We start from the raw sequence: 57,671 nt of genomic DNA, 5'->3' as shown, positions 1-57,671 counted from the left end.
TATTACGGATTGGGCTCGTTCAGGGTCGAGCTCCAGTCGATCGGCCTCTGGGACTTTTTCAAGGACGCGTTCAATTGCGGCGTCTTTGCCTTTGCGCTCAACACCGCCGCCTATCAGGCCGAGATTCTGCGCGGCGCCATCGAGAGCGTGCCAAGAGGGCAATGGGAAGGGGCGGCATCGCTTGGCCTGCACAAACTGCAAACCTTGCGCAAGATCATCCTGCCGCAAGCCTTGATCGTCGCCTTGCGGCCCTATGGCAACGAACTGATCCTGATGGTCAAGGCTTCCGCCATCGTCGCCATCATCACGGTCTATGATCTGATGGGCAATGCCAAGCTCGCCTTCGCCAACTCGTTCGACATCCAGGCCTATATCTGGGTCGCGCTCGTCTATCTGGTGATGGTCGAGATATTGCGTCATGGAGTCGAATGGATCGAGCGCCGGATCACCGTTCACCTGAAACGCTGACTATTTTCAAATTCAGCTGCACCAGTCGATCCTGCCCTGCGCATCTTGACGAATTGCGCGCAGAGCCTAGACGTCTCGCAGCAAATTCCGTTTCTGAAGGGCAAGCTCATGGCATCTGTTGCATTTCTCGGTCTTGGCGTGATGGGCTATCCGATGGCCGGGCACTTGAAGAACAAGGGCGGCCATGACGTCACCGTCTACAACCGCACCAAGGCCAAGGCCGAGCAATGGGTTGGCCGGCATGGCGGTAGCCTTGCGGCGACGCCAGCACAGGCCGCCGAAGGCAAGGATTTTGTCTTCTCCTGTGTCGGCAATGACGACGATTTGCGTTCGGTGACGACCGGTCCGGAAGGCGCCTTCAAATCGATGAAGAAGGGTTCGGTCTTCATCGACAACACCACGGCCTCGGCCGAGGTCGCTCGCGAGCTGGCGGCGGCGGCGCAAGTCGGTGGTTTTTCGTTTCTCGACGCGCCGGTCTCGGGCGGCCAGGCCGGCGCCGAGAACGGCGTGCTGACCGTCATGGTCGGCGGCGAGCAGGACGCTTTCGACAGAGCGAAGCCTGTCATCGACGCTTTTGCCCGCATGGTCGGCTTGATGGGGTCGGCCGGTGCCGGCCAGCTCACCAAGATGATCAACCAGATCACCATCGCCGGTCTCGTCCAGGGCCTGGCCGAAGGCATCCATTTTGGCAAGAAGGCCGGGCTCGACATCGAGAAGGTGATCGAGGTGATTTCCAAGGGCGCCGCGGGCTCCTGGCAGATGGAGAACCGCCACAAGACGATGAACGCCGGCAAATATGATTTCGGCTTCGCCGTCGACTGGATGCGCAAGGATCTCGGCATCTGCCTGGCCGAGGCCGATCGCAATGGCGCCAGACTGCCGGTCACCGCACTCGTCGACCAGTTCTACAAGGATGTGCAGGCGATGGGTGGCAAGCGCTGGGACACGTCCTCGCTGCTCGCCCGTCTCGAGAAATAGGTTTCTGCGGTGGCAGAGCTTTCGCCTCAGTCAAGTGTCGCGGAAATCGTCGCCCATCTGCGCGCTATCGGATCGGAGGAGAACCGCCTCGGCATGTTGCGCTACGGCATCAAGATCGACCGTGCACTTGGTATCACGCACGGCATGCAGCGGCAGATCGCCAGGAAGATCAAACGCAACCACGAGCGCGCCTTCGAGCTATGGGACACCGGCATCATGGAGGCGCAGTTCATCGCCTCCGTCACGGCTGACCCGAAACGGTTTTCTGCTGAAGATGCAAGACGATGGGCGGCTAGTTTCGACTCCTGGGACATCGTCGACGGCGTCTCCGATCTCTTTGTCGATACGGACGCCTGGAAAGAACTGATCGCCGAGTTTGCGGCCGATGAGCGGGAGTTCGTTCGGCGCACGGCCTTCGCCATGATGGCCTGGTCCGTCGTCCACCGGAAGAAGGAGCCAGGGGCGACCTTCCTCTCCTTCCTGCCGATCATCGAAACGCATGCGAACGACAGCCGCAATTTCGTGAAGAAGGCCGTGAACTGGGCGCTTCGGTCGATCGGCAAACGATCGATGGACATGCACGGCGCTGCCCTGGCTGTCGCCGAACGGCTGGCGCAGTGGGCTGACAAGACGGCGCGCTGGATCGGCAAGGACGCCCTAAGGGAGTTGACCAATGCAAAGACGCTCGCGCGGATCGCCGCCAGGAAAGGCTGACGGCGCGGGATTCCGCTTTCCGGCATGTCTGGATCTCGTCGCCTTATGGTGCGGCTGCCGACATGTGATGCGGCGGGAGCGTTGACGTCATTGGCAGCGGCGTCTTTACTCCAGATTCAAAGGAAGCGGCCAATGAGCAATCCTCTAAAGTCAACCCTGGCGCTCGCTGCCTCTTTGTTTGTGTCCGCGGCCACCGATGCCTCGGCCGAGACCGCGCACATATTCTGGAAGGATCTGCGTCCGGCTACGCAATCCGCCGCCGAAAACGTCGGGCTGCCGATGATCGCGGAAAAATTGCCCGACCATGGCGAGACGCTGTCCCTCAACCTGCAGGACAAAAGCATTCAGCTAGCCGGCTACGCATTGCCGGTCGATCGCGATGGCGATCTCGTCTATCAGTTCCTGCTGGTGCCCTGGACGGGTGCGTGCAGCCACATGCCGACGCCCCCGCCCAACCAGATTGTCTTGGTCACGCCGGCCCGTCCCTACAAAATGTCCGAGGCGTATCAGCCTGTCGCGGTCACCGGCGCGCTGAAGCCGGACATGGAGAAGAGCCAGCTGTTCATCCTCGACGGCGTCAGCGTCATCCAGTCTGGCTACAGCGTCCGCAAGGCAGATGTGGTCGCTGTCGGCAGCGTGCCGGACACCGTCACCCTGCCGGTCAATTCTCCCTGGAGTTTCCTCAACAAAAAGAAGAACTAAGCAGGACAACCTGCTGCAGTTCAGGCGGCGTTGGCACCCGATTCCTTGTCCAGCACCATGTAGTCGAGCGGGATTTCGGTCGTGTACTTGATCTGCTCCATGGCGAAGGATGATGAAACGTCACGGATTTCGATCTTGGCGATCAGCCGCTTGTAGAAGGCGTCATAGGCCGCGATGTCGGGCACCACGACGCGCAGGAGATAGTCGACGTCGCCGCTCATGCGGTAGAACTCGACCACCTCGGGAAACTCCTGGATGACTTCCGAGAAACGCCGCAGCCATTCATGGCTATGCGAATTGGTGCGGATCGACACGAAGACGGTGACGCGCACATTGACCTTTTCATGGTCGAGAATGGCAACGCGCCGCTTGATGACGCCCTCCTCCTCGAGCTTCTGGATGCGCCTCCAGCAAGGCGTCGTCGACAGCCCGACTTTCTTGGCGACGTCGGCGACCGCGAGTGTCGCGTCCTCCTGCAAGAGGCGGAGGATTTTTCTATCGAGGCGATCCATATTTTGCTCCCCAGGGGAATAGATTGGCTATACTCCCCCTTATTTCGACCTTTCACAAGAAAGAAATTCTGCCAATTGACGGAAAAGCGAGTGATTTCTTGCTGAAAGATCATCTGAGGCGATAGCGGATTTCCGAACCAGAAAAGGCAGCAAATCCATTTCAAACCATGGATTCTTCTTCAGCCAGCCGGTGTTGCGCCACGAGGGATGCGGCAGCGGCAGCACTTTGGGACCGACGGAATTCTCCCAGATGGAGCGCCAGTCCATGACCGTTTCCGTCAGTGAGGGCCGGCGCGCCGCACCCATGTGCCAGGACTGCGCATAGATGCCGATCGTCAGCACGAGATCGATCCGTGGCATCGAGGCCATCAATGGCGCGCGCCAGGCCGGCGCGCATTCGCGCCTCGGCGGCAGGTCTCCCCCCTTGGCATCCTGGCCGGGAAAGCAGAAACCCATCGGCACGATGGCGAATTTTTCGATGTCGTAGAATTCGTCGCTCGTCACGCCAAGCCAACTGCGCAAGCGATCGCCGGAGGCGTCGGTGAACGGCATGCCCGACAGATGCACCTTGGTCCCCGGCGCCTGGCTGGCGATCAGGATACGGGCGCTGGACGATGGGCGCAGCACAGGTCGCGGCTCATGCGGCAACGGCTTACCGGCCGGATTTTCCACGCAGATGCGACAGGCGCGGACCTTGGCGACGAGGTTTTCGAGTTCGGCAGTCATTCTCAGGCTGATGCGCTCGGCCGGCTGGAGACGGCCTGATGCCAGCGCAACACATTCGCGCAATCATCCGGCACCTTGATGCGTGCCGGCTTCATGAAGTCCACAGCGATCAGGCCGGTGATGTCGGCGATCGAATAGCTGTCACCGGCGATGAACTCCCGGCTGCCCAGTTCTCCATCCAGCAGCCTAAGGAACGCCACGGCCTTCGGCTTGTTGGCCTCGCCCCATTCCGAGACCTGCGGGATTTCCCATTCCTTCATGGCCGGATGGGTGTGCCGGAAGGCCTGCGTGACGCAGCTGAGCAAATTGAATTCCATCCGCCTCTGCCACATCTCGACCTGCGCCCTGCCGAGTGCGCCACGCCCGAACAGGGCCGGTTCGGGATGCAGTTCCTCGAAATAACGGCAGATGGCGACGGATTCCGTGATGACGGTGCCGTCGTCGAGTTCCAGCACCGGCAGGCGCTGCAAGGGATTGCGCGAGCTGACCGCCTGTTGCCTGTGTTCCAGCGCCCCCATGTCGATGGGCACCTGTGGAACTTCGATGCCTTTCTCGGCCAGGAAAACGCGGACCCGCCTTGGGTTGGGCGCCCGGCCACCGTCGAAGAGTTTCATTCCATCCTCCTGTTCGTTCTCGGTTCGGCTTTCAGGACGCGCATCACCAGAAGCGAAAAATCTCGCGCACGGCATCGCCGATCGACGCCAGTGTGCCGTGCTTCTTCTCGACGACTTCGCCGTGATGGCTGTCTCGCCAATCCTGCGGCTGATCGAACGTTCCCGCCCAGATGCCGGCCTTTCCCGCCCGGGCGACGGCCTCCTCGCTCTCGAAGTCGCCATAGGCAACCGCCCAGCCCGCCTCGACCTGCGCGCGGTTGAGATCCTTGCCGCCGGCGGTGCAGTCGCCGAGCAGCCGGCCATAACGATCACGCTGCCAGCCGGTACAGGAGACGGGCTTGCCGGCGATCAGGCGAACCAGCGACTGGCGCGCAAGCGTGCCGCAGGAATAGTCAGTACCGTTCTTGCGGCAGGTCTGCGTATATTCCGGAGCATCGATGCCGCGCATGCGGATACGCTCAGTGCCTAGCGTGATCGAATCGCCGTCGTTGATGATTGCCAGGCCCTGTGTCTTGCGTGTCTCCACCCGGTCGAGGCGGGCCGCCAGCAGGATCAGCAGTCCGAGGATGATGACGGCAAGCCCGTAATCCACCAGCCGGCGCCACAGGCTTCTGGGGCGCGCAACGTATCTCCGGCGCGGTCTTGGCGACCATGAGCGGCTCATATGGCAAACGGTTGGTTAATCATTCGAACGTAGCTTAACACTTGGAAACCGCTGCTCGCATAAATTGAAGTTTTGATGCCCTTGCAACGCTCGAACACAGCGGACAAGTTCATTGTGGACCGCAGGAAACCTCATCGCAACAGCGATGTGGCGCGCGCGGTGCGCAAGACGCGTGACCGTCTTGCGCAGCAGGCCGGCAATCCCGATTTCGATCGTGAACTGCTGAAGCTCCATGCCCGCGCGATAACCAGCGGCGCCATCGCCATCCCGCTTCTTGTTCTGGCGATCGCGGCGGCCGGCCGGCTGGCCGGAATCGGCAACGAGATCGGGCTCTGGGCGCTGTTCACCCTGACCTGCTACACTATCGTTGCCTTCATGGCGCGGCGCATCGAGCGCACCGAAGCTTCGGAGCTCAACCCTTCGCAAGCAGGACGGGAATTCCTGATCGGCCATTTCCTGTGCGGTCTCGGCTGGGCATGGTTCGTGTGGCTTGGCTGCAGCGTCTGCGAGGTCGATCCGTTCCACATCGTCAAGGCCGTGGTGCTGTTGTTCGCCATGGCGGCGACCGCGGTGATGACCTCGTCTCTGCGCGGGGCGCTGTTGGCGACCTTTGCCGTTCCCGTGGCGCTCTACGCTTATGCCGGCGCCAAGCTATGGATGCCGGTCGAGGCGATCATGGCCGCGCTGCTGGTCGTTTCGCTGCCGTTCTTCGCCTATGTGGCCCGTCATCTCAACCACTCGTCCCTGATGATGTTGTCGTTCCGCTCCGAAAAGGATGCGCTGATCGCTGAGCTGGAGACGGCGAAATCGATGTCGGACGAGGCGCGGCGGCGGGCCGAGGACGCCAATCTGGCAAAATCGCGGTTCCTCGCTTCGATGAGCCACGAATTGCGCACGCCGCTCAACGCCATTCTCGGTTTTTCCGAGGTGATGTCGAACGAGGTGCTGGGACCGATGAGCAATCCCACCTATCGCGACTACGCCCATGACGTGCACGAATCCGGTCAGCATCTGCTCGATCTGATCAACGAGATCCTCGACCTGTCGCGCATCGAGGCCGGCCGGTACCAGCTCAACGAAGAACCGGTGATGCTGCTTGGTATCGTTGAGGACTGCTGTCACATGATGGAGTTGAGGGCGCGCAACAAGGATATCCGGGTCGTCCAGGATTTCGAGCACGAACTGCCGCGCCTTTTCGCTGATGAGCGTGCGGTGCGACAGATCACGCTCAACCTTCTGTCGAATGCGATAAAATTCACCGCTACCGGCGGTGAAATCCGTGTCCGCGTTGGTTGGACGGCGGGCGGCGGACAATACATTTCAATCAAGGACAACGGACCGGGCATACCGGAAGACGAGATCCCGATCGTGCTTTCCGCCTTCGGCCAGGGCTCCATTGCCATCAAGAGCGCCGAGCAAGGCACCGGGCTTGGCCTGCCGATCGTGCAAGGGCTGCTCGCCATGCATGGCGGCGAGTTCGAACTTCATTCCAAGCTGCGCGAAGGGACCGAGGCGATCGCGATCTTCCCGCTCAGCCGGGTGATGGAGGAACTGCCGGCACTGCCGACTGCGGCGGTGGCGGCTCGACGACGGTAATCCGGCAAGACTCTAGCCACGTACCGCAGCTGCCATGCCCGAACTGGTCAGCGCGGCGGCCTTGACCAGCCCCGCAGCAAGGGCGGCCCCTGCCCCTTCGCCATGGCTGATACCCAAATCAAGCAACGGGCGCAGCCCTAGCCGTTGGGCGGCGCGTGCATGCGCGGGTTCCGGCGACAGGCTGGCCAGAAGGCAATGCTCGAGCGCTGTGGGATTGACGCCATGCAGTACCGCTGCGGCTGCCGTCGCCGCCAATCCGTCGAGCAGCACCGGGATCTTCTGCATCCGCGCGGCAAGGATGGCGCCGGCGATCGCCGCGAATTCACGGCCACCGACCCGGCGCAGCGCCTCGAGCGGGTCGCCGAGATGGCCGCCATGAAAAGCCAGCGCCGCATCGACCACGTCGGCTTTGCGTGCCTGCATCGCCGCATCGGCGCCCGACCCCGGGCCGACCCAATCGGCGCCCCTGCCCCCGAACAGTGCCGCAAACAGGGCGGCGGCGACGGTCGAGTTGCCGACGCCGAGATCGCCGAGACACAAAAGGTCAGTGCCGCCGGCGATCGCTTCCATGCCGAAGGCCATGGTGGCGGCACAGCCACGCTCGTCCAGCGCGGCCTCTTCGGTGATGTCGGCGGTCGGGATGTGCAGGGCAAGATCGAAAACCTTCAGCCCGAGATCGTAGGCAATGCAGATCTGGTTGATCGCGGCACCTCCCGCGGCGCAAAGTTCGACCGCGTTGGCGGTCGCCGCGACCGGCCGTGGCGAAATGCCATGGCGCGTGACGCCGTGATTGCCGGCAAAGACCGCCATCAGCGGTCTTGTCACCGCGGGCGGAGCCCGTCCGCTCCAGCCGGCCAACCAGGCGGCGATGTCCTCGATGCGGCCAAGCGAATTGCCTGGTTTATCGGCCTTGGCAAACAGCGTGCGCACGCGGGTCTCGGCTGCCGTGTCGGCCGCCGGCAGGTTGGCCAACAGGTTGCGAAAATCGTCGAAAGGCAGTGCGCTGGTCATCTTGTTATCGATCATTCCCTGGAGTTGGTGAGCGGCATAGCCGCCTTGCGGGGTTGGCACAACCTCCGGGATGATGGGCCTGCATTTGCCGCAAAGCCGGCCCCGAAGGGCGCAATCGCGAGGGCTTGCATTGGCTTTGCCATTGCACCATGTGGAGGTGGAACAAGGGATTCCGGATGGAAGCCCAAGAGAAAGTCATGACGGCCATCGAATCCCCGTGCATCCTGGTCTGTTCGATCGACATGAAAACCGGCTTCTGTTTCGGTTGCGGTCGCACGCGCGAGGAAATCGGCGCCTGGATCGGGATGACGACGGAAACGCGCCGCAGCGTCATGGCGCAATTGCCGGCCCGGCTGGAGACGGTCGAACGCCGGCCGCGCCGGGAAACTCGCCGCACCCGTATGGCGCGCGAACGCGACGCGCTATCGTGAGGTGCGGATGAGCCGGTTGTTCTGGATTTTGATGGCCGCGATCGGGGTGGGAGCAGTCCTGCTCATGCTCAATGATTCCGCCGGCAGCACGCTCGGCGTCGAGAACAACGATTTCAGCCGGCTGATCTGGCTCGGTGCCTTTGGCGCCCTTATCGGCGCCGGCCTGCTTCGCTCGGGCCGACCCCTGGGCGCCATGGCCCGCAATCTCGGCGCCTGGGCGGCGATCGCACTCGCGCTGATCGCCGGCTACCAGTATCGCTATGAGTTGCAGGATGTCGCCAGCCGGGTGACCGCGGGCCTTGTTCCCGGCAGCCCGCTTGCGCTTGGCGTCGAGGACGGCCACGCCACGGTGACGCTCGACAAGGCGGACAACGGCCATTTCGAAGCGCGCATCCTGATCAATGGGAACCCGGTCCGGGCCGTGGTGGATACCGGCGCAACCAGCACCGTGCTGACGTCGCAGGATGCGCAGGCCGCCGGATTCAATCCAGCGGCGCTCAACTACACCATACCGGTTTCGACCGCCAACGGCATGGCACGCGCCGCGGCCGTGAAAACCGATCAGATTGCGATCGGCGGCATCATGCGCAGGGATATGTCGGTGATGATCGCCGCACCCGGCATGCTCAGCCAGAGCCTGCTCGGCATGAACTTCATCGGTTCATTGTCGGGTTTTGACGTGCGCGGCGACCGCATGATCCTCAGGGATTGATCCCCGAAGCTCAAGCCGCTTCGGCTGCTGCGCCACCGAACTCGACGGCCGCGTAAGCCGTCTTCAGCACGTCCGGGCCGGCCCCGGGTTTTGTCGCGTCCGTGGACAGGATCTGCCGGTAGCGGCGCGCACCGGGCAGGCCATGGAACAGTCCGACCATATGGCGGGTGACATGGCCAAGCCGCCCACCCTGCTCGATATGGCGTGCCGCATAGTCCGCCATCGCATCGATCAGCGCGGCGAAATCGAACGGCTCGGACTGGACGCCGTAGAAAGCGGCATCGACGCCGGCCAGAATGCCGGGCGTGTGGTAGGCGGCGCGGCCAAGCATCGCGCCATCGACATGACCGAGATGCTTCTGCGCCTCTTCAATCGACTGAATTCCACCATTTAGACCTATGAATTTGTTATTCTTTTTTGCCTTCAGTCGATAGACTCTGCTGTAATCGAGCGGCGGGATGTCTCGGTTTTCCTTGGGACTCAGCCCTTCCAGCCACGCCTTGCGTGCATGCACCCACAACGCGTCGGCGCCGGCATCGAAAACCCCATCCGCCAGCGCATCCAGGGCCGGCTCCGGATCCTGCTCGTCGACGCCGATACGGCATTTAACGGTCACGGGGATCTTCACCGCCGCTTTCATCGCCGCGATGCAGCCGGCGACGAGGTCGGGCACTTTCATCAGGCAGGCACCGAACGTGCCCGACTGGACGCGGTCTGACGGACAGCCGACATTGAGGTTGATCTCGTCATAGCCAAAGGCCTCGCCAATGCGGGCAGCCTCGGCGAGCTTTTCACGATCCGAGCCGCCGAGCTGCAGCGCGACCGGATGTTCCACCGCATCGAAGCCGATCAGCCGCTCGCGCGCGCCATGGATGACCGCGTCGGCCACCACCATCTCGGTGTAAAGCAGCGCATGGCTTGTCAGCTGGCGGTGGAAGAACCGGCAATGCCGGTCCGTCCAGTCCATCATCGGCGCGACGGAGAACCGCCGAGCTACGCCAATCTGCGATTTCCTTTCAGTTTCCACTACTTAGGCCTTCTCGGTCATTTTTTCGCTTGTCTCGTTTCGTCCGATTTTGTACCGTTTTTCCTGATAGGTACAACAAATGTTGTACCGGCGAAGGGGATGTTGTACCGAAATGGGTACCATCGTGAAGCGCTCACGCAAGGATGGCTCTGTAGCATGGCTCGCACAGATTGTCATAAAGCGCGGCGGCAAGATCATCCTGCGTGAGAACAAAACCTTCGAGCGCCGATCAACCGCTTCCGCCTGGCTCAGCCAACGGGAAGAGCACCTTGGAGAGCCGGAAGCCTTGGAATCTGCGCTGCAGACCAAGTCGAACGACAACCGGGTCCCGACACTCGCGGATGCGATAGATCGCTACGTTCGCGAAAGCAACAAGAAGATCGGCCGCACCAAGACCCAAGTACTCAAAGCTATCAAAGACTTCGGCATCGCCGGCAAGCCATGCGCCTCGATCACGAGCACCGACATCGTCGCATTCGCGCGTGAGAAACTCGAGACGGGCGTTCAGCCACAGACCGTCTCCAACTATCTCGCCCATCTGGGCGCGGTATTTGCAATAGCACGTCCTGCCTGGAACTATCCGCTTGACCGGCAGGCTATGCAAGACGCCTCGATCGTTGCCGACAGGCTCGGGTTAATAACAAAGAGCCGAGAACGCGATCGTCGTCCGACACTCGCCGAACTCGACAGGCTTATGAGACACTTCAAGGACCGGTCATCCGCAACACCGTCCTCCATTCCGATGCATCGGATCATTGCCTTCGCCATCTTCTCTACCCGCCGACAAGAGGAGATCGTGAAGATCGCCTGGAAAGACCTGGACAAGGAAGGCGTTCGCGTACTCGTACGCGACATGAAGAACCCGGGCCAGAAGATTGGGAACGATGTGTGGTGCGATCTGCAGAAGGAAGCGTTGGCAATAGTTGAAGCCATGCCCAGGGTTGCCGCACAGATCTTCCCCTACTCGACAGACGCAATCAGCGCCTCCTTCACGCGAGCTTGCAAGCTCCTTGGAATCGACGACCTTCGTTTTCATGACCTGCGGCACGATGGCATTTCGAGATTATTCGAGCTTGGCCTTAACATCCCACGGGTCGCCTCAAATTCCGGACACCGATCCTGGACATCCCTCAAGCGTTACACGCACTTGCGGCAAACAGGAGACAAGTACGACGGTTGGAAATGGCTCGGAGAGGTGACGAAGAAGGACCCCACACTGAAACTCGTGCGGCACGGTCAATTTCCACGCCGACGGCGTTCGGAGCGGGCAATGGGAGCGGTCACCATCAATGATGACGCAAGCTGATGGAATGTAACTTGACCTAGGCGAACCTTCAAAGCGCGCGCCTCGCAACTACCGAGGCTCGACATACACTTCACCATTGCGGTGTATGGCTTGGATTGGTGGGCGCGGGCGAACCATAGCGGGCCCAGCCCCTTTCGCCGGGTTTTGAAGACAGGGAGAGCGCCGCGGTCTGAAGAAATGGAGCCACGACATCATCCACAACGGGGCGCCGAGCTGCGGCCATTAGAAGGTGGGGCCTTACTCAAGCAGAGCCTCCACACCCATCTTGTTCCATGGTGGCTGCATCATCTCGATCAGCGCCGATTCGAGCCCGACAGCTGTGTGGACAGGCAGCCCATTCCATTCGAGCGCGGGCGGGACGGCGATGTAGATCTCCACAACTGCGCCGATGCCAAGCTGTTCAGTGATGATCTCGTTTAGGCGCCGGCTGGTTCGCTGCGTCGATCCCGGCTTCTGGTAGTTATACATACGACGATGGAAGCCGGATTTTGTCAGACCGATGTATTTCACGGATCCACCGACCACGAATGCGTAAACGCCGGGATCGCGCGGCGCGCGCGCGCTAAGCCCGATACCTGCCTCCGTGGAAACCCATGAACCCAACAGCGTGAACCCGGCATCGACCAACACGTCGATGGCGACGTCCTTTCTCACCCGAGCTGGGGCCTTTGGCTCTGGCAGCACTATAATGCCGCGCTGCAGACCCTCGTTGATGCCCGCATCGACGGCGACTTTTCGGACGTGCTGGTATCGAACGTCCAGGAAATCCCGAACCTCGGTCCGCAGGTATCCCTCCCGAAGCAGGGCCCGGATCTTGTCGCTGGTGGTTTCGAGACCCTCGACCACCAGGGACATGGGCCGCTTTTTCATCTTTGGCATTATCCAAATTTGGGGTGGTCGCCAAGTCCGACCTCCTGTCACTCCATTCCAAACATTTCAGCGAAGCTCGTGATCGGAGTCTTCTGATTTCTGCGGAGCGAACATGGATTGTAGTCTTCTGCGATCAATTGCACCCCTGTTCGCTGAGTGAGGACCCAGAGTAACGTGTCCTCGACGTCGTCCCCACCCGCAAGCGACTGCAGCCATGCACGTGCACGCGTCGACAGCGGCCATCGAGACAGGTTTGTCGCCTCAGCCGAACAATCGTCTTCGACGTCCAAAAATGGGTGATCTGTCGGTAGGAGGCCGTGCTTGATCGCCAAGCCACAGGCGGCCTCAAAGTCCTCGATCATCGACAGAGCCAGCCCAACGCGAGCTGGGGTTGTATGAGGGCTGCGCAAAACTTCCAAGGTAGCAGCATCGCATTCGGTGGCCATCTGCCCTCCTAGAGCTAACAGGAGGGGTGCCGCAAGTTGCGGATCGAGGTGGTCAGCACCCGCTTTGATACGTTCCCATGGTGCCATGTTGAGTTCGAAGGGATGGCGGCTGATCCGATGCACCACCGCCCACCCAGCAGCATAGCGGACGGGATAAAGGTTCTCATCGACGTCACCAACCACGTGGTCATCCTGCAGGCCGCGCTCGATCGCGGTCCAGACGGGTGGATGATCGGGATAGGTGAGGAGGTCAAGCAGCGTGGCGTGCAACTCGACGTCTATCCCCTCGCCACCATCCTGTGAGAGAAACTCGATGACATGATCGATCACCCCGTTCGGCACATCATCGAACTGATGGAGCGCGGCGGCCGCAGCGCGCGCGACGTGGAACTCGGGCTCATAGCGCCGCTGATATTCCGGATGTCTGGCATAGTTTCGACGGTCAGCCAGAAGTTCCGCAAGTGTGTCGACACCGTCGGTCCAAACGTATCGCCCGATGACGGCGGCAAGCTTTTCGCGAACCGGCGCGCTCCTGTCTGTCTTGAGCGCCAGGAGTGCGGCCCTCTCATCGGAATCGGCCTGGGGTGAGAGTGCCTGCAACGCGGCGCGGCGAACTTCATAGTGGGAGTGGTCAAGCGCCTTGATGATCGCCGATCGGCCCTGTGCCGTGTTGAGCAAGGCCAGCGCTTGGACTGCGGCTTGGGCGTCGTCTTCGTCGTCGGAGACCGCCCACTCCTCGGCCAGCGCGAAGACATCGTGGGCCTCGGCCGCGGAGATGACCAGAAGAAGCCGCGTTAGCCCGCGCGGTCCCTGGGCCATCAGCGTCTCCGCCTGGTCCGGCGAAAGTTCGCGGAAGCGTTGCAGCAGGGTGGCATTATCCGCGCCCAGGGCTCGCGCCAGAGCCAGGTGGACCGCGGCAGCGCCATCGGGGGGACTTGCAGCGAGCACTCGCTGCGCCAGCGCAGCCTTCTTCTTACCGAATTCCAGGTCGGTGATTTCTGAGGCCAGCAGGGCGGCGCGGGTTGGCGTGAGCGTGGGCAAAAGCGCGAGCAGGATCGCCTGAGCCGACGACTTTCCCGAATTATCAGCACCGTCGCCTTCCAGGAAGGACAGTGCGCGAACTGCGGCATCCACGGCCTTGGGGCCACCGCTGCTCAGCGCTGCCAAGACGCGACCGCGTCCGAAGGAAAGACGGCGGTCGGCTATAACGCCTAGACCCTCGGCCTGCAGACGATCGTCATCTCCAGCCATCGAAAAAAATGCGTCGAGCTCCGCAGGCGTCACCTTCGGCAAGCTGTAACGCATAGTCTCCGCCCACAGGGGCAGGATAAGGTCCGGGCGCGGATGATGCTGAATCCAGCTGTGGCCCTCCTGCCGGCGGCGCGCCTTAACATAGCCCTTCGCGAAGTGCGCGGCGGAGGGTCCCTCATCGTTGGCGCGCTCCTGAATGGCCAGCCCTGCTGCGAAATCGAGCTCACCCTGCCAAGCATGGCGTCGCTCTTCCCTCGAAGCGGCCAAGGCCTCGTCAACCGCCGCGTCGATTTCCAGGATCTGAGCCCAGACAAGGTCGTGCGGCGGGTTCGGGCCCACTAGTGCACCCTCGGAGATGGCGTCGGCGCTCATCACAAAGTCTGCGGCCCCGATCACGTGCCGCCCAGCTGCCAAGAACGCATCCGTGAAATCGACCCCAAACGGTTTCAGCCAAGTCAGCAGTTTGTCGGCGTCATAGTCGGTGGATGTCCACGGAAGCTGGTGAGCGATGAACCCTTTGAGGATACGCAGGCCGGGATCAGCGGCCATAATCGAGTCGCGCATGACCTTCGTGATCTTTGGCGGTTGCCAACCAAATCCCGCCCATCCATTCTCCTTGGGTGCACCGCGTTCGAGCCAGTCGACCAAGCGACCAATTGGCGTCGTCGTGGTGAGCTGGCGACTTGCTGCACGCCAAGCCTTCCGAAAGGCGCGGGAATTTTCTACAGCGTTGCCGAGGCCGTTGATCAAGAAGCGCTCGAAGGCAATCACGACATCTTCGTCCAGAAGCACTCCACTCCCTTCCAGGTCGCGGGCTCCGGCGACAAGCCGCTGCAACACATCCAGCCAGTCTAGATCCTTTTCGGCTAAAGCGACGGCAGCCCGCGCTGCAGCGTTCAGCGCGGCTTCAGCTGCGCGAGGGTATTCGCGAGCCAAGCTTTCCACAGCCTCGATCACCTTGGCGTGGGCCGTGTAAGCGCCGTCACCGTCTTTGGTGAGCTGCGTCTGGGCGAGATGCAGGGCCAAGTCGTCCAGGGCGATGTCGTCCTTCGCGGCACGATCGACTTCCCGCCGCAGACGGGCGAGCGCCCCTGGCTGTAGGTTCTGGGAGTAACGTAGCAGTGACCACAGTACGGCGGCGCCGCGAACACCGCGATCGCCGAGGGCACCGATCTGATCTCGTACCACTTGTAGGCGGCTGTCGCTGAGTGCCCGGTCTACAAGCCGATTGACATCGGCTTCATCCGGCTTGGGAATGGCCGTCAGTTCTCGCCCAAATGCGATGAGCTCAAAAGGCGACTTGAGCTCGCGGAGTAGGCGCGACTCGTGCTGATGCGCAAGGTCCTGGCGCCACGACCCAGCAGTCGCCAGCCCGCCATGCAGGACAGCGCGTCGGGCGTCGTTGTCATAGGCGGCATCATCGATCACGACAGCTCGGTCCGACCAAGTCGGGGCCGGCACTGCACCTAAGGCCGCCCGATAAATCTCGCTCCTCGACGTGATCACGAATTGCTTGTCGGGCGCCCTTTGCTGGATGAGGGCGGCGATCCGCTTCGACCAGTCCTCAGCTTCGCTCCTTTTCAGGCCGGATTGTCCCCAAGGATCCTCGAGATGAAACAAGACCCGGCCGGGCGCTGCGAAAGCGTCCTCGATCGCGGCCAGTCCGGCCTTCTCCCTCACGACCTGGTAGGGAGGGTCGGCCTGCCGCCGATCGTAAGTTAGCTTGTCGGCGGTTAGACTCTTACCATAGCCAGACGGTCCAATGAGCAGTACTGCGCCCAGCTTCGACAGGCGCTCTTCGGCGTCTGAGAAATTGGCGGGTGGGACGTATCGGGCCAATTGCGGATTGGGATGCGGGATGCCGCCATACTCCTCGGCTACTTTTTCGACATCACGTCTACGGAGCGGATCGGGGACCTCAAGGAAGCGGTCTTCCACCATCCGCTTGAGCCGGTCGACGAGGGGGTCGAGGCTCTGGATGGGAACGTGCAGATGGCTGGTCAGGATCTCATCGATCTGACGCCGTGCCTCGTGGAGCGTCATGCCCTCAATCAGGGCAAAGCGACCGGCGAGGCTCTGCTTTTCCTTTGCACTCCCCTTGAGGTTGGTGGGGATGAAGGTGGCATCCGAGCGATTTCCAGGACTTTTCACTCGACCTTTTGCCAAGACCGCGTCGACGCTGGTGTTTGTAATAAAGACATAGCGACGGTTGGTGTCGCCCAGTAGCAGGGCCTTCGCGCGGGGGCGTGGCTTCGGTCCTTTGGTCCCCTTGGCGGCTTTGTCCTCCACCACGGCGGCTAAGTCCTTGGCACTCCAGAAGCCGGCCCCCTTGAATTTTACTTGCACGTGGAGCTCGCCCGTCGCCGATATCTTGAGGCTTGCTTCGGCCGCTTCCGCAGGCACGGCGAGGTTTGCCTTGACGTCGTCGTGCGAGGCTGGCTCGACGATTATTTCGTCAGCGCTGGCATCAGGACCGAACATCAGTCGCAGCGCTACCCAGACCGTCACCAGCTTCTGGTAGTCGTAGCCTTGATATGACGGGTTGGCCCCGCCAACATCGCTATCCATTTCCGTCCGCTCCCTCGGGACAATGTCGTATCGCCCTCGTTACTATTCTCACATAGAGGTTCGGGGCAGCCTGGTCGCCGACAACCGTGATCCCGCCGTCCGATTTGATCCGGGAAATCGAGAGCACACTTCTGTCATCTTGCTCGTCTCCATCCGAGAGACGAGCCCCGTTCACAAAGGCGGTCTGACCGTCAGCGTCCATGTCGGCCCAGAAACCGTCAGTCGCGACGAGCAAAGGCCGATCGTCCACTTCGATGAAGCTGAGGTCGGGCGCCGTGAAGTGCTTCGATCGGAAACTTCGCGTCAGAACATGACGCGCAGGCTCTTTCGCAAGGGTATCAATCTGGACGGATGCAAGAGCGTTTGCCAGAGTGTGCGGTTGCTGTAGCCACGTTGTCTGTCCATTATCAGCACGGCCGACGAGGCAGTCGCCCGCGTGCAGCACGACCACCGGTCCCGTCGCTTCCGAGTACAGAAGTGCGTAGCTCGCTGAGTCGCTCTGAAAGTCCTTTGCGAGCGCTGCATGAGTGACGCGAAGCTGTTCGGCCTTAGTCTCTGCTGTCGTCTCGTCGACACTGGTCACGAACCAGTCGACCATCTGTCGCGCGATTTCCTGAGCAAACTGACCGCTTGTTGGTCCCCGGGTGGATCCGTCGAGAACGATCGCCAGAAGTTTATCGCCACGGATGCCAACGCCAGCATGGTCGCGGTTGTCGGTTGTTCTGGTTCCCTGCTGACAGTGCCACTCGATTTCAAAAGTCATCTCATTCGGCACCTAACTGGCTCAAGGCGACAAGGCGATCGTAGACAATGTCAGCACGGCCCGCCGGTCCTCGAATGTTCCCCTGAAGGAAATGGTCGAAGCTCTGACCTTCAAGCAGCTCCGCAATCTGCTCGGCGATGTAGGTTCGGATCTCGGGCTCAGCCTCGGCGATTTCCTCGATGAGAGCCTCTCGGCCGTCGACGAGCAAGAGAATGTCCTCGGCATCGCGGCTCCCTATGAGGTCGCCTTCGCCGCGACCGCGATAGGCCTCCAGCTTGGTTGCGACAAATAGGGGAGCCGTGAGGCGCCGGATCACAAGCGTTTCCTCCAGCTCTGCTGGGACCGCCGTCTCAATACCCTTGCCATACCAGCGGTTGCTGAAGCCAAGGATCGCCTCGTCGTCGGGCATGAAGTCGACTTTGAGTTCGCCAAGTTTCATCCGGCAAATGACATTGTCGTCCGGCGACTCCGTGAAGCCGCGCTCGCGCAACTGGGCCATCAATTCCGCCCATTCGGCGAACCCGGCGAGATCGACTATCAGGTCGACATCGTCGGTCGCCCTAACGCCTTCGAGAGTAACGGGATCGGTTATGTAGAGAGCGGTCGTGCAGCCGCCGACAAAGACCAGCCGTTCCCGCAACTCGTCGCCGAGCGCAACGGCGACGGTCTTCAGCATTTCCTTGAGCTGGCCTTGGATTGTCATCCCAACCTCTCAGTCAACAGCTTGGCCGCCAGGTTGGCCTCCCGTTGGTTGCCCAGGCGGACGGCGTCGACGAGGGCGAGATACTCATAAAGACGCTCATCCTTTTCCGCGGCTTCCGGCACCGTTTTGAAGAGTGGCTCGACGGATTGACCCATTTCCTGGCCGCGAGCATATGGCCACACGCTGATGAGACTGCCGGCGCTGTGCAACGATTCTCGAAGGACAGGCGCGGCAAAGGCCGTCGGCAGACCGCGCTGCATGGCACCTGGGGTTGCGGGAAAGACAAATTTCAGGCCGTGAACGATGAACTCGCGTAGCTGGCGTTTGCTCGGCTTGGGTCGGCCGGACTTTCGGTCCTTGATAGCGAGGCCCGATGCGATGCTGCGGTTGAGCGAAGCGCTAACCTCGGTCTTGCTGATCCCGAGCGCCGCCTCGAGGCCACGCACCGAATATGGATCCTCTCCCCCGGGGAGCCCACGCGGTTGGGGCGGCGAACCGGCACTTTGTTCGTTGTCTTCCAAGCTCGCGAGTTTTAGTAGGATGACAACATCCTGGCTTTTCATCATCATGTCCTGTCCTTTGTCCGCGGACAGAGGACACAAAGCCACGGGTCAGTTCCGCTGTCAATCACACCACCAACTGGTGTGCGCTCAGGTGCTACGCAATTGCTGACGACCCCTGCCCCATGTATTCGCATGCAGGTCAGTTACGGGCACAATGGCATTGCTCCGCCGCCCAGGGTGCCCCTCAGCCCACGCGAAGCTCCTGGAAGGATCCCGAACAACGCAATCCCCGCGCAACGGATTGAAATATATGAACTAGCAGGACACAGTCAGACGCGATTCAATAGAATGGCGCGAAAGACCGACGGCAGGCGGGGAAACGTGGCGGTACTTACACGGCGAACAAGCGGCGACCCCAATCAACGACTGCGGGGTCGTGCGCATGCGGCCTCGGCCGAATATTACTTGGTGCACGTCACGGCGGTCGGCGCGGCGCGGGAAATCATCAGGGCTGGTCAGATAGAAACTAGGCGCTGCACCGTTTTCGATCGTCACTTGGTCTATTTCTTCGCGATGCGTCCAGCGTACAAGTTGCGTGGGGCAGAGGACAAGAAGTCCATCCTCGACTACTTTCCCTTTGTGTTTCTGGTCACCGCCCAGAATCTCGGAGTCCCGTTTCACGTTTACCCCTTCGACACCGGTGGAGCTCTTGCAGGTGCATTCGACGAGGGGGCCAGCCCCTCATATTACCTTGAGGATTACGCCCTCGAGGAGACACTTCAGGCCGTGAATGATCACATCTCCTGGGCGTTCGGCAGCCCGGCAGACTACTACGACGGCAAACTGAAGCCGGATTTCACCAAGTCGATTCCGGATTGGGATATCGGCCCTCAGACGTTCGCTAAGATTTCACAGCTTGCGTCCGTCGGCAGCAACCGTCCCGATCGTCGCGCCTCAGCAATCGAACTTGCATTTGATCGGCATGTGCCACTCAGTGACGTCAAATTTGCCATCCTTCCGTATCAGTTTCTCGAGGATCCCAATGGCAAGAACACCGAAATGATCGAGAAGCTAACCGCGGCTGGCGTTACGTGGGAAACGTACCAGTGGCGGCCGAACCGTGCACCGGCTGACTTCCACGTCGAAATCAACCGGCTCGTGCGCGAACATCTTGCCACCTGTCACCAGCTATGACCGACCGCCTCACCCTTCGGCTTGTTGGGCACTATGGATGCACTGGGCATGGTTTTGCCATGCCACTCTTTGGCCAGAGCGAGGGGGCTAACACGCTCTACATCGCAAGATCATCCATCGCTGGCGACCATCAGAGCCGGATCGCCGAGTTTGAGCCCGTCGATCTCGATGAACAGCGCAGGCTTCCACATGGGGAATCGATCGCGCTTGAAGTGGGCGACTCTTGGCACGACGTCTTCCTGTGGAACGACGTGGCATATGTAGGGACACCCGAACAGCTGTGGGATGATCTTGTTCCCGTTCAGGGCGACCTCGAATCCAGAGCGCCGCTCAGCCTGCTCGAATTGGCGGTACATGCCGGACGGGGCGAGGTAGTTCGTCTTGCTCCCGTCGCCTTCGACTTCGTTCAGGAGAAGTTTGGAGGTGTACGGGCGCGTGGCTGGCGGCGACAGTTCGTACGCCAACTGCTGGAGACAGCGATTCGTCGGGTGCTTGTTGGGGGAGAGCATGCCCTGATCGCGTCACAAGCAGTGGCTGTTGTTGAACGCACCCCCGGGGTTCTTTCCGTCGATCTGCCTGGCACCTTTGCCCGCGCACTGTTGGAAAAGGAGCCCTTCCAGCAGGCATTCGATGGCATCGCAAAGCTGGCAACCTTGCTTGGAGCGGAACTGACCGCGCTGTCGTCGGGCGCATCGATTGCTGTGGAGCAAAAGCCGGAGGATTTGACCGACGACCCGCCCGGCCCGCCCCTGAAGCCCGCTACCCCTCCCGCGCAGACCGAAGCGTTGATCATCGCTGATGGGCGGCGTGCTCGAGAGATCGCAAGCCATTTGAAGCGTGGCGAAGGCGACATGCTGCCATCTGGGAGTCACATGCACGTTGCGTCGAGTGCACGCGAACGGCGCGATTTGCTCTCCCGTACCGGGTTCATTGCAGATGTTATTGTGTTGGTCCTCGATGAAGACGATCAGGAGCCAGGAATGCTTCCTGATCTGGATGCTTTCATCAACCAGCAGGCCGCCGAAGGCGCGCTGATTGTTGTCGCCCCTGCGCTTCCGGCAAACCATCCGTCACGATTGTTCGGCATAGGCGCGAAACATTCTCGCCTCCCTGGCGAAAGCCATGCCATCCTCGACTCTGCGATTGCGAGATCGCCCTTCTGGTGGGGCAAATCCAAGCGCTCATTCGACCGTCGGATCGCCGACGTGATCGCGCTTGCCATCGTCGCGTGCCGATCACCTGTCGTCCGGCGGGAACTTCTAGACCGACCTGGGGGCGAGCCTACTCCTGTCCTGGCTGTTGGCCTCATGCCCAAAGCTGGCGACAGTGAGACCCTGCTTGACGGCCCCGGCAACTTGCGGCTTGGCTCAGAGGTGAGCTGGGTGTCTGGCGATCCAAAGCGCAGCGACCCGGCCATCCTTTTTTCGGCTCGCATCAACCCTCGAGACGTCCACAGCTACGAGATCGAAAGCCAGGTTCTGGTTGAAGGCCGGAGGCGCGGAAATCGCTTTCCCGAATTTGCCGCGAGGGTTCTGGCTCCCATATTCAGTTCACGGCGAGGCGCGCCGGCGCGCGCCGGTTTCCGTCTGGAGCAATCGCAAGTCGACAACTCCCCCGTCAGCAGTGCGCTGTCGATGCCCGACTATAGCACTACCTTTACTGTCGCAAATCCGGTCTCTACCCCGTTCAATTTGGTGGTAACCGGAGAGACACCTACGCTTGATATGATCGAAACCGCCAGCAGAGCGGGCTGGCGTGTCGCGCGCTATACGGACACCGCCACCCTGCGAAGACTCGCGGACATCGAGCGCCCCGTGACATTCCCAGATGAGGTAGATATCGGGCCCGTGCGCTCGCATGCGGTCCATCGGCGTGTCGCCACACGCGGCGTCGATCAGCGCGACGTGTTCCGCATCAGTTACGATCTGAGTTCGGAATGGCTGGATGGGCTACCCCAGGCTGATCGGCAATCTGCACGAACGAACCTACGGCCCATGCGTTCGGCCACGAGGCCGCATGGTGAGCCAAATAGTGATCTTCTTCTGACCCGTGACTTTGTGCTTGGCGATCAAGCAGGCGCCAGCCGTTTGCGGGATCTTCTGGAGCTGGATAGCAGGACGAAACTTGCGACGCGCCCCTTGAAGCGATCGGCGGACCTTGTCAGATGCTGGACGGCCCCGCCTCCCGGGTTTCAGCGGTATGCGATTGTCGACGGTGCCGTCCCGGTGGTGGTGGTCGAGATGCGTGATGACGAGGTACCAGTGCAGGACCTCTTCGTCATCGAGGGCGATCTCGCGGTGCCGACCCTGTTCCGCTCGCGCGTGTTCGCCGTGTGGGCGCGCGCGACGTTGCCGCCGGCCAGTAGCTGGATGGCGAGGTTTTCCGTGGTGAACACCTTTGGCGGCTTCCCGATTGTGCCGCCGTTCCGAATTATTCAGGAGGAAGGCGCGGTAGCACTTGTCGCCCAGGGCGCTGCTCAGTCCCGGTTGGAAGAGCTGACGCAGGAGGTAAACCACCACATCGAACGCGCGGTTGCCAGCTATCCACCGAGCGGTTGGAAAGCCGCACATCGGGTAACAGACACACTCCCCGCGATGGCCCAACTCAACCAAATGATTCTGGATTTCTATGGACTGCCGGGGGACGCTGACGACGTCGTTACCCTGCGCCGCTTGCAGCAAATGAACGCCGAACTCGACTGATCGCTGCAGTCAACGCGCTGCTATTCGTCCGAACCGCCGGCGCCACTTTCGAAGTCATGTTCGGCAGCGATTTCAAGTATCCGCACACCGTGCTTCGCCTGTTTTGCGGTTGGGGCACGTTCCCAGCCGCGGCCGGCATAGCTGCTGAGCGTGTGGGCTATCCCCGTCTGCCACTTGGCGAGGTTGCCGGTTCGGGTGCCCCAAAGATGAAGTGCGAACCATTGCTCAGCCGACAGGCGCATGCAGGCCGCTGACGAGGCATGGTCGTCGCCCGTAGATGGCATCTCCTCAGGGGATAATGTCGTATCGTCACTGCCCCATTCCTCAGGCAAGACACCTTCGATTGGAAGATCAAGCTGACGAACACCGATCCAGCATGCCTCCTTCTTGGCCCACTCGGTCACGTTCTTGCCCGCCGCGCTGGCCTGAATCTGCCGGTCGATGGCATGCGACCAGACCCTCATGAGCGCTTGCAGATCGTCTCCGATCGACTGGCGTTGCCAGATGAGATCGAGGCGCAACCGACCTCCAGTGCGATGAGACAGATACGACACGAGATAGGTCGTGATGTTGATCCGGTAGGCCGGAAACCCCTCGCGGCGGACGACCCGTTGTGCCGCGAGAAACAGGATGGCCTGAGCGATCGCGTCACGATAGAACGCTTCTTCCGGTTCCCATTTATTCCCCCGCGCGTCGCGGACGCGTCGCATGAAGGCGATGAAGTTCTTTTGTACACCGCCGCTGACGATATGAGGCAGCCTGCTCCAGCTATTCAAGAATCTGGCGAGGTCAGTCTTTGAGATTCGGTTTGCCGGCGGCGTCCTTTCACGAAATGCGCGTAAACGTGCCTCTGTCGACCCGTCAATGCTCATTGCGGTCTGGTACTGACCACGCGAGCGTTCATAGAACCAGCGCGTCCTCTCGCCGGGTGCCCAGATGTCTTTGGACAGGCGTTCCATCGCGATATGGAAGGGCTCGTTGGATGAGAAGTCAGCTTCCTGGATGACGTTCTGGGTGTTGGCGTAGCGCGAGATCTGCGGGACCATCTCCTCGACGCTTTCGGGCGGAAGGCGGGTCACCTTGGCTGGCACATGGACGCGAGACAGATCTAGGCGATCGCGCTTCCGAGCGCGGTGTATCGAGGCGGTCGTCTGACCGCCGTTGACGATCTGCATCCCCATGAAGCCGGTAATGACAGTGACGCCGGCGATCCGCTCGGTTCGCACTTCATCTGCCGTGACCGAAATGCCGTTATTGTAAGCCATGAAGTAACCGGGCTGATCTCGTATAGTGTCCCGGATTCCTCTGTTGACCTTGCCGGTTGCCTGCAGAAAGGCGCGGACGTTGTACTCGAGGATCCGCGGTCCGTAGGCCTCATACAGCTCGTACAACGTTTCGCCCGAGAATATGGCGAGATAGGTCTCATAGGGTTCGGTCCCGGCCGGCATTGCCACACACGGGATGGGCTGCATGCCCAGCGCGGCGAGATCGATGTCAATGACCTCGCGTGTCTGACCGGTGCGCATGGTGCGCATGAGGCGCCGGATATCATAGATCTCGAAGCTAACCTCGACACCTGCAACGGTTGTCGGTTCCAGTTCACGTGCTGCGAACAGGCCATCGCTGATGACGATCACGCGTGCCTGCTTCGTTCCCGCGACCAACAGTTCCGAAATCCGCTGCATCATCGCGAAGCGATCGTTAGCCGTCTCGAGATCGAGATGGATATTTCGACTGGCCGCGAGGAGCGCGCGCGCTCCTTGCCCGGCTACGCGCGTCATATCCAACGACGTTATATTTGCGGGCGTTGTGGTGCCGCTGAAGATAGCGACTAGGATATCGATCCGCTCGCCGTCGTCAGGGACGGCATAACCGCTCACCTTCACAATTCCGCTGCCTACCTTGGCTGGGAAGTAACACGTGACGGGATTTTCGATCATGCCGATTTCGGCAAGGTGCTCGGAAATCACGTCTACAAAGGCGTTCTCGGTGAACTCTCCCGCTTCCAAGTCGCCCAGCGCCCGGTCGGCGATCTCTGACTGGAGCTCGCTCGCGAATTGCAAAAGGTCCCGGTCCTCAGCCATCAGGATACGGGCCGAATGAGAGAGGAGAGCGCCGCCGGCGGGGCGGCCCAGCGCGCACATGCACCAAGATCGACTGGATACGTGCAGTCAAGGACCCCAGGTCGAAGTTCACTTCGCCGGATGTGTGGAAAATCCTCTCCAACCTCGAACAGCTGGAGACCTTCCGGAACGAGCCGTAAGGTGTAGTTTTCCTGATGCGCTTCGACGTAGCCAGCAGCCAGCAGCAGTGACGCGAACTCCGGAATGGCCGCGGGCGCTTCGCTCGCAAGCCACGACCGTACTTGCGCAACGATTCCGGGCAAGGTCAGGCCTTCTGGCGAAGGACGGAAGCGCACATGCGCCAGCAGAATTTTGCCCCGGGCAACATCCAGCTGATCGGCATTCGATATCGTCAAAGCGTCTGGAGCTTGGCGTGCAGTCGCTTTGACCTCCAGATAGCCCCCGGGAAAGCTGAAATCGTTGGGCTCTCCGCGCGGTCCAGCCCAGCTGCTGAGTGCATCCCCGACACCCAGGACCGGAACCACGTGCTCAACCAGAATGTGGAGTTCCCCCATCAGGCCAATGACAGCATTTTCCGACAGGCCATCTGGACCATGCTTGGCCATGAAAGCCTGCCAGACATGAAGTCGTCCGATTGCGCTGGTGAGCGCCGCCCGCTCATCGGTCTGGGCTGCGGCGCACCCTGCAGTGTCCGAACAGAGGACCGAAAATACGGTTGAATAGGCCGCCTGCGCGAGTGACAGCGCAATCCGTACGCGGCCAGTGTGACTGTGTCCTATCAGGGACGTGTCCACACGGAAACCTGAGGATTGCGGAACTCGGATGCCGGATGGGAAAGCCGACGCGTCGACTTCGAATATCAGTCCGGGAGCTCGGTCAGGCTGATGGATCCCGGCGAGGATCTCGCATGGAGCCTCGGTATGGATCCGCCTGAGATGCCAGCCTGGCTCGGGTCTATTTTCGGCACGCAAGGCGGCCCAGACCTCGTCGATCGGGCTCATGCGTCACCATCGTCATCGTCGCCGGCGCCGTAGATGCTATTGACAACATAACTGACAGACTTGGCATTTGCGCTTGCGGGAAAACTAATGCCTAAACCCATTGGAGCCGGTTCGAGAGGAAGGAATTGATGATCGACTACGCGGCCAAAATGCTCAAGCTTCTGCGTGCGGGCGAGCGGATAGAGAAGCAGTAGGCCGCACTTGGCGGGGCGGTATTTGCGGAGAAAGACGCCAGACGGTGCTTCAGGGACCTTGTCCGTCTTGCGCTTACGTTTCGGCGGCGCTGCGAGCGTGTCAGCCATGGCGGCTTCGTAGGAGTCCGCGCCCAGGTCGACCGCTTCGTCACGCGGATTGAGCAGCCGACGGATTACGAAGCGCTCTCCGGGCTTGATCACTCTCGGAGCGCCGGGATCCGTCCCATATCCGCCTTTCGGTTGACGGATCACCGTATTTACGGTCCAGCCGCCAAAGCTTGTTTCTTCGCCATCGCCTCCGACAAGCAGGACCTTCCATTCGGCGAGTTCGGCACGCTGGTTCTGTTGCCGGATATATCTGGCAAGCACAGGAGCGTTTGCCCGTGCAGCATCTTCATGGGTGGAGAACATGTCTAGAAAGGTAAGGACGTGACCCGCCGGTACGTTGGTCCAGAGGTGCGAGCCCTTCCATCGGTTCGTTCGGCCTCCGGGCCGCGCCTGCTCCGGATCTGGTGTATGTCTGATCCCATCGATACCGAGCCTTCCGAGAAAATCTGCAGCGGCCGTCCTGTTCTGTTCCAGAATTTGCTGGTTTGTTGAGAAAACGGTCGTTTCCGAAACGTCGCCCGCGAAAGACACCTGCAACTCAGTTCCGTGGCGCATCTTCGCGCGGGACGTGACCGTGAGGCTTGGATGGCTCCGGACGCGCAGACCGAATTGCACCGGATCGGCGCCGATCGCCTCCATTCGGTCGAACTCTCGCCGGAGCTCGTCACTCGCCTGAGCGATGTGACCGTACCAGTCAATATGATCCTGGGTCGTGAACAGTCGGCACAAATCGAGATAGCCTGGCCGATAGCCGAACCAGCGCCCCATCTGCATGAGAGTGTCATACATCGTCGATCCGCGCAGGAAATAGGTGATCGACAGTCCTTCAAGCGTCAGACCGCGCGCCAGCTTGTCGCCGCCGATGGCAATGACATTCAGCCCTTGATTCTTGTTCAAGTCATAGTCGAGTACATCTGCCGAGCTGCCATTGATCTCCCGCACGCTGATCGAGTTGATAGTCGCGCGCAATGCAACCTCAATTGCTGACCAGGCCACTGGCGGGCAGTCTTCCACGGCCAACGCGCGAGTCACAGGATCGAACCCACGCTCCCAAAGGTCCTTGAAGGGTGCAAGACCAGCCGCACCGCCGTACCGAACGGAATTTGCCAGAGTATCAAGTGTTTCCTGCACCTGCGCCAATACGCGCTTCTGCACGGCCTGGAACCGCGTTACGTGAATCAACATGCTGTTGTGATCGCGTCCCTGGCCACGTTCGCGACGCGCTGCGACGACCAGCGCGAAGCTCCGCATTGCAGTCAGCAATGATTCAGGAACGGTATCTTCCCCATCAACGAGAGGGACATGGAAGACCTTGTGAACGGGTGGCATCCAGCCTTGCGTCTCGCGACGTGAGTCGCTCGCGGCATGATCATCGACTGGAACGATTAGTTCGGGAATCCCGACTTCCGCTAGCTCAGTATCTTCATCGTCGTCACGGATACCCCCGAAGATGCGGGCGGCGCCGACATAATTGTCCGGTGTTGGCATGTTGACGATGAAGTTGCGCGGGAAAAGATCTTGGAATTCCCTGCCCGTCTCGGCGTCAGGATGAATGAAAATATTCGCGAATGGAGTAGCCGTGTAGCCGACATAGGAAACCTGATCGAAGCTGCTGACGATCTGCCGGATCTTCGCGTTGATAGCGGTCGGCTTGTGGTCGACATCGGCAACGCCATCGTTGAAACCCTGCTGACGCGTGTCAACGGACGCATTGTCGGCCTCATCGTCTATGACGAGAAGTGGCATGCCGGTAAAACGAGGCCGACCCTGATCGTTGGAGTTCGCAGTCAGCCGAATCCATTCCAGGACGCCGTTCAAAACGCTCGCATTCTTCTTGACCACCAGCAGCAATGGACGCCCGCCAGGGTGAACGCCGAAGTGGGACATCGCTTTCCAGTTGAAATCGCCCTTTTCGGTGCGATTGGTAGCCCAATCAACGATTGCCGAAGGGTCGATCTGGCCAGTTCCTATGATCCGTGAATCTGTTTCTCCGATGGGTACGCTAATCTTCCCGATAAACCCCTCATCGAGGCGGATCTGCGTCTGACTCCGCAGATTGTTGTTAAGACCAGTCAGGACGATGATAACTTTGTAGCCGGCGTCAGTCGCTTTGCAGATGAGGCCGGTATAGTTGCCGGTCTTACCCGACTGGACGTCGCCCACGACCATGCCCCGTCTGTCGAACTTTCCCTCGACCGCGGGGTCGCCGCACAGATCAAGGATACGGTCGGTGATGCGATTGAGCGAGTTGATCGCGGGCTGGGGGAGTTGCCGGCGGATCAGAAAGCTACGGTAGCGTTCCCAGAATTTCCATCTGATGTCGTCACGGCGCTGGTTCAGCCAAGGCAGATGGCCGTCATCGGCGCTAAGCACCGACTCGTCGCCTATGAACGTGCTGAAAATCGTACCAAGCTGCGCGATGGCGACGTCGCGAGAAGTGCCCCCGCGCCACTCCGGAAAGGCCGCGATCAGCCGGTCAAGGGTGGCACCGATTTCATCACGCGACAGGGGGGTAACCCCTGCGCGTTGAGATAGCCTAAGCTGCGCCATCTGGACGAGTTCAAGCTGGAAGTCGGGATTAATGGCCATCTTAGCCAACGACCTCTTCCGGGAGCTTTTCGATTGCATCCGGGTATGCCGAAAAAGGCTCCAGCATCATAAGTCGAGCGCGCGCCTCATCGGCACCAAGCTTCAGACTGGTCCTCATGTGCTGGTAAAGCGACGCGAGCGCAGCAGCCTCGTCCGTTGACAGCGTTGATGCGGTCTTAGGTGCTGTCGAATCTGCCGTCTCGCTGACATCAATCCATATCCGTTGCAGGGGAACAGTCGCTTCGATCACCGCGAGCATTTCTTCGACGATGCGGCGCTTGTCGCCAACCGCGTCAAGGGCATGACGGACCGACGGATGAGACCGGTCCACGCGATAGGAGACACCGCGGCTTGTGTGAACGGGCTCCCATGCCCGGACCAGTTGCTCACGCTGCTTTCGGGTACCAGCGCCCGCCCGCTGCGCAAAAATCTCTCGTGCGTCACGTCGCACATTCTCAGCAAGTGCCTGTAGCCGCTTGCGGAGCGATGGCGGCGGTACTGCCGACGATTTACGGATATCGACCTTCCAGTCCTGGTCACCGCTGGTCGGAAGGTCCAGGCGAATACGGGCAAGTCGATGGATGCCGTTCTGCGCCCAGCCACGACCCGGGCCGAGTCCGAGCCATCCGCCTGGCACCAGCAAGCGTTGCCCCCGATACACGAAAAAACCTTCATGCCCCTGCCAGCCAGACGGTCCTTCGGCCTTGCTGAATTCGGCGCTGCTCATGCGATCGCGGTGGGGAAGCACGAAGCCCTGGACCTCGATCGACCCACCGCTATGACTGATCGTCTCCACCGGGGTCGGCGCCGTCGCCTTATGATACGAAATGAAAGGATCCCAGGGGATCACCTTCTGTGCATCATCATCGCCGCTGAAAGTAATTGTCAGTCGCGGGTTCGGACCCTCAAGGTAGCGGTGGAAGGTCATTGAGAGGTGGCGTTCAACAGTCTGCGCCAGAGAATGAAAGCGCTGTCGATCAGTAGCGTCGTCAGTCAGCTCGCGACCGAGCATCCGGTCGAGGCGCGCGATGACGACGATGGTGCCCTTGGGCCTATCGTCAAGGAGTTGTGCGTCATCCGCGATCTCTTCTGGTACCCCGCGCAACAACTGCCATGCATCCACGGCGGCGACATGGGCCAAATCCCAGTATCGGGTTTCAACCTCGCCGCCCTCTACACGCGATGCAACCGCAAGCAGGCTCCCCTGCGAGAGCGACGCAGTTTTCAATCCGAGCCCGAACCGACCCAAATCTTCGGGTTCCCGAGGTTCCAGCGGATGGCGGCCTGCGGGCCGCATTGCCTGAATTAGCGCCGCCCGGTCCATGCCCCTACCGTCATCGCTGATGCGTACGATCGAGTTCGGCCCACGCCAGAGAAAATCGACCCGAACTCGGCTCGCAGCCGCCGCAATACTGTTGTCAATAACGTCGGCAATGGCCGCAGCAGGCGAGTACCCGATCCCCCGCAGGGACTCGAGCATCGCGCTCGCGCCGGGCGGGGCATAGTCAAAGTCCTCGTATGTTTCGGCCTCGGGCTCTGTCATGCGGCTTCGAGGCCGCTCGTGTCATCCAGCGCAGCAACACCGGTCTCGATTTGCTGTTTGAGGGTCTCGGCGACGGCACGACCGAGAATAGGCGGTACGGCGTTGCCGATTTGCCTGAAGGCCGCATTCATCGCGCCTGCAAATCGGAACCCGTCGGGGAATGATTGCAGCCTGGCCGCTTCACGAACTGAGATCGTCCGACTCTGGTGACTGTCATAGTGAATGTGGGAATAGGTATCCTTGCCAATATGCGCGGTGAGGGTTCGCGACGGCTTGAGCGGCTCCAGCTTCCACCACTTGTTGGGAAACTTGCCGGGATCGTATGGTGGGACAATGGACTGGCGAAGCAGCTGCCATGCTTCCGATCCTACGTCTTCCGGCCCAAAGCCCCTTATGCGCGCTGCATCCTCGAGCATTGTTTCGGCAAGTTGACGAGCGTGCGGATAGTCGGCCCCGTGCGGTAGGTCGCGGAAGATCGGAAAGTCCCGTGGTGTGATGCGCACGAGATGGCCACCAGAACCTGCCTGCGTTACGAATCCGGGCCAGTTCCGCATGGTATTAGCGTAATCCGACAATCCGGCCTTGGGCTGGCGATATGGCAGCACCTCATCGATCTTGCGCCGGCGCATTGCACGGGGATCCGTTAGGTGTTCCGTAATCCGTGGCAGATCGCCGAGCGCCGCCCGAACGCCAACGGCGCCGGGCAACTCGTCAGAAGGTTTGTGAACCTCGTGAAAGTGCGGACTATCCTGTTGGACGTGCTTAAGTGCCACTCGGCGTGAGTGCTCATAGCCTCTAGGCAGCTCAAGAAAATGGGTTGGCTCAGGAAAGGTCGGATCGACACCGAGTGTCTTGGCGATAGCGATGATGAATAGCCGCTCGCGCACCTGCGGCACGCCGAAATAGGCCGCGTTGAGGATGGTGTAGGCAGTCCAATAGCCAGCAGCCTCAAGCGTGTCACAGATTTCTTCGGGAACGTTGTGCCCCGCGAAATTCAGAATGTCCGGCACATTCTCGATAACGATAGCAAGAGGTTGAGTGTCGCTCACATAGTCAAGGAAGCGGCGATAAAGCGCAGCGCGCGGGTCGGTCTGAAACGCGTCGTCCCTGCCCGCCACGGCGCGCAGCTTCGATCTGCCGATCCGGGCAAATGCCTGACACGGCAGTCCTGCTGCCAGAACGTCGAAGGCAGAAGCAGCCGGCACGCCCAGGCCGAGTTCCTCAACCAGATCACTGGCCGAGACGCGCACCATGTCACGTGGCAACGCCCACGGGTCATCACTCTTGCGGTCACCGCCGAAATTGAGCGCGTAGCTTGCAGCGGCTTCTGCATCAATTTCGATGTGAGCTGAGAGCGCGAATCCTGCTGACGCCAGCCCGAGCGAAAGTCCGCCGCAACCCGAGCAAATTTCAAGCACACGAGCGGATTCACCACTGCGCAGCCGCTCTGCCTTGGCGCGACGAATGGCGTCGCGTTCAACCGGCAACATTGCGGACCTGCCTGCTTAGAATCTCGACGAGTTTCGCCTCGTCCTTTGTTTCACACTCCCAGATAACAATAACCGTCCACCCCCCCGACTCAAGCTGCCGCCTCGTATGGAGATCTCGCTTCACGTTATTCTCAAGTTTATTAAGCCAGAACTCAAGATTGGACTTCGGCGTATACGCAAATTTGCATCCGGCGTGGCGATGCCAAAAGCACCCGTGAACGAAGACGACTTTGCGGCGGCCGGGGAACACAAGATCCGGCGTTCCTGGCAAATCCTTGCGATATAGCCGAAATCGCAATCCGAGCCAGTGCGCTGTGCGTCTTACAGCGAGTTCGGGTTGCGTGTTGCGCCCCTTTATCCGCGACATCATCGCTGATCGTCTTTGAGAAGATACTATGTCCATGTTGAGTTCATCGGGATTCGCGGAACGATCCAACCTTTGCGACTGCTGCTGCGACGGCCTCCGGGGCAGCCTGAATAACAGCCAGCAAGATCCTGGCCGACCGCTCCGGACGCTTTCTCCCCTGCTCCCAGTCCCTTAAAGCGCCGACTGTGAATCCGAACGTGTCGGCAAAAGCTTGCTGGGTCATGCCCTTTGCCAGGCGGACGTCGCGTGCATCCAGGTGGTCCGAGCTCGCAGGCGGCAAATTCTCTGACTTTTTCAATACGCATCACCTCCCCCGTACTGTGTATACGGCCTAGCCGTAGGTCGCAACGGAGTGTCGGCCAGAGAACAAATAGGAAACCTATCATTCTCAGCAAGCTGTGGAAAGCGGGTTGGGAACCTTTGCATACGTGAACTCGCTCTGCCGTATCTCCAACTTGGTCATTGCTCGGACCAACGCAGCCATTTGACGGCTGAGTGGCACTGCCAATGAGAGGACCGTGGTCTGAACTGGGACGACCTCCGGACCACCTGGCGCGATCCAAACCGCGGACTGTCCGGGTAGCCAACCAATGAGAGTCTACTCGAGTTCGATCCAGGCCGGCGCGTGATCGCTTGGCTTGTCCCACGCTCTGACCTCGACGTCCACCCCAGCACCGCGTAGGCGCGGTGCCAGCGAAGGGCTCAAAAGTAGATGGTCCATTCGCAGACCAGAACTCCTGTCGTAGCCACCACCGAAGGAGAAATTCCAATAGGTGTAGACGCCCTTCTCCGGATGGACGCGCCGAACCGCATCGATCCACCCGTCGCCAAGCATGTCGGCAAAGGCTTGCCGGCTTTCGGGGAAGTAGACCGCATCGCCAAGCCATCGCCGCGGCGCCACTGCGTCGATGGGGGTTGGAACGACATTGTAGTCTCCACACAGCACAGTCGGCGCTCCCGCTTCGAGCAGCTCTTGTCCGTAGGTGACCAGGCGGTCGAACCAGCGCAGCTTGTAGTCGAACTTGGGACCAGGCGCCGGATTCCCATTCGGTAGATAGAGACAGCCAACAACGAGCCCGTCCACCTCGGCTTCGATGTAGCGGCTGTGGGTGTCATCAAGATCGCCCGGCAGGCCACGCCGGCGTTCGACCGGATCCCTTTGCCGAGCTAGAATGGCAACTCCGTTGTAGGACTTCTGGCCATGCCAGATAGCGCCATACCCCGCCTCCCGGATGGCCTCGGCCGGAAACTTCTCATCGGACGTTTTCAGTTCCTGGAGGCAGACGATGTCGTAGTTGGTAGCCGTGAGCCATTTGAGGAGCACCGGCAGCCGACCATTGACGCCGTTCACATTGAAGGTGGCGACGCGAACCATCTGTCCTCGCGGCCGTGGCTCACTTCTTTCCGAGCTTGTCCTCGACCTTCTTGCGACTGTTACCGACCGATTTCACGGCTGACTTGACGTCGGCCTTGCTGGCCCCAGTCGTTCCCGCCTCGTATTTCACCTCGTGATCCTGCCCGCCCGCGACCTTTGCGCGGTCCTGGCTGCGCCCGCGAGTTGTTTGAGCAGTAGTGGCCATTTCTTCCTCCAAGGATTGCGTTTCAATTCCCAACAACGCGGCCGGACTCTTCCGGTTCAATTCATCGGCGCGCAGTGTGGAACTGAAACCCAGGGCAGAGTATTGAATCGTACCATGTATTTGAGTTCCCCATGGCGGCCGTAGATGCCGCCCTCCCCAAAAAGCGCGCACGGCGCAGGGACTCAGAATCTATCCCGAGATATCCCCTACCCCAGTTTCTTCCGTTCCAACTCTGCACGCTCACCGACGACATACCGGTTGGCTCCGATTGGCTTTTCGAAATGAAGTTCGACGGCTATCGCGCCCAGGTCGCGGTTTCGGGCTCCGGGGTCGTGGTCTACACCCGCAACGGCCACGACTGGACCCGCCAGTTCAAGGTGATCCTGCCGCCGCTTCAGGCATTGACCAAGGGCTCGGCGCTAATCGACGGCGAGATCGTGGCCATCGACAGCCAGGGGCGCACCAACTTCTCCATGCTGAAGACCGGCATTGCCGCGGGCATGCCGCTCAAGTTCTACGCCTTTGACCTGCTGGAATTGAACGGCGAGGATCTTTCCAGTCGGCCCCTGCTCGAGCGCAAGGAACGGCTTGCGGAACTGCTAGGCGAGAGGGACCCGAACGACAGCCTGCAGTTTTCCAGCCATATCGCCGACAACGGCAAAAAGGTCTTCGACACCATGTGCGCCGGCGGCCACGAGGGCATCATCGCCAAGCGCGCGGACAGTCGCTATGTCGGCGACCGCACCGCCAGTTGGCTCAAGATCAAGTGCACGAAACGACAGGAATTTGTCGTCGGCGGCTACCGCCCAAGCGACACCGGCCGGGGCATGGCCTCGCTGATCCTAGGCACCTACGAAAACGGCAGGCTGATCTACCGCGGCCGCGTCGGCACCGGGTTTACCGAAGCGAAGCGCAGATCCATTCTCGCGCAGTTGGAGAAGCGGCCGCTAGACAAACCTGCCTTCGTATCCGTACCCCGCGACATTGCGCGCCGCGCCCGCTGGGTAAAGCCCGAACTCGTCGCCGAAGTCACCTATTCGGAGGTGACACCGGACGGCAGCCTGCGTCACCCGAGTTTCAAAGGCATGCGCGAAGACAAGCGCGCCGACCAGGTGGTGATGGAAATGCCCAAGACCGTCGCGACCACCGCCAATCTCGATCCCGCTATGGGCAAGGAGATCGCCCGCGCTGTCGGCGTTAACCTGACCCATCCCGACAAGCTGATGTATCCCGGCACTGCGGTGACAAAGGCGACGCTCGCCGCCTACTACGCCGCAGTTGCCGAGAAAATGTTGCCGCATATCCAGGATCGGCCCCTTTCCCTGGTGCGCGACACTGACGGCGACCTACAGCATACCTTTTTTCAGAAGCACAAGCTGCCGGGGATGCCCAAGGCCATTCATGACGGCCAGTTGGAGAAGATGTCCGGCAAGGAGAGCCGCATCCTCTGGCTCGACGATCTGGCGGGGCTGATCGCCGGCGTCCAAATGAACGTGCTCGAATTCCACGTCTGGGGCAGCCTTCGCCAGCAGCCTGACCTGCCGCACCGCATAATCTTCGATATCGACCCCGACGAGGGCCTGGGCTTTGGCGACGTCCAGCAGGCGGCGCTCGACATCCGGGGGGTTCTGGAGGCCCTCGGCCTCCAATCCTGGCCTTTGTTGTCCGGAGGCAAGGGTGTCCACGTGGTCGTGCCACTCGTTCCCGAGGCCGACTGGGAAGCGGTCAAGGGCTTCTGCCAGGACCTTGCCGAACTGCTGGCCCGTACCGATCCGTCCCGCTTCGTCGCGAACATGAGCAAGGCGAGGCGCAAGGGCCGTATGTTCATCGACTATCTGCGCAACGGACAAGGCGCCACGGCAATTTGCCCATGGTCCACCCGGGCGCGATCCGGTGCGTCCTGCGCCGTACCCGTCACTTGGGATGAGTTGCCGACATTCAAGAGTGCCAGCGCATTTGACGTTTTCGCTGCCGCCGCACGGGCCCAGGGGGCCGATGCGTGGGAAGGCTATTTCGATGTCGAACAGACGCTGACAGCCCGCATCCGAAAAGCGGTCCGATAGCTGCAGCCAGTCCTAGATCGTCAGCGACATCTGCCGATCGGCCTCGGTTCGCTTTCCGGTTAGATTTGAAAGTGTCACCCCGAGCAGGCGGATCCCCTTGCTGACGGGGAATACCTGATCGAGGAGGGTGCCGCTGACGGTCGCTAGGTCGGCTTCGCCCTCGATGGCGCATCCGACCGTGCGGCTGCGCGTGATCTGCTGGAAGTCGGCGAACTTGACCTTGAGCGTCACGGTACGGCCCTGGATTGATCGCTCCGCGCAGTAGCGCCAGACCTTGCCGACCAACGGCGCCAGTTCCTTACGAGCACTTTCGAGATCGAACAAATCGCTCGCGAAGGTATCCTCAGCTCCCACCGACTTGCGCTCGCGATCGGCCAGCACCGGACGTTCGTCGATGCCCCGGGCAATCCAGTAATAGTACGGACCCGCCTTCCCGAACTTCTCCTCGAGAAATGCCAGGCTCTGTGCCCGCAGGTCGGAGCCGGTCTCGATGCCGAGCCGAGCCATTTTGTCGGCAGTCGCCGGGCCGACACCATGAAATTTCCGCACGGGCAAGGCCTCGACAAAGGCGGGACCCTGCCTCGGCGTGATGACGAACAGCCCATCGGGCTTGTTCTGGCCGGAGGCGAGCTTGGCCAGGAATTTGTTGTAGCTGACGCCGGCCGAAGCCGTGAGGCCGGTTTCGGACTTGATCTTCGCGCGGATCATTTCCGCGATCGTCGTGGCGACCGGGATGCCCTGCAGATTGTCAGTCACGTCGAGATAGGCCTCGTCGAGCGACAGCGGTTCAATGAGTGGCGTATGCTCTGCAAAGATCGCGTGGATTTGCTTGGACACGGCCCGGTAGGCGTCGAATCGCGGCGGTACGAAGATCAGCTCAGGGCATTTGCGTTTTGCCGTGATCGAGGGCATGGCGGATCGCACCCCGAACTTTCTGGCCTCGTAGCTGGCAGCGGCCACCACGCCGCGGGCCGCGGAGCCGCCGACCGCCACAGGCTTCCCGCGCAGGTCCGGATTGTCGCGCTGTTCGACCGACGCAAAAAAGGCATCCATATCGACATGGATGATCTTGCGAAGGATGCCCTGGCCTTCCCGCGGTGCATCGGCTTCTTGGCTTCTGTCGCTTCCCTCGCTCACTTCGCCGTCCCTGCACTACCTGCGCATATCAAGATAGACCACACCCCGATCAAGGCAGTCTGGGATCAACTCTCGGAGCAGCGCAATGAGTCCGATTGACTCTCGGACACCAAAGAGAACAAATAAGGAACATATCAACCCCGAAATCCATTGGGAAGACAGTTTGAGAGTGTTTCGTTCATGGGTCAGCCCGTCGCCAGCCCTGCTATCGCTGCGCTTCGCGAGCGAATCGCACGCCTCGAAGGCGGGCCGGCGCGCAACCGCGCGACACTGCCGTTCGGTGTTGCCAGGATCGACAAGGTCCTGCCGGGAGGCGGGCTGGCACTCGGGGCTCTGCATGAGGTTGCGGGCGGCCGTAACGGGGCGATCGATGGGGCCGCGGCGGCCCTCTTTGCCGCCGGGATTGCCGCGCGCACCAAGGGCAAGGTGCTCTGGTGCGTCACACGGCAGGACCTCTTCGCCCCTGCCCTCGCCCAGGCTGGCCTACTGCCCGGGCGTGTCGTCTATGTCGAGGCCGGTGACGAAGCCTCAGTGCTCGCCTGTTTCGACGAAGGGCTTCGCCATGGAGGGCTAGGCGCCGTGGTTGCCGAACTGGCCCGCCTCTCCATGACCGCCTCGCGCCGACTGCAACTCGCCGCCGAAGCCTCCGGCGCCATCGGCATCGCCATCCGTCGCTGGCGCCGGCAGACCGAGGCAACCGACTTTGGACAACCGACCGCCGCGGTCACCCGCTGGCGCGTCTCCGCGCTCCCCTCTCGCCCCTTGCCGGTCCCAGGAGTCGGCCGCGCTCGCTGGCGGCTGGAACTGATCCGCGCACGAGCTGGAGAAAGCGCCGACTTTGAAGTGGAAGCCTGCGATGACAAGGGTCGTCTCGCTATATTTTCCGACCTGGCCGACCGATCGTCTGCGACGCGCGATGGGGTCATCCGCGCCCTCGGCTGACACGCCGATCGTCATGCTCGGCCGGCAGGGAAACCGGCGGCTCGTGCTGGCTGCCGATGCGGCGGCGCGCGCCGCCGGCCTGCGCGTGGGCACGCCGGCAAGCAAGGCCCAGGTGCTGGTGCAAAACCTGCAGAGCTTCGACCTCGATGCTGCCGGCGATGCTGAGGCGCTCGACAGAATGGCGCTCTGGTCACTGCGCTACGCACCGATCGTCGCCGCCGATCCGCCCAATGGTCTCATCATCGACATCACTGGCGCCGACCACTTGCATGGCGGCGAGGAGACGATGCTCGAGGGGTTGGTCTCGCGTATGGCATCATCGGGCATCGCGGCACGCGCCGCTGTCGCCGATACGTGGGGCGCCGCTCACGCCTGCGCGCGGTTCCTGGCCCAGCCGATCTTTGTTGCGCCGGCCGGGCAAGCCGCGGCGATCGTGCGGGATCTCCCGATCAGGGCCCTGCGGCTTCCTCACGATATTGTCGAAGGCCTGATCACGCTCGGCTTCGAGCGGGTCAGCGAAGTCGAGGCGGCGCCGCGCGCCTCTCTTACCCTGCGCTTCGGGCCAGAACTAGGGCGCCGCCTGGACCAGGCGATGGGCCGACGCAGCGAACCCTTCGAGCCCGTCAGATCACCGGAACTCATCGAGGTTCGCCGAACCTTTGGCGAACCGATCGGCGCCGCCGAAACCATCGCCCGCTATGCCGGCAAGCTCGTCGTGATGCTCTGCGAAGAACTCGAGGCCAAGGAGCTCGGCGCGCGCCGGCTCGACCTGCTGTTACATCGGGTCGACAACCGCATCGAGGCCATTCGCGTCGGCACCGCCGTACCGGTGCGCGACACCAAACGGCTGACCCGTCTCCTCACCGACCGGATCGAAACTGTCGATCCCGGTTTCGGCATCGAGGTGATGACCCTGGCCGCAACACTCGCCGAGCCTTTCGGAGCCAAGCAGACTATCTCCTCGCTGGTCGAAGAGCCAGAGCCTGACATCACCGACCTCATCGACGTGCTCTCCAACCGTATCGGCGAGCAGCGGCTCTACCGCTTTGCCCCGGTCGAGAGCGATGTGCCCGAACGGTCGGTCCGCCGTGTCGCGCCCACCGCGCCCGATGAGGGGACGACTTGGCCCGGTAACTGGCCCCGCCCGCCGCGTTTGCTGAACCACCCCGAACCCATCGAGACGATGGCACTGCTGCCTGACCATCCGCCGGTCTGGTTCAGTTGGCGCGGCATCCGGCATCGCGTGGCGCGCGCCGACGGTCCCGAGCGCGTTTTCGGCGAATGGTGGCAGCGCGATGCCGAACTGATCGCGGTTCGCGACTATTTCCAGGTCGAGGACGAGGTCGGCGAACGCTTCTGGATTTATCGCGCCGGCGACGGCGAGGATCCCGAGACCGGTTCCCACAAATGGTTCCTGCATGGGGTCTTCGCATGACCAGCCCGCGCTATGCCGAATTGCAGGTGACCAGCCATTTCTCGTTCCTCCGCGGCGCCAGCTCCTGCGACGACCTGTTCGCGCAGGCGGCGGCGCTCGGCATTGAGGCCCTGGCTGTCGTCGACCGCAATTCTCTAGCCGGCATCGTGCGAGCCCATCAGGCCGCCAAGGATACTGGCGTCAGGCTCATCGTTGGCTGCCGCCTCGACCTCGTCGACGGCATATCGCTGCTCGTCTATCCCACCGATCGCGCAGCCTATTCCCGCCTTTGCCGGCTGCTGACCCTAGGCAAGAAACGCGGCGGCAAGGCGAAATGCCATCTCGAGTGGAGCGACCTGGCCGACTATGCGGAGGGTCTCATCGCGGTTCTGGTTCCCGATCGCGCCGACGACTCCTGTGCCCTGCACCTGCGTCGCCTGCGGGAAACCTTCAGCAATCGCGCCTATCTGGCCCTGACCCTGCGCCGCCGGCCCAATGACCAGGTTCGGCTTCACGAGTTGTCCAACCTCGCCACCCAGATGCGCGTGCCGACGGTGGTGACGAATGACGTTCTGTTCCACGAACCCAGCCGGCGCATTCTGCAGGACGTGGTCACCGCCATTCGTCACAACATGACCATCGACGAATTGGGATTCCGGCGCGAGCGCCATGCGGATCGCTACCTGAAGCCGCCCGAAGAAATGGCGCGACTATTTTCGCGCTACCCCGAAGCCCTCGCCCGCAGCGTCGAGATCATGCGGCAATGCCGGTTCTCCCTCGACGAACTCGCCTACCAGTATCCTGAGGAGAAGATGCTGCCCGGGCTGACGGCGCAGCAGGCGCTCGAACAACTCACCTGGAAAGGCGCGGAGCGGCGCTATCCCGAGGGCCTCCCGGACAAGGTCGTGGCGCTCATCAAGCACGAACTGCGCCTGATCGAGATCTTGCAATACGCGCCGTACTTTCTGACGGTGAACGCCATCGTGCAGTTCGCGCGCAGCAAGGACATCCTGTGCCAGGGCCGAGGCTCGGCGGCTAATTCCGCCGTCTGCTATGTGCTGGGCATCACCAGCATCGATCCCGAGCGCAACAATCTCCTCTTCGAGCGCTTCGTCTCGCAGGAGCGCAAGGAACCCCCGGACATCGACGTCGACTTCGAGCATGAGCGGCGCGAGATCGTCATGCAGTGGGTCTACGAAACCTATGGCCGCGACCACAGCGCGCTCTGCTCGACCGTGGTGCGCTATCACACCAAGGGCGCCGTCCGCGATATCGGCAAGGCTCTCGGCCTCCCCGAGGACGTAACCAAGATGCTCTCCTCCCAGGTCTGGGGACATGGCGAAGGCATCGATGAAACTCGCGCGCGCGAGCTCAACTTCAACGTCGCCGATCGCCGGCTGCGGCTGACCCTCGAACTGGCGCAGCAGTTGGAAGGCACGCCCCGACATCTGTCACAGCATCCCGGCGGCTTCGTTCTCACCAATGACCGGCTCGATGACCTGGTACCCATCGAGCCCGCCCGCATGGTCGACCGCCAGGTTATCGAGTGGGACAAGGACGACATCGACATCCTCAAATTCATGAAGGTCGACGTTCTGGCGCTCGGCATGCTCACCTGCATGAAGCGCAGCTTCGATCTCTTGGCCGAGCACAAGGGCATGACGCTCGACTTGGCCACCATCCCGGCCGAAGACCCGGCGACCTACGCCATGATCCGCAAGGCCGACACGATCGGCGTATTCCAGATCGAAAGCCGCGCCCAGATGTCGATGCTGCCGCGCATCAAGCCGCGTACCTTCTATGACCTCGTCGTCGAGGTCGCCATCGTACGCCCGGGCCCGATCCAGGGCGACATGGTCCACCCCTATCTTCGTCGTCGGGAGGGCAAGGAGCCGGTCGAGTTTCCGACCCCCGAGCTCGAGCGGGTACTCGGCAAGACCTTGGGCGTCCCCCTGTTCCAGGAGCAGGCCATGCAGGTCGCCATGGTCTGCGCCGGCTTCAGCGCCGGCGAAGCCGATCAGTTGCGCCGCGCCATGGCGACCTTCAAGCACACCGGCGGCGTCAGCAAGTTCCGCGACAAGCTGATCGGCGGCATGATCGCCAATGGCTATACGCCAGAATTTGCCGCCACCACCTTCAAGCAACTCGAGGGCTTTGGCAGCTATGGTTTTCCCGAGAGCCATGCCGCGAGCTTCGCTCTGATCGCCTATGCCTCGAGCTGGATGAAATGCCACCATCCCGATGTCTTTTGCTGCGCGCTGCTCAATTCCCAGCCAATGGGCTTCTACCTGCCAGCCCAGATCGTGCGCGATGCACAGGCGCATGGTGTCGAGATCCGACCCGTCTGCATCAATGCGAGCCGATGGGACTGCACGCTGGAGCCGATTGGCGAGGATGGACGCTTCGCCGTCCGTCTCGGCCTGCGCCTGGTCAAAGGGCTAGCCAATGCCGACGCGGCCGCGATCGTCGCGGCCCGTGTCGACGAGACCTTCGCATCCATCGACGATCTTTGGCATCGCGCCGGCGTGCCGGCGGCATCGCTCGTCCATCTCGCCGAGGCTGACGCCTTCCGTCCCGATCTAGGCCTGGCCCGACGCGAGGCGTTGTGGGCGCTCAAGGGGCTCCGCGACGAACCCCTGCCCCTCTTTGCCGCGGCCTCGGCTCGCGAGCAGCAGACCGTTTCGGAAATCTATGAACCGACCTTGGTGTTGAGGCCGATGACGGCAGGTCGGGAAGTCGTCGAGGACTATGGCCATGTCGGCCTGACCCTGCGCAACCACCCCCTGTCCTTCCTGCGCGCCGATCTTGCCCGCCGCCGGATCGTCACCTGCCGCGACGCAATGCAGGCGCGCGATGGCCGCTGGCTGGAGGCGGCGGGCCTTGTCCTCGTACGCCAGCGGCCAGGCTCAGCCAAGGGCGTGATGTTCCTGACCATGGAAGATGAGACGGGCGCCGCCAATGTCGTGGTCTGGGTGAAGGTCTTCGAGAAGTTTCGCCGCGTGCTGCTCTCGTCCTCGATGCTCGCCGTCCGTGGCAGGATTCAGCGCGAAGGCGAAGTGGTCCATCTCGTCGCCCACCAACTCAACGATCTCTCCGGTGAGCTCGCCAGCGTGGGAAATCGCGATTTGCCGTTTCCGCTTCCGCATGGACCCGGCGACGAGGCCCATCGCGGCGGATCCGGGATCGATCCGCGCAGTCTGATGAAGGGCTTCAAGCCGCGCAACCTTGTGGACCCAACACTGCAGATCGATCCGATCAAAGTGAAAACACGGGATTTCCGCTAGCCGATCAGTCGGTCCTTGTTTGGAAACTCATTAAGGCGAACGGCCGGAAGGCGTGGTTTGCGGTCAGTCAGCTATTTAGATGCTGACGTCGGCTTAGCGCCCCATAGCAGATATCAATGCCACGGCTCGCTGTGGGACCTGATCCTTATCGGATGGTCCTGACTATCTACGTTGGCCTCGATCATTTATTGGCGGTATCCACTACATCTGGCTCCCAGGACAGCAAACTTTCAGGGCAGCGTGGTCCCCCGCGGCTTAGCCAACGGATTCTCTAGACGACCAGTACGATGCCCCGCGTCTGCAACTTCGTCGCCGTCCCAATGGCCTGACAGTAAAGAGCAACCTGACGGAGGTGCTCACCGGGAACGCTCTCGGTGCTGACCTCGCGGGCGGTCTTGAAGTCGACGATGGTCCAGCCGTGGAACGATCCGACCGCCTCTTCAAAGGCCAGATCGACCACGCCCTCCAGCATTGCGCCGTCCTCGAGGGTCATCATGACCGGCGCTTCCCGATGCACCTTGGCCGCTCCAACGCCCGCTGCGCGTTGGAGGATCGGATGGGCCAGGGTGCGCTGGACGGCGGAGACCGCAGCGGCCTCTTCTTCGGGCGAGGCACCTACCAATCTACCCTGAACCACAACCAGGTGTTCGATTTCGGGCCTTTGGGCATCGAGCGGCGTCATCGCCAGAACGGCATGGACCAGGGCACCGAAACGTCGTCCGCCGGGCCGCGTGCCATCATCGTCACCAACATGGTCGAAGGTGACAGAACCAAGTTCCAGGTCCTCATCTGGAGTGTGAGCCGCCCGGGAGGTGACGGTCTGGACCGCGTACGCGGGCACAGAGGCCACGGATATGACCGTATCGCGTTCATTTCGCCACAAGGCGTAGGCAGCCGAGCTGGCGGCTTCGGCATTCGGATCTGCGGGGGCTTCCAGCAACTTCTGATGTCGCAGGGTGGCCAGTTCTTCAACGTCTAGGTCGAGTATGGCGGGGTCCCACCACACGATGGAGGGCCCTTCGGGGAACGTGACATGCTCGCCCGGCCGAACCGATCCCGCGGCTGGCACTTTGCCCTTTGGGCCCCGCGAACGGATGCTGTCTTCACCGAACGGCGGACAACCTGTGGCGGACAGCGAGTTTCGCCGCGCCGCTTCAGCCGGATAGATCAGAGGGTGAAGCACGTCGTACCAACCCTCGATAGGCTCGTCACCGCAGGTGGGGACGACGAGCAGGTCACGGGCTCGCGTTGCGGCGACGTAGGCCACGCGCACACTTTCAGCACGGTCGCGCTCGAGCTCGAGGGCGCTGGCTTCCTGCAGTTCTACCGGGGCGGCGCCACAAAGGCGCTCCAGCCACAGCGAGCGTGAAGCGTCGACGTGGCGGTCCGCACTCTGGCGTACCGATTTACAGGTGGGATCCACGAGGATCACGACCGGAAAGTCCAGACCTTTTGCCTTGTGAACCGTCATGGCGCGGACACCTTCGGTTCCTTCCTCGATGATCGGCGCATCATCGACCTCGCCGCGTTCGGAATCCGCCTCCACCTGTTCAACGAATGCCCGGAAAGAAGAGGCGCGACGCTCGAAGGATCGGGCCTGGTCCACCAACCTCTGGCAGTTGGCCAAGGCCTGCTCCCCGTTTTGCCACAGGGCGATCCCGGCGTGCGCGCGCACGGCGTCGAGCAGCATGGTGATTGTCTGTGCAATAGGGCGGCTATTTCGACCGACATGAAGACGCCGCAGGATGCCGAGTGCGTCCGCGACTTCCCTGGCAAGGGGATCGAGCATTCCGCGGTCGATTCTGCGCATGGGGTCCAGCCGGCGGCGGATCGCCGCTCCGTCGGTGCCCACCTGTTGCCTGAAGACGAGAAGCGCCTCGTCGCCGATGGCAAACAGCGGACCGCGCAACGTGGCAAAGACCGATAGCTCGTCGTCCGGCCATTCGATGGCAGTCAGGGCAGTCCGAAGTGCAATCACTTCCTCACGGTCGTGGAAGGAGCGGCCGCCAACGAGCACGTGTGGGATGTGCCTGGCTTCCAGTTGCCGCAGATACGGGCGGGTCACATCGGCCCCGAAATTCCTGAGACGGCGAAACAGCAGCGCCACGTGCCGAGGCCGGATAGATATCCGCTGCTTGTTCTCCTCGATCGTCCATCCGCTTTCATTGACCAGCCACTCGATGAAAGCCGCCACGGCTATCGGCGTCGACGTATCGATCCTCGCGACCGTTACCTTACCGTAGTCTCCGTAGGGATCAGGAATGGGGAGCGCGACGATAGTGGGCTGGCCCTGAACCTCTGGACGCGCATTCTCGAGAGCCACATAGCCGCTCGCTTCCCGGTCCGCCCCGATTGCCGGCGAAAAGGCGGCGTTGACCAGTTTCTGAAGCGAAGGCGGAGAGCGAAAGCTGGTCGACAAGTGAAGCAGTTCGGCACCCATGCTGCATAAGCGCGACTTGATACTCTCGTAGAGTGCGACGTCGGCCCGACGGAAGCGGTAGAGGCTTTGCTTGGGATCGCCGACAAGGAAAAGCTTGCCAGGAACCGGACGCGCCGTCCGCCAATCTGTGTTGGCCGGATCGTCCGCCGCTAGCAGCAACAGAAGTTCGGCTTGAAGTGGATCGGTATCCTGCGCCTCGTCGACGTAGAAGCGGCCAAACCGGTTCTGCAGGTCGCGGCGGACATCCGGATCGTCCCGCACCAGATCGCGTGCCTTGATCAGCAGGTCGAGAAAATCGAGGGCACCGATGTTGGCTTTCAGGAGCTCGTACTGGGCCACGGCCGACTGCAGCTCCTGGTGCAGCAAAGGTGCCAGGTCGGCTTCGCTCGCGGCGATGAAGGCGTCGAGACGGGCCTTTGCGGCGGCACGTCGCGCAAGGACCTCGGTGTCGGTCAACTCACCAAACGAAGTCCCTGACCAGCTCTTGTGTTGCCAGCTACGCAGCCGCTGGAGGTCCCGCAAGGCAGCCTCGAGGCCATCATGGTCACGACTACGCACGCTCTCGAGACGCGTTGCCTCACGAACGAAACGCTCAATCTCCTCGAGGCACTTGGTGAGAGGCGATCTCGGTTGTGAGCTTTCGACCGCAAGCTCTCCGAGCGCAGCCAACTCCTCGACCAGTTCATCAATCGCCGCTTCGCGATCGAAAGGATCACGCCGCCAGAGATGCGGAAAGTCGCGATGCTGGCACAGACTGTGAAGCGCGCTGCGCAGTTGCTCCGGGGCCGAGTCACGTCCGGACCGGCGGCGCAGGACGCGACGGACACCTTCTGGGGGATCGGCCAGCACCGTCTGCAGCCATCTATCGAACGCCGCATCGACTAAGCCGCCGGCGTCTGCTTCCTGCAGCATCTGAAAGAGAGGATCGATACCGGCTTCGACCGGCCGCTCGCGCAGGATATCGGCGCAGAACGAGTGGATGGTCCCAATTCGCGCCAGCTCCAGCTCCTCGAGGGCCTGGTCCAGCCGGTCGCGCTCTACCCCGTCCGAGCCGGCGCGAGCCGCCTCGATTTCGAGCCTAAGGCGCAGCTTCATCTCGCCCGCAGCCTTCTCAGTGAACGTAACCGCCACGGTGGACGCCAAGGTGCCGTGACCCAGTCGGATCATGGCGACTATTCTACCCACCAGCGCTGTCGTCTTGCCGGTGCCTGCGGCGGCCTCGACGAAGAACGTCGTCCCGAACTCAGTTCGGATCCGCAACCGTGCCTTCTCGTCGCCCAGTTGGCTCATCTTGAGTTCCGCAGCCGCGTTAGCAGTTCAAGGCTATCGTGAGGCTTCCGCGCCGAGCGGAACTCTTCATAGGGCCCGCATACCGCACGGTAGTCGCACTTCTGGCATTCTCCGTGCGCCGGCGCCGCCGGCAGAAACGGCTGGCGGACTGCTGCCTCGATCGTCTGTGTCAATTGTTGGGCCGCCGAACGCGCCTCATCGTCGAGGGTGACCATAACCTCGGTAAAGCCGCCTCGTCTGGTCGAGAAATAGAGCCGACCACCGGTCACCACATCATCCCCGGAGAACAGCTTTTCTGCCGCAAGGGAATAGAGGACAGGCTGCAGCGACGCTCCTCCGGCGATGACTTGGTCGACCTTGGCATCGGCTTTCCCGGTCTTGTGGTCCGTCACCCGCAGCAAACCACTCGGATGGCGCTCGACCAGATCGATCGACCCCCGAAGCAGCAGCCCCGCATCCAGTCGCACCGGCTCGGGTTTCGAAGCCGGGTCCGCGGCGCGGCGCGAGCGCCCGACAGTCGCAAGGCCAAAGGAGAGTTCGAAATGGCGGGGCGAGAAGCCCGAGGTGTCGAGACTCGCACGGCGCAAGTATTCCCGCAGGTCGGTCCTGATCGCGGCGATCTCGTCGTCCCAAACCCGTTCAATTGCGGGTGCCAGCAGGTCACGGTATTCACCGACGACGTCAGCCAACACCTCGTCGAGCAGGCCCTGCGTGCGTTCGAGATTGCCAGGCCGGATCGGCAGGAGTCCTCCAACGTCGAGGCGCTCGAACAACGTGAAATGAACGTCATGGATGATGCTGCCGCGCTGCAGCGGGTCAAGCTCGTCCAAGGATTCGGCCGTCTCTCGGGGCGTCAGGCCATGGATGGCGCGCAGCAGGAACTTGTAGGGACAGCTGGCAAAGCTCTGAAGGGCCGTTGGCGAGTAACTACGCGTGTCCGGCAGATGAGCTTCAAGGCTGGCGCGGGTGGCGCCGTCGGCGCGCAACAGACCATCGGCGGAGGTCCACCTTTTGCTCCAGCGTTGGAAGCGAGCGCGAAGAGCTCGCGCGAGATGCACGTTTGCGCCAAGAAGATAGCGGGCTCCGCCGGCAGGCGCAGCATCGTCCCTCGCATCCATAAGGCCGGCAAGAACCGACAGGTCGTACTCAGCGTCGTCGATTGCGGTCCCTGCGTCAGTGGGAGCGGGCCAGCCCAGCCGGCTCGAGGCGTCCTCTTCGGCTCGCCGGGCCAGCTCGGCGAAGTCCGGCAGGATACCTTCCGAAGATCGCACAACCTCCAGAGCATAGAAGGACGGTACCTGACCACGGGCGCTGTCGAGATCGATACGGGGATATGAGAGGATGATGCGCTCGCTAGCAGCATCCACGGCGATTGCCAGTGCCTGGCGTTCACGGTCGAGCCGCGTCTGGTTCGTCGCCAGGGCATCGTCCAGCCTGACGCGAAGGCTGTCGAGCAGCAGCGGCTCCTCCACGATTTTGCGCGGAAACTTCTTCTCGGCGAGTCCCGGTACGAATACCGCATCGAAGCTCATGCCCCTCGCAGCCTCTATCGGTGCAACGAACACCTTGCCGTAGCGCACGCCGTCCGACGAGCTTGGTGCTTCCAGCAACAGATCGGTAATGACCTCGAGAACCTGTTCAAGAGAGACCGGGCCAACTTCCGACATCGGCGAAAGCTCGGAGAGAACCTGCCGGATATGGTCCGACCGTCGCAAGGCCCTTGTCGACAGGGCGGCAAGACGCTCGAGCCATTCCCCCCAGGTTGCGAGGTTCGGCAATGCAGCGAGGTCTTCGACAAGGGGCAGAGCAAAAGCCGCGAATGCTTCGAGGTGTTCGATCTCACTCATCAACGAGGCGACCTGAGCCTCGTCGATTTCGGCCTGCGCCGCTTCAAGTCGCAGCTGGTTGATCAGGCCATCGATCCGACGCCGCCAGCGATCGTGACCGCCAATCACGGCGGCCTCGACGAGAAGGCGCTCCCAGCGTCTCGGCGCGCGAATCTCTCTGCGACTGCTCGCCGAGGCCACGTTGAAGTCGCTTTGGTTATCCCCGTAGGCGCCATCCTCTAGCTGCTTGGCCAAGCCCACTTCTGAAGTCGGAGGGATCCAGAGGTCATCGCGCTCCAGACTCTTCGGTGGCTCGCCATCCGGCGCCAGTTCCGGCAACTGATCGAGCGACATGTATTCCGCGAAGCGCAACGCCGACAGGTTCTGGAGCGCACATTGCAGCAGCGCGATGAATGCCCTTCCTGCTGGGTCGGGGCGGGACGCACCGCGGGCAAAATGGGCGGGAACGCCAGAGCGCGCGAACACCTCCTCGAGATGAGAGCGGTAATCAGCTGGCGAGCGCAGCAACACCGCGACACGGTCAAATCGTGTGCCATTGGCGGCAAGCTTGAGCACGCGTCGAGCGATCTCGACGCACTCGCGGCCCTCACCAGGTGCGGAGAACACCGTGACCTGATCGTCTCTCGGCTCACCTGGATCTGCTTGTCCCCGGAACAGATTTAGCTGTAGCCGCTGCAAGGCACTGGCTGTGCCGGACTTCGACAGCTCGTCTAAATCCTCCGGTTCTGCGCCGAATTCGGAGCGGAGAAGATTGAGGGTCGCGCTGTCAGACGCAGAAACCAACGAAAGGCATTCGGCGCGGACGCTCAGTGCCTTGGCAAACTCGAGCTCGGCCCTGTTGGCGATTGGCACGTCCACAAGCAGCGTGGGGAGACCGAACAGCCGATCTTCTCCGGCCTTCACCGCGTCGTTCGCAAGTGCAAACATCGTCGCCTTGTCCGAGTAGCCGCCGCCCTGCAAATCGGTCTCGTACTGCGAGAGGAAGGGAGCCAGGTCCGGAGCAACTTGGGCGAGGCGATCCGGGTGAACGCGGGCCATGCGCAGCTCGTCGATGACCTGTGAGATGGCGCGACGGAAGCCAGGCATTTCGGCAACGACTGCGTAGCGGCCCAGCCTCCGGTTCTGCCTCAGTCGATGAACCAGGCCTGCCACCAGCGCATCCGATCCCAACCGGCTGATCGGTGTCAGTCCACGTTGCACAAGCAGGGACGCCGCCGCGGCGTTTGCAAGCTGGGTCCAGCTGAGACGATGCCAGCCAAACGATGCGCCCTTCGTCGACACGGTCACGCGGGCAATGTGGTTCGCGGCGTCAGCACTGCTGCCAACGATCAGAACTTGCTCGGAGCTTCCGAAACCGGAAAGCCACTGTCTAGCGTGTTTCAGCCTGATCTGGCTGGAAACCGAAGTAACAACTACAAGCCCCAAAAGCGCACCCAATAAAGTCCTCGCGCGAGACTATAGCGCATTTCCCTGCGTCCATAGGCGCTAACCTCCAGTTGCTTTTAGCGAGGCCGACGATTCATGCAGCAGAGTGTCGGCTTTGGCCAAAGCTGGCAGAGTTCTTTCCGGTCGCCAATGACCGCAACGGGTCGCAAGCTGCCGGGTGCCCCATTCACGCCTAATCCGACCCCTGGCGAACCGTCTCAACCGCGAGTGAGCCCTCCGGCAAGGGCCGCAGCAGTTCGGCTTCCGTCTTGGTCAGGTAGATCCAGTGCGCCCAATCGGTGGGACGCAGGACCACGACTTGGCGGTCATGATAAGCAACAATATCGGGACCAGGTTCTGTGGTCAGCATGGCGAAGGCCGGGCTGGAGCCATCTGTGCCTTCCCGCCATATGCCGGCGATTGCCATGAATGGCGCATCGTTCAGCGTGAACCGATGCTTTGCTTTCGGATATTTCTTGCCCGTGAATTCGAAAAAGGCCGATGCAGGGATGAGGCATCGGTTGCTCTTGTCGAAATGCCTTCCGTCTGAGCGGTAGTTGAAGACCGGCCCACCCTTCGGATTGGATGGTGGGAAGCTGAAATTCATGGGCACCAATTCAATGCCATTGCCGGCAGCGCGCATCACCGGCGCCATGTCGTTGATCCGGATGTCGTCGCTTTCCGGCAGATCGAGTTCGGTCTGTTGCGTCGGGATGCCAAGCTCGAGCGCCTGCATCATCTGGACGTATTCGACCCATTTCACATGCTGTTCATAGGCATTGCACATGCCGCGCACTCTATCGCGAAACGCAAATGAGTCGAGATGGGCGTCCCTTCGGGCCGGGCTCTCGGCTGGCGCTGAAGCCCCGCTCGCGGGTCTTCACCCTTCGGGCTTCCATCCCTGACGCGGCTCGGCCCAAACAGCATGCAGTTCCCCTTCTCCCTGTCGATATCGTGCCGCTAGAGTGAGAGGGCGGTCTTGGAGGGCCATGACGGCGAAGGGCTGGGAGAGAGGCTTCCGGCGCCCGTCATGGAGAACTCTCATGAACAATTCAGTGACTATCGATGCCAGCCGCGACGCACCCGGCGGCTACAAGGTGGATGCGAGCCGCGGCGAGCGCGTCGGGCGTGTTTCCTCGGAGTGGTTCAACCGCCCGGCTGATGAGCGCTACCTCTCGCTGTCCGCGTTGATGGCGTCGGTGCAGGGGCGGTCCGAGCGCAGCCGGACCCGTACCGTCGAAAGCGCCGCGATCCGGATCGAAGCCAGCCGCGACGATGCCGAAAGGCTCGCCCTGGTGCTTCCGGGTGCGGATAGACCGGTTGCCCCGACGCATTGGAGCTTTGGTCAACTCGCCGGCATCGTGGGCGCCCCGGCGACCTACCTGCGCCAGCTTCCGGCACCGCTCGCCGGCATCAATCTGCAATATGGCCTGACCGCGCACCGCGCCGAGCAGATCAAGACGCTTGAAGTCGAGGACGGTCGCGTCGAACTCCGCGCCGTCACCGGCCCGGATTATGGTCGCATCTATGACCACGAATTGGTCGCGGCCGTGCAGAAGATCGCCGGCAATGGCACCGGCGACACGCGTTGGAAGATCCCCGGTGTGCTCGACTGGTCGACCGGCATCTACAATCCCCGTGTCGACATCACCTCGGATACCACCACGCTCTATGCTTCGGATCGCGACGTGTTCCTCTTCCTGGTCGACGACCTCAACCCAATCGAAGCAGGCAGGCTGCCGGATGGCTCGCCCGACCTCTATTTCCGGGGCTTCTACTGCTGGAACTCTGAAGTCGGGGCGAAGACGCTCGGCATCGCCAGTTTCTATCTCCGCGCCGTGTGCCAGAACCGCAATCTTTGGGGCGTCGAGGATTTCGAGGAAATCACCATCCGCCACTCCAAATACGCCGCCTCACGCTTCGCGCACCAGGCGGCGCCGGCGCTGACCCGTTTCGCCAACTCCTCGCCCATGCCCTTCGTCAACGGCATCCGGGCGGCGCGCGAAAAGATCGTCGCCCGCAGCGACGAGGATCGCATGGAGTTCCTCCGCAAGCGCGGCTTCTCAAAGGCGGACACAGCGAAGATCATCGAGACCGTGCTTGCCGAAGAAGGACGCAAGCCCGTGAGCGTCTTCGACTTCGTGCAGGGCATCACCGCCGTCGCGCGGGACAAGCCGCACCAGGATGCCCGGCTCGACCTGGAGGGCAAGGCCAAGAAGCTGCTCGACCGGGCCGCCTAATTTCCGCAAAGCCGGGGATGCGGATTTCCGTGTCTCCGGCTGCGTGCTTTTCCGGAAGGCCGGATGTGCGGCGCCGTCCTCAGAGTGAGAGGGCGGCGCCGATCTTCGTGACGGGTTGGAGGTCGAGAGAAAGGCTCCCGGCCGCCCGTCGCGGAGTACATCCCATGGCTACTGCCAAGAAGAAGCCCACCATCACCCTCTCGCCCTCGCGCGACATTCCCTTCAACCAGCTTGTCCTGAGCCAGTCCAATGTCCGGCGCATCAAGGCCGGCGTTTCGGTCGAGGAACTCGCCGAAGACATCGCTCGCCGTGGCATCATTCAGGGCCTCACCGTCCGCCCTGTCGTCGATGAAAACGGCGCGGAGACCGGCATGTTCGAGGTGCCCGCTGGCGGCAGGCGCTTCCGGGCGTTGGAACTGCTTGTCAAGCAGAAGCGCCTGGCCAAGACCGCGCCAGTCCCCTGTGTCGTCCGCGAGGGCGGCCTCGCCGAGGAGGACTCGCTCGCCGAGAACGTCCAGCGTGCGCCTCTGCATCCACTCGACCAGTTCCGCGCCTTCCTCACCCTTCGCGAAAAAGGCCAGTCTGAGGAAGAGATCGCCGCGACGTTCTTCGTCTCGGTCAATGTGGTCAAGCAGCGCCTCAAGCTCGCATCGGTCTCTCTGGTGCTGCTCGACGTCTATGCCGAAGAGGGCATGACGCTGGCCCAACTCGAAGCGTTCACCGTCTCGGGCGACCATGCGCGCCAGGAACAGGTCTTTGAACGCCTGAAGACCTCCTACGACAAGTCGGCCTATGCCATCCGGCGCATGCTGACCGAAGGGGCCGTCCGTGCCACCGACAAGCGGGCGCAGTTCATCGGCATCGAAGCCTATATCGAAGCCGGCGGCACGGTGCTGCGCGACCTCTTCGAGGGCGACAATGGCGGCTGGCTGCAGGATGTCGCCCTGGTCGACCAGATGGTGGCCGACAAGCTCAGGGCCGAATCCGAGGCCATCGCCGCCGAGGGCTGGAAGTGGACCGAGGTCGCCCCTGATTTCGCCTATGGCCACACCTACGGTCTGGGGCATCTCCATGGTGATCCCGTGCCGCTCACGGGTGAGGAGGAAGCCACGCGCGACGCGCTTAAGGCCGAGTTCGACCGCCTGGTTGCGGAGCACGAAGGCGCCGACGAGTTGCCTGAAGAGGTCGACGAGCGGCTCGGCGAACTGGAAGCCGCGCTCGAGGCTTTTGACGAACGGCCGTTTTCCTTCGATGCCGAAGAAATCGCCCGCGCCGGCGCCTTTGTCAGCATCGCCGCCGACGGTCGGCTGCGCGTTGATCGTGGCTACGTCCGTCCCGAGGATGAAGCGCCCGCGGAACCCGAGAATGCCTCGGACGGCGAGGCAACGGGCGACGGATCATCGGCCGGCGACGAAGCCGAACCAAGTCCCAGCGCCAATACTGACGCGATCGCTGAGCCTGAGGAAGATGAGAGTCTTTCGCCGATTTCCGACCGTCTGATGACGGAACTGACGGCACACCGGACGCTCGGTCTCCGGCACGCCCTAGGCGAGCATCCCGATGTCGCCTTCCGCGCTGCGCTCCACGCCCTAACGCTCAAGGTCTTCTATCAGTATGGCTCCGACAGCTGCCTTGAGCTGGACCTCAAGAGCGTCAGCTTTGGCGCCCAGGCGCCAGGGCTTAACGACAGCTTCTCGGCGGAGGCGATCCGGGCAAGGCATGAGAGCTGGACGAAGGCCCTGCCAAAAGACTCGGCCGAACTCTGGGAAGCATTGGGCGATTGGGACAGTGACAGCCGCGCCGCTCTGTTTGCTCATGTCGTCAGCCTGTCGGTCAATGCCGTCAGCGAAGCCTGGAACCGTCGGCCCCGAGCCCTCGCCCATGCCGATCAGTTGGCCCAGGCTGTCGATCTCGACATGACCGCACGCTGGAAGCCGACCGTCGACACCTTCCTCGGCCGCGTTACCAAGGCGCGCATCCTTCAGGCCGTCGCCGAAGCGAAGGGCCAGCGGCCCGCCGACCGGATCGCCCATCTGAAGAAGGGCGAAATGGCGACGGAGGCGGAGACCCTGCTCGCCAATACCGGTTGGCTACCTGAGCCGCTACGCACCGCGGGTCGGACAACCGCAGTCGCGTTGGTGCCTTCCGACCCTGACGTCGAAGAATCGGCGGACGCAGCGGGCGAAACGGCTGTGGTCGAAGATGATGCCGTCGACGATGATGACGATGTCGCGGCAATGACCATTGCGGCCGAATAGCCTCCCATGACCCACACTGGCTCGCCGGCAACGGCGGGCCTTTTTCTTTGCAGGAGATCATTATGCGAGAACCAGCGCATGACTTGGCACGCCGTCTTGCCGACCATGCCGAAGCGGTCTGCCAGCACTATCTCTCCAATGGTCGGCGCCAGGGCAACTATTGGACCGTCGGCGATGTGCGCAATACGCCGGGTCGCTCCATGTTCGTTCGGCTTGCAGACTCTGCGAGAGGGTGTGCTGGGCGCTGGACCGACGCCGCCACAGGCGAGCATGGCGATCTGCTCGATGTGGTGCGTGAGGCGCTTGGGCTCAGAACCTTCGCAGATGTGACCAAGGAAGCCCGGGCCTTTCTCGGCCTGTCGCAAGCAGTAGCGCGTCCAGCATCTCGCGACTGGCAGAGCGCCCGGGCTCCAGCCGGCTCCTCCGAGGCAGCCCGTCGGCTGGTCGGCATGTCGCAACCGATCATCGGCACCGTCGTGGAAACGTATTTGCGTGGTCGCGGCATTACGACTTTGCAGGGAACCGGATGGCTCCGTTTTCATCCGCGCTGCTACTATCGCCCCAACGATCATGGACCGACCGAAACCTGGCCGGCGATGATCGCCGCCGTCACCGATCTCGATGGACGACTGACCGGCGCGCACCGCACCTGGCTCGCACCGGACGGCATCGGCAAGGCGTCCGTCGACACGCCGCGCCGGGCCATGGGTGACCTCCTCGGCAACGCCGTCCGCTTCGGAGTGCCCGGCAGCGTCATGGCAGCGGGCGAAGGCATCGAGACGACGCTTTCACTCAGATGCGCCCTGCCCGACATGGCCATGGCGGCAGCTCTCTCGGCGGCGCATCTCGCTGCCATCCTGTTCCCGCCGACGCTGAACCGGCTCTACATCATCCGCGACAACGATCCTGCCGGTGACGATGCCCGCGACAACTTGATCGAGCGGGCGACCGATGCCGGGATCGAGGCGATCGCCCTCTCGCCGAGGATGGAGGACTTCAACGAGGATCTCCGCTGTTTGGGCCTCGCCACGCTTCGCCAATCGATCGCGGACCAACTGGTTCGCCGGGATCGCTTTCGTTTCCTCGAACGTGTGGCCTGACCCGGGATGGAGTGCGATGCTGTGCGGTTCACGAGGCCGCCGTCACGCGCCCCGAAGCACCGCCGGAGAGAGCCACGACCCGGCCTTCGAGAGGGCGATCGGGCCCACAAACGGTCCGGCCAGGCAATGGCGCCGGCCGACTATTTTCCGGCGGCGGCTGCGCCGCCTTTCCATCGCGAGGCAAAATAGTCGGCCTCTGCCATCCTCCGCTGCCGCTCCGGCCCTCCGCGTCGCTCCGGGTGCGAGGCCATCCCGCCCGTGGGCTTTCGTCGCCATGAAGGCCGCAAGGGTCGCGGTCCCACCGACGGGAGCATCCCATGAGCGCACACGACGAGTCCGAACCGCACCACGCAGCGTCGCCCACCGATCACGTCCTCACCGAACTCCAGCTCTATGGCTGGCGCCCTTTCGCTGATGAGCCCGATACGCGGCCACTCCCCAACGGCGACCATGTGGCCGGAGCCGTGGCGGACATCTTCGACGCGCTCATCGCCACACTGGCCGACACCCGCCTCGAACCCGACCTCGACGACCTGCTCTGGTCCGTTACCAACGTGTTCCATCGCGCCGTGCTGCGGATCGAGCGGCAACTGGACGATAACGAGCAGACGCAGCGCCGCCTGCAGCGCGAACAGGACGGCACCGAGATCAAGGCGGTCGAACTGGAGAACCTCACCGCCCAGGGCCAGACCATGATCGAGCGGCGCGACGCCTTCGAATTGATGCGGGACCAGGCTGCCGAACGCTCCGAGCAGCATACTGGCTCCGCCTGGCGTCCGCGCACGGGATCGATGGTCAACCATCGGCATCTGACCGCCGCGATGATCGACAGCCGCGACTTCCTCTCCGCCCGGCGCAAGGCCGACACCGATGTGATGCTGCCCGTCGGCCCCAAGATCGCCCTGACCGGCGGCCTCGATTTCAACGACCACCGCCTTATCTGGGACGCGCTCGACAAGGTCCACGCCAAGCACCCCGACATGGTGCTGATCCACGGTAAGTCGCCAAAAGGCGCCGAACTGATTGCCGCCAAATGGGCCGACAATCGCAAGGTGCCGCAGGTCGGCTTCGCCCCGAACTGGGACAAGTATGGACGGGCCGCGCCGTTCAAGCGAAACGACGCGATCCTCGACATCCTTCCGATCGGCGTCATCGTATTTCCTGGCACCGGCATCCAGGATAACTTCGCCGACAAGGCGAGGAAGCTCGGCATCAACGCGTATGATTTCCGCGATCGGGGTGGCTCATGAGCGCCACCTTGCGATTGCGCGTGCCGCACTCGACCAGCAATTCCGCGGACCGCGTCACCGGCGGCCCGATGCCGCGCGATTACAACAACCACCACCTTCCCTAAGCAATGAAGGCTCCCCTGATCGGGCGAATTGGTCTAGACTGATGTCTGCGCCGTGGTGGTGGTGGTTGGCGCAACCCGTGCAAAACTCTGCATGGAGATCACCACCATGATCATCATTGCCATTCTCGCCACACTTGCCGGTATAGCCGCGCTGTGCTGGCTGTTGTTCAATCTCGCCGTATTCGCGCTGCCGCTGTTCGCCGGCATCGCCATTGGCACCTGGGCACATGACACCGGAGCCGGCATCCTTGGCGCCGTCATCGTCGGCGCCATGGCTGCTGCGATAACCTTCGGTCTCTTCCAACTCCTGCTCCACGTCGCGCGACCCGCCTGGACAAAACTCGTTGTTGTCCTTGCCTTCGTCGCCCCCGCGGTCGTCGCCGGCTATCACGCAACCTTAGGCATCGTGAAGCTCACAATGCCCTCTGACACCTGGCAGGTCGCTTTCGCTGTCGGCGGAGCGGCAGCGGTCGGCGTCACCGCGTTCATGCGCCTGACCATGATGGCCCCGCCTGGGCCAGCCGGACGGGGCGTTGCGAGTACCTCGTGATGAGTGTGGTCGGGACCAGATCAGGCCCGTGGATTCGCCTTCCATCGCCAATGGGGTTGCTGCTGGATTGGGGTGAGTTCTCAGCACGAGCATGCGAGCCGGAGAGCGAGACACCTGCGGAGCCCAGTCCAGTAGCCCCCCGAGTACCGGCATAGCCATCTGGGCGACAAATGGTGGGGACGTCCCGCACTGCCGGAGCGACGAGACAACTGACATTCGTCCTGATCCCGGTGAGGACAGCGGGTCGCGCGCTGAGCCTGTGGCCGAACCGGATTTGGTGCCAGAGCCAGCCAAGTTCTCCTTGCGGCGTTCTGCCTGTACGACCGCTCCAATACGGTCTCTCTCGTGGCTTGATCTGGCCGAAGGCCGGCTTCGCCTCGATCACCTAAGGCGCAACAGCGCCGTCAAACTATCTTCCCCTCCCGGCTGCGCCGGTGTTCCTCGCGAGACAAGATAGTTCTCCTTTGCTGTCGGAGCCCCTTCGGGGTGCGCCGCCGATCGCCTCCGGCCTGCCGATCGCCATCGAGACCGCAATGGTGCGGACTCGAGCAAGAATCAAGGAGAACTACCATGGCTACCATCGGCACCTTCAAGAAGTCCGGCACCAACGAATTCACCGGCGAGATCGTCACCCTTTCCCTGCAGGCCAAGAACGTCCGCATCGCTCCCGACGCCCGCGCCAGCGGCGAGAATGCCCCCAGCCACCGCGTCTTCGTCGGCCGGGTCGAGATCGGGGCCGCCTGGAGCAAGCAGTCCAACGAAGGCCGCGCCTACCTCGGCCTCAAGCTCGACGATCCGAGCTTCACCGCCCCGATCTACGCCAACCTCTTCGACGACGAGGAAGGCGAGGGCTACAGCCTGATCTGGTCCCGCCCGACCCGCCGCAACGGCGACTGAGGCTCCCCACCCC

General features: G+C 62.0%; 43 protein-coding genes and 2 pseudogenes (1 of these 45 cut by a window edge). 21 read left to right on the top strand and 24 right to left on the bottom strand.

What is annotated here, in order from left to right:
• The 4 genes from AC0L2U_RS18590 to AC0L2U_RS18575 form a co-directional block, all read left to right on the top strand.
• Nucleotides 1-468: the 3' portion of an ABC transporter permease gene (locus tag AC0L2U_RS18590; RefSeq protein WP_127810422.1), read on the top strand. The gene continues 354 nt to the left of window position 1, outside the view; the window shows 468 of its 822 coding nt (coding positions 355-822); its start codon lies off the left edge, out of view; it ends in the stop codon at nt 466-468.
• A gap of 108 nt (nt 469-576) precedes the next feature.
• Nucleotides 577-1,446: an NAD(P)-dependent oxidoreductase gene (locus AC0L2U_RS18585; RefSeq protein ID WP_127397788.1), complete on the top strand. Its 870-nt coding sequence runs from the start codon at nt 577-579 to the stop codon at nt 1,444-1,446.
• Nucleotides 1,447-1,455: 9 nt separating this feature from the next.
• On the top strand, nt 1,456-2,160 hold the full coding sequence (locus tag AC0L2U_RS18580) for a DNA alkylation repair protein (protein WP_473602433.1): 705 nt from the start codon (nt 1,456-1,458) through the stop codon (nt 2,158-2,160).
• Between the two features lie 132 nt (nt 2,161-2,292).
• Entirely contained in the window at nt 2,293-2,862 is a 570-nt protein-coding gene (locus tag AC0L2U_RS18575; protein ID WP_127811397.1) for a DUF3299 domain-containing protein, read from the top strand.
• Between the two features lie 20 nt (nt 2,863-2,882).
• Here AC0L2U_RS18575 and AC0L2U_RS18570 read toward each other — a convergent pair whose 3' ends face one another.
• The 4 genes and pseudogenes from AC0L2U_RS18570 to AC0L2U_RS18555 form a co-directional block, all read right to left on the bottom strand.
• A complete protein-coding gene (locus AC0L2U_RS18570; RefSeq protein ID WP_006205209.1) occupies nt 2,883-3,374 on the bottom strand; it encodes an Lrp/AsnC family transcriptional regulator in 492 nt (163 codons plus the stop codon).
• 109 nt (nt 3,375-3,483) lie between these two features.
• Nucleotides 3,484-4,163: pseudogene (locus tag AC0L2U_RS18565) on the bottom strand (uracil-DNA glycosylase family protein).
• Nucleotides 4,103-4,714: a glutathione S-transferase gene (locus tag AC0L2U_RS18560; protein WP_127810426.1), complete on the bottom strand. Its 612-nt coding sequence runs from the start codon at nt 4,712-4,714 to the stop codon at nt 4,103-4,105. Before AC0L2U_RS18560 ends, AC0L2U_RS18565 begins: the two are co-directional and overlap by 61 nt.
• Nucleotides 4,715-4,757: 43 nt before the next feature.
• The gene (locus AC0L2U_RS18555) at nt 4,758-5,378 is read right to left on the bottom strand and encodes a thermonuclease family protein (RefSeq protein WP_127810427.1); all 621 of its coding nucleotides are present in this window, start codon (nt 5,376-5,378) and stop codon (nt 4,758-4,760) included.
• A gap of 75 nt (nt 5,379-5,453) precedes the next feature.
• Between AC0L2U_RS18555 and AC0L2U_RS18550 the strand changes: the two genes are divergently transcribed.
• On the top strand, nt 5,454-6,974 hold the full coding sequence (locus AC0L2U_RS18550) for a sensor histidine kinase (protein ID WP_127810428.1): 1,521 nt from the start codon (nt 5,454-5,456) through the stop codon (nt 6,972-6,974).
• A gap of 12 nt (nt 6,975-6,986) precedes the next feature.
• Here the strand turns inward: AC0L2U_RS18550 and AC0L2U_RS18545 are convergent, their stop codons facing one another.
• The gene (locus AC0L2U_RS18545; protein ID WP_127397489.1) at nt 6,987-7,985 is read right to left on the bottom strand and encodes a nicotinate-nucleotide--dimethylbenzimidazole phosphoribosyltransferase; all 999 of its coding nucleotides are present in this window, start codon (nt 7,983-7,985) and stop codon (nt 6,987-6,989) included.
• A 197-nt stretch (nt 7,986-8,182) separates the two neighbouring features.
• Here AC0L2U_RS18545 and AC0L2U_RS18540 point away from each other — a divergent pair, with 197 nt between their 5' ends.
• Entirely contained in the window at nt 8,183-8,416 is a 234-nt protein-coding gene (locus AC0L2U_RS18540) for a DUF1289 domain-containing protein (RefSeq protein WP_027036625.1), read from the top strand.
• A gap of 7 nt (nt 8,417-8,423) precedes the next feature.
• A complete protein-coding gene (locus tag AC0L2U_RS18535) occupies nt 8,424-9,128 on the top strand; it encodes a TIGR02281 family clan AA aspartic protease (RefSeq protein ID WP_127270820.1) in 705 nt (234 codons plus the stop codon).
• Between the two features lie 10 nt (nt 9,129-9,138).
• Here AC0L2U_RS18535 and dusA read toward each other — a convergent pair whose 3' ends face one another.
• Nucleotides 9,139-10,155, bottom strand: coding sequence for a tRNA dihydrouridine(20/20a) synthase DusA (gene dusA, locus AC0L2U_RS18530; RefSeq protein ID WP_473602432.1), 1,017 nt, complete (start codon nt 10,153-10,155; stop codon nt 9,139-9,141).
• Nucleotides 10,156-10,267: 112 nt separating this feature from the next.
• Here dusA and AC0L2U_RS18525 point away from each other — a divergent pair, with 112 nt between their 5' ends.
• On the top strand, nt 10,268-11,461 hold the full coding sequence (locus AC0L2U_RS18525; protein ID WP_473602431.1) for a site-specific integrase: 1,194 nt from the start codon (nt 10,268-10,270) through the stop codon (nt 11,459-11,461).
• 237 nt (nt 11,462-11,698) lie between these two features.
• Here the strand turns inward: AC0L2U_RS18525 and AC0L2U_RS18520 are convergent, their stop codons facing one another.
• The 5 genes from AC0L2U_RS18520 to AC0L2U_RS18500 all read right to left on the bottom strand — a co-directional run bounded on the left by AC0L2U_RS18520 (nt 11,699) and on the right by AC0L2U_RS18500 (nt 18,625).
• Nucleotides 11,699-12,316, bottom strand: a complete 618-nt coding sequence (locus AC0L2U_RS18520; protein WP_473602430.1) for a GIY-YIG nuclease family protein — start codon at nt 12,314-12,316, stop codon at nt 11,699-11,701.
• A gap of 62 nt (nt 12,317-12,378) precedes the next feature.
• On the bottom strand, nt 12,379-16,596 hold the full coding sequence (locus AC0L2U_RS18515; RefSeq protein WP_473602429.1) for an nSTAND3 domain-containing NTPase: 4,218 nt from the start codon (nt 16,594-16,596) through the stop codon (nt 12,379-12,381).
• Nucleotides 16,589-17,359 (bottom strand): hypothetical protein, encoded by a 771-nt coding sequence (locus tag AC0L2U_RS18510; RefSeq protein ID WP_473602427.1) that lies wholly within the window; start codon nt 17,357-17,359, stop codon nt 16,589-16,591. The genes AC0L2U_RS18515 and AC0L2U_RS18510 overlap by 8 nt, the downstream gene beginning before the upstream one ends.
• 1 nt (nt 17,360) lies before the next feature.
• On the bottom strand, nt 17,361-18,035 hold the full coding sequence (locus AC0L2U_RS18505) for a hypothetical protein (RefSeq protein ID WP_473602426.1): 675 nt from the start codon (nt 18,033-18,035) through the stop codon (nt 17,361-17,363).
• 23 nt (nt 18,036-18,058) lie between these two features.
• Nucleotides 18,059-18,625, bottom strand: coding sequence for a hypothetical protein (locus AC0L2U_RS18500; RefSeq protein ID WP_473602448.1), 567 nt, complete (start codon nt 18,623-18,625; stop codon nt 18,059-18,061).
• Between the two features lie 288 nt (nt 18,626-18,913).
• On the opposite strand from AC0L2U_RS18500, the gene AC0L2U_RS18495 reads away from it, so the two are divergent.
• Together AC0L2U_RS18495 and AC0L2U_RS18490 are read left to right on the top strand one after the other, a co-directional pair.
• Nucleotides 18,914-19,759 carry a hypothetical protein gene (locus tag AC0L2U_RS18495; protein ID WP_473602425.1) on the top strand — a complete coding sequence of 282 codons (846 nt, stop codon included), beginning with the start codon at nt 18,914-18,916 and terminating at the stop codon, nt 19,757-19,759.
• Between the two features lie 59 nt (nt 19,760-19,818).
• A complete protein-coding gene (locus AC0L2U_RS18490) occupies nt 19,819-22,461 on the top strand; it encodes a hypothetical protein (protein ID WP_473602424.1) in 2,643 nt (880 codons plus the stop codon).
• Between the two features lie 20 nt (nt 22,462-22,481).
• On the opposite strand, the gene AC0L2U_RS18485 is transcribed toward AC0L2U_RS18490, so the two are convergent.
• From AC0L2U_RS18485 to AC0L2U_RS18445, 9 genes are all read right to left on the bottom strand, one after another.
• Nucleotides 22,482-24,605, bottom strand: coding sequence for an AIPR family protein (locus AC0L2U_RS18485; protein WP_473602423.1), 2,124 nt, complete (start codon nt 24,603-24,605; stop codon nt 22,482-22,484).
• Nucleotides 24,545-25,546 (bottom strand): PD-(D/E)XK motif protein, encoded by a 1,002-nt coding sequence (locus AC0L2U_RS18480; protein WP_473602422.1) that lies wholly within the window; start codon nt 25,544-25,546, stop codon nt 24,545-24,547. The genes AC0L2U_RS18485 and AC0L2U_RS18480 overlap by 61 nt, the downstream gene beginning before the upstream one ends.
• Entirely contained in the window at nt 25,543-28,437 is a 2,895-nt protein-coding gene (locus AC0L2U_RS18475) for a Z1 domain-containing protein (protein ID WP_473602447.1), read from the bottom strand. Before AC0L2U_RS18475 ends, AC0L2U_RS18480 begins: the two co-directional genes overlap by 4 nt.
• A gap of 1 nt (nt 28,438) precedes the next feature.
• Nucleotides 28,439-29,980 (bottom strand): ATP-binding protein, encoded by a 1,542-nt coding sequence (locus tag AC0L2U_RS18470; RefSeq protein WP_473602421.1) that lies wholly within the window; start codon nt 29,978-29,980, stop codon nt 28,439-28,441.
• A complete protein-coding gene (locus AC0L2U_RS18465) occupies nt 29,977-31,470 on the bottom strand; it encodes a DNA cytosine methyltransferase (RefSeq protein WP_473602420.1) in 1,494 nt (497 codons plus the stop codon). Before AC0L2U_RS18465 ends, AC0L2U_RS18470 begins: the two co-directional genes overlap by 4 nt.
• Entirely contained in the window at nt 31,457-31,873 is a 417-nt protein-coding gene (locus AC0L2U_RS18460) for a very short patch repair endonuclease (protein ID WP_473602418.1), read from the bottom strand. Before AC0L2U_RS18460 ends, AC0L2U_RS18465 begins: the two co-directional genes overlap by 14 nt.
• A gap of 7 nt (nt 31,874-31,880) precedes the next feature.
• A complete protein-coding gene (locus tag AC0L2U_RS18455) occupies nt 31,881-32,117 on the bottom strand; it encodes a helix-turn-helix domain-containing protein (protein ID WP_473602446.1) in 237 nt (78 codons plus the stop codon).
• Between the two features lie 318 nt (nt 32,118-32,435).
• Nucleotides 32,436-33,212, bottom strand: a complete 777-nt coding sequence (gene xth, locus AC0L2U_RS18450) for an exodeoxyribonuclease III (RefSeq protein WP_473602417.1) — start codon at nt 33,210-33,212, stop codon at nt 32,436-32,438.
• A gap of 19 nt (nt 33,213-33,231) precedes the next feature.
• A complete protein-coding gene (locus AC0L2U_RS18445; RefSeq protein WP_473602416.1) occupies nt 33,232-33,417 on the bottom strand; it encodes a DUF3606 domain-containing protein in 186 nt (61 codons plus the stop codon).
• A gap of 131 nt (nt 33,418-33,548) precedes the next feature.
• Between AC0L2U_RS18445 and ligD the strand changes: the two genes are divergently transcribed.
• A complete protein-coding gene (ligD, locus tag AC0L2U_RS18440; protein WP_473602415.1) occupies nt 33,549-35,480 on the top strand; it encodes a DNA ligase D in 1,932 nt (643 codons plus the stop codon).
• Between the two features lie 12 nt (nt 35,481-35,492).
• Here ligD and dinB read toward each other — a convergent pair whose 3' ends face one another.
• Nucleotides 35,493-36,533 (bottom strand): DNA polymerase IV, encoded by a 1,041-nt coding sequence (gene dinB, locus AC0L2U_RS18435; RefSeq protein ID WP_473602445.1) that lies wholly within the window; start codon nt 36,531-36,533, stop codon nt 35,493-35,495.
• Nucleotides 36,534-36,797: 264 nt separating this feature from the next.
• On the opposite strand from dinB, the gene AC0L2U_RS18430 reads away from it, so the two are divergent.
• From AC0L2U_RS18430 to AC0L2U_RS18420, 3 genes are read left to right on the top strand one after another with little or no spacing between them, the layout of a single operon-like run.
• Complete coding sequence (locus AC0L2U_RS18430; protein WP_473602414.1) at nt 36,798-37,559, top strand: ImuA family protein; 762 nt, start codon at nt 36,798-36,800, stop codon at nt 37,557-37,559.
• On the top strand, nt 37,474-38,994 hold the full coding sequence (locus AC0L2U_RS18425) for a Y-family DNA polymerase (RefSeq protein WP_473602413.1): 1,521 nt from the start codon (nt 37,474-37,476) through the stop codon (nt 38,992-38,994). The genes AC0L2U_RS18430 and AC0L2U_RS18425 overlap by 86 nt, the downstream gene beginning before the upstream one ends.
• The gene (locus AC0L2U_RS18420) at nt 38,991-42,257 is read left to right on the top strand and encodes an error-prone DNA polymerase (RefSeq protein ID WP_473602412.1); all 3,267 of its coding nucleotides are present in this window, start codon (nt 38,991-38,993) and stop codon (nt 42,255-42,257) included. Before AC0L2U_RS18425 ends, AC0L2U_RS18420 begins: the two co-directional genes overlap by 4 nt.
• Nucleotides 42,258-42,528: 271 nt before the next feature.
• Here the strand turns inward: AC0L2U_RS18420 and AC0L2U_RS18415 are convergent, their stop codons facing one another.
• From AC0L2U_RS18415 to AC0L2U_RS18405, 3 genes are all read right to left on the bottom strand, one after another.
• Nucleotides 42,529-45,987, bottom strand: a complete 3,459-nt coding sequence (locus AC0L2U_RS18415) for a UvrD-helicase domain-containing protein (protein ID WP_473602411.1) — start codon at nt 45,985-45,987, stop codon at nt 42,529-42,531.
• Nucleotides 45,984-49,271: a PD-(D/E)XK nuclease family protein gene (locus tag AC0L2U_RS18410; protein WP_473602410.1), complete on the bottom strand. Its 3,288-nt coding sequence runs from the start codon at nt 49,269-49,271 to the stop codon at nt 45,984-45,986. Before AC0L2U_RS18410 ends, AC0L2U_RS18415 begins: the two co-directional genes overlap by 4 nt.
• Nucleotides 49,272-49,452: 181 nt before the next feature.
• A complete protein-coding gene (locus tag AC0L2U_RS18405; RefSeq protein ID WP_473602409.1) occupies nt 49,453-50,046 on the bottom strand; it encodes an SOS response-associated peptidase in 594 nt (197 codons plus the stop codon).
• Between the two features lie 256 nt (nt 50,047-50,302).
• Between AC0L2U_RS18405 and AC0L2U_RS18400 the strand changes: the two genes are divergently transcribed.
• From AC0L2U_RS18400 to AC0L2U_RS18370, 7 genes and pseudogenes are all read left to right on the top strand, one after another.
• Nucleotides 50,303-51,499 (top strand): DUF932 domain-containing protein, encoded by a 1,197-nt coding sequence (locus AC0L2U_RS18400; protein ID WP_473602408.1) that lies wholly within the window; start codon nt 50,303-50,305, stop codon nt 51,497-51,499.
• A 17-nt stretch (nt 51,500-51,516) separates the two neighbouring features.
• A pseudogene (locus tag AC0L2U_RS18395) lies at nt 51,517-51,915 on the top strand (ParB/RepB/Spo0J family partition protein); the annotation flags it as partial.
• Nucleotides 51,848-52,195, top strand: coding sequence for a hypothetical protein (locus AC0L2U_RS18390; RefSeq protein ID WP_473602444.1), 348 nt, complete (start codon nt 51,848-51,850; stop codon nt 52,193-52,195). The pseudogene AC0L2U_RS18395 and the gene AC0L2U_RS18390, both read left to right, overlap by 68 nt.
• A 1,624-nt stretch (nt 52,196-53,819) precedes the next feature.
• The gene (locus AC0L2U_RS18385) at nt 53,820-54,857 is read left to right on the top strand and encodes a DUF7146 domain-containing protein (protein WP_473602407.1); all 1,038 of its coding nucleotides are present in this window, start codon (nt 53,820-53,822) and stop codon (nt 54,855-54,857) included.
• 317 nt (nt 54,858-55,174) lie between these two features.
• Nucleotides 55,175-56,107, top strand: a complete 933-nt coding sequence (locus AC0L2U_RS18380; protein ID WP_473602406.1) for a DUF2493 domain-containing protein — start codon at nt 55,175-55,177, stop codon at nt 56,105-56,107.
• A 210-nt stretch (nt 56,108-56,317) separates the two neighbouring features.
• Nucleotides 56,318-56,761, top strand: a complete 444-nt coding sequence (locus tag AC0L2U_RS18375) for a hypothetical protein (protein ID WP_473602405.1) — start codon at nt 56,318-56,320, stop codon at nt 56,759-56,761.
• 570 nt (nt 56,762-57,331) lie between these two features.
• A complete protein-coding gene (locus AC0L2U_RS18370) occupies nt 57,332-57,658 on the top strand; it encodes a DUF736 domain-containing protein (protein ID WP_473602404.1) in 327 nt (108 codons plus the stop codon).
• Nucleotides 57,659-57,671: the final 13 nt, after the last annotated feature.

This window comes from Mesorhizobium sp. WSM4808 (assembly GCF_055811675.1).
This window is presented reverse-complemented; position numbering and strand designations above follow the sequence as displayed.

What these genes read in the sequence shown, in the direction of transcription:
- AC0L2U_RS18500 (WP_473602448.1), bottom strand. Translation starts at nt 18,625, where the DNA reads ATGAAAAGCCAGGATGTTGTCATCCTACTAAAACTCGCGAGCTTGGAA.
- AC0L2U_RS18495 (WP_473602425.1), top strand. Translation starts at nt 18,914, where the DNA reads ATGGCGCGAAAGACCGACGGCAGGCGGGGAAACGTGGCGGTACTTACA.
- AC0L2U_RS18540 (WP_027036625.1), top strand. Translation starts at nt 8,183, where the DNA reads ATGACGGCCATCGAATCCCCGTGCATCCTGGTCTGTTCGATCGACATG.
- AC0L2U_RS18505 (WP_473602426.1), bottom strand. Translation starts at nt 18,035, where the DNA reads ATGCTGAAGACCGTCGCCGTTGCGCTCGGCGACGAGTTGCGGGAACGG.
- AC0L2U_RS18575 (WP_127811397.1), top strand. Translation starts at nt 2,293, where the DNA reads ATGAGCAATCCTCTAAAGTCAACCCTGGCGCTCGCTGCCTCTTTGTTT.
- AC0L2U_RS18385 (WP_473602407.1), top strand. Translation starts at nt 53,820, where the DNA reads ATGCGAGAACCAGCGCATGACTTGGCACGCCGTCTTGCCGACCATGCC.
- AC0L2U_RS18545 (WP_127397489.1), bottom strand. Translation starts at nt 7,985, where the DNA reads ATGACCAGCGCACTGCCTTTCGACGATTTTCGCAACCTGTTGGCCAAC.
- AC0L2U_RS18445 (WP_473602416.1), bottom strand. Translation starts at nt 33,417, where the DNA reads ATGGCCACTACTGCTCAAACAACTCGCGGGCGCAGCCAGGACCGCGCA.
- AC0L2U_RS18460 (WP_473602418.1), bottom strand. Translation starts at nt 31,873, where the DNA reads ATGGACATAGTATCTTCTCAAAGACGATCAGCGATGATGTCGCGGATA.
- AC0L2U_RS18585 (WP_127397788.1), top strand. Translation starts at nt 577, where the DNA reads ATGGCATCTGTTGCATTTCTCGGTCTTGGCGTGATGGGCTATCCGATG.
- AC0L2U_RS18465 (WP_473602420.1), bottom strand. Translation starts at nt 31,470, where the DNA reads ATGTTGCCGGTTGAACGCGACGCCATTCGTCGCGCCAAGGCAGAGCGG.
- AC0L2U_RS18560 (WP_127810426.1), bottom strand. Translation starts at nt 4,714, where the DNA reads ATGAAACTCTTCGACGGTGGCCGGGCGCCCAACCCAAGGCGGGTCCGC.
- AC0L2U_RS18485 (WP_473602423.1), bottom strand. Translation starts at nt 24,605, where the DNA reads ATGTGCGCGCTGGGCCGCCCCGCCGGCGGCGCTCTCCTCTCTCATTCG.
- AC0L2U_RS18405 (WP_473602409.1), bottom strand. Translation starts at nt 50,046, where the DNA reads ATGTGCAATGCCTATGAACAGCATGTGAAATGGGTCGAATACGTCCAG.
- AC0L2U_RS18425 (WP_473602413.1), top strand. Translation starts at nt 37,474, where the DNA reads ATGACAAGGGTCGTCTCGCTATATTTTCCGACCTGGCCGACCGATCGT.
- AC0L2U_RS18375 (WP_473602405.1), top strand. Translation starts at nt 56,318, where the DNA reads ATGATCATCATTGCCATTCTCGCCACACTTGCCGGTATAGCCGCGCTG.
- AC0L2U_RS18380 (WP_473602406.1), top strand. Translation starts at nt 55,175, where the DNA reads ATGAGCGCACACGACGAGTCCGAACCGCACCACGCAGCGTCGCCCACC.
- AC0L2U_RS18420 (WP_473602412.1), top strand. Translation starts at nt 38,991, where the DNA reads ATGACCAGCCCGCGCTATGCCGAATTGCAGGTGACCAGCCATTTCTCG.
- AC0L2U_RS18555 (WP_127810427.1), bottom strand. Translation starts at nt 5,378, where the DNA reads ATGAGCCGCTCATGGTCGCCAAGACCGCGCCGGAGATACGTTGCGCGC.
- AC0L2U_RS18470 (WP_473602421.1), bottom strand. Translation starts at nt 29,980, where the DNA reads ATGACAGAGCCCGAGGCCGAAACATACGAGGACTTTGACTATGCCCCG.
- AC0L2U_RS18415 (WP_473602411.1), bottom strand. Translation starts at nt 45,987, where the DNA reads ATGAGCCAACTGGGCGACGAGAAGGCACGGTTGCGGATCCGAACTGAG.
- AC0L2U_RS18390 (WP_473602444.1), top strand. Translation starts at nt 51,848, where the DNA reads ATGAAAACGGCGCGGAGACCGGCATGTTCGAGGTGCCCGCTGGCGGCA.
- AC0L2U_RS18480 (WP_473602422.1), bottom strand. Translation starts at nt 25,546, where the DNA reads ATGAGCCCGATCGACGAGGTCTGGGCCGCCTTGCGTGCCGAAAATAGA.
- AC0L2U_RS18400 (WP_473602408.1), top strand. Translation starts at nt 50,303, where the DNA reads ATGAACAATTCAGTGACTATCGATGCCAGCCGCGACGCACCCGGCGGC.
- AC0L2U_RS18510 (WP_473602427.1), bottom strand. Translation starts at nt 17,359, where the DNA reads ATGACTTTTGAAATCGAGTGGCACTGTCAGCAGGGAACCAGAACAACC.
- AC0L2U_RS18515 (WP_473602429.1), bottom strand. Translation starts at nt 16,596, where the DNA reads ATGGATAGCGATGTTGGCGGGGCCAACCCGTCATATCAAGGCTACGAC.
- ligD (WP_473602415.1), top strand. Translation starts at nt 33,549, where the DNA reads ATGGCGGCCGTAGATGCCGCCCTCCCCAAAAAGCGCGCACGGCGCAGG.
- AC0L2U_RS18475 (WP_473602447.1), bottom strand. Translation starts at nt 28,437, where the DNA reads ATGGCCATTAATCCCGACTTCCAGCTTGAACTCGTCCAGATGGCGCAG.
- AC0L2U_RS18550 (WP_127810428.1), top strand. Translation starts at nt 5,454, where the DNA reads ATGCCCTTGCAACGCTCGAACACAGCGGACAAGTTCATTGTGGACCGC.
- AC0L2U_RS18490 (WP_473602424.1), top strand. Translation starts at nt 19,819, where the DNA reads ATGCCACTCTTTGGCCAGAGCGAGGGGGCTAACACGCTCTACATCGCA.
- xth (WP_473602417.1), bottom strand. Translation starts at nt 33,212, where the DNA reads ATGGTTCGCGTCGCCACCTTCAATGTGAACGGCGTCAATGGTCGGCTG.
- AC0L2U_RS18525 (WP_473602431.1), top strand. Translation starts at nt 10,268, where the DNA reads ATGGGTACCATCGTGAAGCGCTCACGCAAGGATGGCTCTGTAGCATGG.
- AC0L2U_RS18520 (WP_473602430.1), bottom strand. Translation starts at nt 12,316, where the DNA reads ATGTCCCTGGTGGTCGAGGGTCTCGAAACCACCAGCGACAAGATCCGG.
- AC0L2U_RS18370 (WP_473602404.1), top strand. Translation starts at nt 57,332, where the DNA reads ATGGCTACCATCGGCACCTTCAAGAAGTCCGGCACCAACGAATTCACC.
- dinB (WP_473602445.1), bottom strand. Translation starts at nt 36,533, where the DNA reads ATGGATGCCTTTTTTGCGTCGGTCGAACAGCGCGACAATCCGGACCTG.
- AC0L2U_RS18535 (WP_127270820.1), top strand. Translation starts at nt 8,424, where the DNA reads ATGAGCCGGTTGTTCTGGATTTTGATGGCCGCGATCGGGGTGGGAGCA.
- AC0L2U_RS18570 (WP_006205209.1), bottom strand. Translation starts at nt 3,374, where the DNA reads ATGGATCGCCTCGATAGAAAAATCCTCCGCCTCTTGCAGGAGGACGCG.
- AC0L2U_RS18430 (WP_473602414.1), top strand. Translation starts at nt 36,798, where the DNA reads ATGGGTCAGCCCGTCGCCAGCCCTGCTATCGCTGCGCTTCGCGAGCGA.